Source organism: Streptomyces sp. NPDC085927 (assembly GCF_044540975.1).
Lineage (GTDB): Bacteria > Actinomycetota > Actinomycetes > Streptomycetales > Streptomycetaceae > Streptomyces > Streptomyces hirsutus.
Genome location: NZ_JBITSN010000002.1, coordinates 595,149 through 652,048, shown reverse-complemented (window position 1 = coordinate 652,048; position 56,900 = coordinate 595,149). Strand labels below are relative to the sequence as shown.

Below are 56,900 nucleotides of genomic sequence, written 5' to 3'. Positions count from 1 at the left end.
ACCGATCTGGTGGAACTCGCCGGGCTCCTGGAAGCCGCACAACCGCCTCCCTCCGGAGGATGATTCAGGCATGACGCTCAAAGAGCATGAAAAGCAGGTTCGGGGTGCCTCCCTCGACGAGCGGATCACCGGCGCGCTGGTGGGAGCCGCCGTCGGCGACGCGCTCGGCGGCCCCGTCGAGGGGTACTCCCCCGAGCAGATCGTCGAACGCCACGGCGGCCGTGTCCACGGCGTCGTCGGCCCCTGGAATGGCGACGACTGGCGCACCGCCCGCCCGATCGCCCCGTACCACAAGGGCGACGGCCACGTCACCGACGACACCCTCATGACGCACGCCCTGGTCCGGGTGTACGCGCGGGTCCGGGACCATCTGGACGCCCACGCCGTGGCCGACCACCTGGTCCCGGACCTGATGACGCACCCGCGCTGGATCCCGGAGCTGGAGGCGGAGGCGCTCCTGCTGCAGCGGGTCTTCCTCGCGGAGAAGTGGCTGGTGGCCCGGATCCACTACGGCCATGTCGACCCGCGTGAGGCGGGCGCCGGCAACATCGTCAACTGCGGTGCCGCGATGTACATGGCCCCGGTCGGCCTGGTCAACGCGGCCCACCCTGCGGGTGCTTACGCCGAGGCGCTGGACGTCGCGGGGGCCCACCAGTCGTCGTACGGCAGGGAGGCGGCCGGTGTCCTCGCCGCGGCCGTGGCGGCGGCGTGCGCGCCGGGGGCGACACCGGACTCGGTCGTCGCCGCCTGCCTGTCCCTGGCGAAGGACGGCACGCGGACGGCGATCGAGAAGGTCTGCGAAGTGGCGTCCCGTCATACGGACTTCGAGTCCGCGCTGCGCCCGCTGCGGGAGGCGGTGGCCCCGTACGACACCGTGGGCCCCGACTACCGTGCTCCTTCACTGGGTGCCCGCCGTCCCTCGCGGCTGCACGCGATCGAGGAACTCCCGGTCGCGCTGGGCATGGTGGTGGTGTCCGGCGGCGACTTCCGGCACGCGGTGCTGGGCGCGGTGAACTACGGCCGGGACTGCGACTCCATCGCCACGATGGCCGGCGCCGTGACCGGCGCCCTCGGTGCGCCGGTCCCCGAGGACTGGGCGAAGACCGTGGCGGAGGCCAGCCGTCTCGACCTCCTGGAGCCCGCGGCCGCGCTGACGGAGGTGGCCCGCGAGGTCTTCGCGCGCGACGTGTCCCGGCGCCGCTCGCACGAAAGGGCGTTCGCCGAGCTGGGAGGCCCGGAATGCTCCGACTGACCTGGGTCCAGCCGGAGGACCTGATCGGGCACGAGCTGCGCCAGGCCGCCCAGGACGGCCGGGCGCCCGCGGCCGTCGCCGCCGTCGCGGCCCGGTGGCGCGCAGCGGGCGGCTCCGAGGCCCCGCCCCGCGCGGGCGCCTCCCCGCAACCGGCGTCCCGCTACCTCCGGCTGCTGGCCGGGGACCTCCTGGACGAACTCGCCGACCTGCCCAGCGGCCTGGCGGACGATGAACCGACGGACCTGGGCGCCATCAAGTCCCTCTGTCCGGAATGGCCTTCACCCGTCGGCACCGCTCCCCCGGCCCCTGACCGCATCGAAGCCGGCCTTCTGCAAACCGGCCGTCCCGAAGACGACTGCCTCGAAGACGGCCGTCTCGAAGCCGCCTGGCTCGGCCGTGCCGTCGGCTGCCTGCTCGGCAAACCGGTGGAGAAGCTCCCCCTCGACGGCATCCGCCAACTCGCCCGGGCCACCGGGAACTGGCCTCTGAACGGCTACTTCACCGCCCTCGGAGTCCCCGGGGAGCTGGCCGCGCGGTACCCCTGGAACCGTCGCTCGGCGGCCACCTCGCTCGCCGAGAACATCGACGGGATGCCCGAGGACGACGACCTCGACTACCCGCTGCTCAACCTGCTGTTGCTCCAGCGCCACGGCAAGGGTTTCACCACCACGGACGTGGCCCGGCTCTGGCTGGACGAACTGCCGGCGGGCCGTGCCTTCACCGCCGAACGCGTCGCCTACCGCAATCTCCTCGACGGCGTGGAGCCGCCGCGCACCGCCCGCCACCGCAACCCGTTCCGCGAGTGGATCGGCGCCCTGATCCGCGCCGACGTGCACGGCTGGACCAATCCCGGCGATCCGGCGGGCGCCGCCGAACAGGCCCACCGCGACGCCACCCTCACGCACACCGCGGGCGGTGTCCACGCCGCGATGTTCGGTGCGGCCGTCATCGCCACCGCCGCGGGCGGCGGCCGCCCGGACGTCCACGCCTGCCTGCGCGCCGGCCTCACCGTCGTGCCGCCCCGCTCCCGGCTCGCCCGCGCCGTGCGCGAGGCCGTCCGGCTGGCGCACGAACACCACGACTTCGCCACCGTCGTGGACCGGCTCCACGCCCTGCACGCCGGTACCCACTGGGTGCACGCCGTCCCCAACACCGCCCTGATCGCCGCCGCCCTCACCCACGCGGACGGCGACTTCACCGGCGCCGTCTGCCGTGCCGTGTCCGGCGGCTGGGACACGGATTCGAACGGCGCCACGGTCGGCGGTGTCGCCGCCCTGCTCGCCGGTTCCCCCGCCGCGCTCCCCGAGCGCTGGACGGCCCCGCTGAAGAACCGGCTGGCCACCTCCGTGGGCGACTTCAACGGTGTCGGCTTCGACGCCCTGGCCCGTCTGACCCGTACGACCCGTCTGGAGGCCTCCCGCCCATGACCCGGCCCGTCACGCCCACCACCCCCTCCCCCGTTGCCTCCGCTCCCGCGCCCCCGCTGGCCGGCCTGCGGGTCCTGGACCTCGCGACCCTCTTCGCCGGGCCCCTCGCCGCGACCCTGCTCGGCGACTTCGGCGCGGAGGTCGTCAAGGTCGAGCACCCGCGAAAGCCCGACCCCTCCCGAGGCCACGGCCCGTCGAAGAACGGCGTGGGGCTGTGGTGGAAGATGCTCGGCCGCAACAAGCGGACCATCACCCTCGACCTGTCCACCCGCGGCGGCCGGGCGACCCTGCTGCGCCTCGCCGGGACCGCCGACGTGATCATCGAGAACTTCCGGCCCGGCACCCTGGAGAAGTGGGACCTGGGCTGGTCCGAGCTGTCCGCCGCCAACCCCCGTCTCGTCCTGGTCCGGGTCACCGGCTTCGGCCAGTTCGGCCCGTACGCGCACCGGCCCGGCTTCGGCACGCTCGCCGAGGCGATGAGCGGCTTCGCCGCCATCACCGGGGAGCCGGACGCGCCCCCGACGCTGCCGCCGTTCGGCCTGGCCGACTCCATCGCGGGCCTGACCACGGCGTACGCGGTGCTGACCGCCCTCGCCGGGCGGGAGAGCACCGGCGAGGGCCAGGTCGTCGACATGGCCCTCATCGAACCGATCCTCACCGCGCTGGGGCCCCAGCCGACCTGGTACGACCAGCTCGGCCACGTCCAGCCGCGCACCGGCAACCGCTCCCAGAACAACGCCCCGCGCGGCACCTACCTCACCGCCGACGGCACCTGGGTCGCCGTCTCCACCTCGGCCCAGTCGGTCGCCGAGCGGGTGATGCGGCTGGTGGGACGGCCCGAGCTGATCGACGAACCGTGGTTCACCACCGGCGCCGGCCGCGCCCGGCACGCGGACCTCCTCGACGAGGCGGTGGGCGGCTGGATCGCCCGCCGCACCCGTACCGACGTGCTCGCCGCCTTCGAGAAGGCCGAGGCCGCGGTGGCGCCCGTCCAGGACGTACGGGACGTGATGGCCGACCCGCAGTACCAGGCCCTGAACACGATCACCACGGTGGACGACCCCGAGCTGGGCCCGCTGCGCATGCAGAACGTCCTCTTCCGGCTCTCGCACACCCCCGGCGCGATCCGCTGGGCGGGCCGCCCCCACGGCGCCGACACCGACGAGGTCCTGACCGAACTGGGCCTCACCCCGGCCGAGCTGACGGCCCTGCGCGCGGAAGGCGCGCTGTGACGGTGACATCCCCGCTGACCTGGCTGTACGCACCGGGCGACCGGCCGCGTGTGGTGGCGAAGGCACTCGTCTCCGGGGCCGACGTGGTGGTGATCGACCTGGAGGACGCCGTCGCCCCCGACCGCAAGGCGTACGCCCGTGCCGCCTGCGCCGAGCTGCTGGGCGACCCGCAGCCGGTCCCGGTCCACGTCCGCGTCAACGCCCTGGCCGGCCCCTGGGGCGAGGCCGACCTCGTCGCCGTGGCCCCGGCCGGAGGCCTGGCGGGCCTGGCCGGCCTGCGGCTGCCCAAGGTGTCCTCGCCCGCCGACGTCGTCCGGGTCGCACGGCGGGCCGGGTCCGCCCACGGCGGCGCGCCCGGTCTGTACGCGCTGCTGGAGACGGCCCTCGGCATCGAGCGGGCGCACGACGTGGCCACCGCCCACCCGTCCCTGCGCGGTATCTCGATCGGCGAGGAGGACCTGCGGACCGACCTGGGCGTACGCGACGACGCGGGCCTCGACTGGTCCCGCTCCCGCGTGGTCGTCGCCGCGCGGGCGGCGGGTCTGGCCCCGCCCACCCAGTCCGTCCACCCGGACATCCGCGACCTGGACGGTCTCCGCGCCTCCTGCGCCCGTGGCCGTGCCCTGGGTTTCCTGGGCCGCGCCGCCATCCACCCGTGTCAGCTGCCGGTCATCGAGCGCGCCTACCTGCCCACGGAGGAGGAGATCGAGCGGGCGGAGACGGTCGTCAAGGCGGCGGCCGGCGAGCAGGGCGCCCAGGCGCTCCCCGACGGCCGCTTCGTCGACGCGGCGGTGGTGACGGCCGCCCGGCGGGTCCTGTCCCTGGCCCGCCGGGCGTGAGAGGCCCCGCACACACGCCCGTGGGGCGCCCGAGTCCCCGGACGCCCCACGGCGTCGTTCCCGTACAGCGGGCCGCCGGTCGGCGGCGGCCCGGCAGACCGTCAGCTCTTCTTCGCCGACCCGGCCTCGTCCTTGGACCGCGCGTCCCCGGAGGCCGCGGACCCGGAGCCCGCTGCCCCGGGAGCCGCTTCCTCGGAGTCCGCCCGGGCCGTCTCCGCCTTGGCGTCCTCGGCCTTCGCGTCACCCGGCCCGGTGGCGTCCTTGTCCGCCGCGCCGTCGTTCTCCTCGGGGCTCGCGTCAGCCTTCGACCCGGCGTCCGGCTTCTTCGATCCGGCGTCCGGCTTCTTCGGCCCGGCTTCTTCCTCCGGCTCCGGGGAGACCGCCTTGCCGTCCTTGCCGGCGGTCTCCGGCTCGGCCGCCCCGGGGCCGGAACCGTTCCCGGCCGCGTCCGGGGCACCGTCGCCCCCGGCGGAACCGTCCGTCGTACCGCCTGCCGCACCACCGGCGGCAGCCGCGCCCGGTTCCACCACGGTCTCGCGTCCCGGACGCAGCTTCGCCGACATCACGAAGTACACGACCGCGAGCACGAACACGAACATCGCGGTCCAGTTGTTCAGCCGCAGGCCCAGGATCTCGCGGGCCTCGTCGACACGCATGTACTCGATCCAGAACCGGCCCGCGCAGTACGCGGCGACGTACAGCGCGAACGCCCGCCCGTGCCCGAGCTTGAAGCGGCGGTCCGCCCAGATGACCAGCAGGGCGACGCCCACGCACCACAGGGACTCGTACAGGAACGTCGGGTGGTAGTACCCCGGTACCCGGCCGCCCTCCGTGGACGTGATGTGCAGGGCCCACGGGAGGTCCGTCTCCCGCCCGTACAGTTCCTGGTTGAACCAGTTGCCCCAGCGTCCGATCGCCTGCGCCAGCGCCAGACCGGGGGCCAGGGCGTCGGCGTACGGCGGCAGGGCGATGCCCCGGCGCCGGCAGCCGATCCAGGCACCCACCGCGCCCAGCGCGATGGCGCCCCAGATGCCGAGGCCGCCCTCCCAGATCTTGAAGGCGTCGACCCAGTTCCGGCCCTCGCCGAAGTAGAGCTGGTAATCGGTGATCACGTGGTAGAGGCGGCCACCGACCAGGCCGAACGGGACGGCCCAGAACGCGATGTCCCAGGCGGTTCCCTTCTGGCCGCCGCGCGCCACCCACCGGCGGTCGACGATCCAGAGGGCGACGAAGAGGCCGGCGAGGATGCTGAAGGCATAGCCGCGGAGCGGAACGGGGCCGAGGTACAGCACCCCGCTCGACGGGCTGGGAATGTAGGCAAGTTCCATGGCAGGGTCGACGCTACCGCGCCGGACCGCTCCCACGGCGGGCGGTCCGGCTACGGGTCCATAACGGGAAGGCTCGCAGCCCTACTGCTGATTGGCCTCCTCCACCATCTTCTTGAGCTTCGCCGGGGTCATCGTCCGGTCCTGGTAGATGTTCTTGTCGCCGAGCAGGACGGTCGGTGTGCCGGAGAAACGGCCCTTCTGGAAGGCCTCGTTGGACTTCGCGACCCAGCTGTTGTGCGTGCCGTCCTCCACGCAGCTGCGGAAGGCGGGGGTGTCGAGGCCCTTGACCTTGCCGGCCAGCTCGATGAGCTTGGCGTTGTCGGCGAAGGCGTCGTCCGTCTCCGGGGGCTGGTTGTCGAACAGCACGTCGTGGTACTCGGCGAACTTGCCGGCGTCCTGGGCACAGGCCGCCGCGTTGGCGGAGTTGCGGGAGCCGGTGCCGCCCATGTTCCCGTCGATCAGCGTGACGAGGTGGTACTCGATCTTCAACTGGCCGGACTCGGTCAGCTCATGGAGGGTCGGCCGGTACGCCAGCTCGAAGGACTTGCAGGCGGGGCAGCGGAAGTCCTCCCACACGGTGAGGGTGGACTTGGCACTCTCCTTGCCGACCGGGATGGCCAGGCCGTCCTTGCCGAGCGCCCCCGAGGGCACCACCACCGGGCCCGCTTCCTCACTGCCGTCGTCCTTGCCCGCGTTGGCGGCGACGACGCCGATCACCGCCGCGAGCGCCAGGACACAGACCACGCTCGCACCCACGATCAGGGTGCGGCGCCGCCTGTCCGCCGCCTTCTGCTTCTCACGCTCGACCGCCAGCCGCTCACGGGCGGTGCGCTTTCCCTCACGGTTCTTCTCGCTCACACCCCGCAGAACGAACCGGGGAGGCGCAACGCGCCTCCCCGGTCCCAGATCCACCCGTACGAGGGACCCGTATGACCAACTGCGGAGTGTCCGCCGACGACGGGGCACCGGCGCCGCCGTCCCGGATCCGGTGCCTCCGGGCTCGGCCGCACACGCCGTCACCGGCCCCGCACGCCGTCAGGGCCGACCGCGCACGCCCTCGGCCAGCTCGCCCGCGAGCGCCCGCACGGCCTGGAGGCCCGCGGCCGGGTCGGGGGCGTCCAGCAGTCGTTTGACGAAGGCCGATCCGACGATCACGCCGTCGGCGAAGCGGGCGACCTCGGCGGCCTGGGCGGCGTCGGAGACGCCGATCCCGACACACACCGGCAGATCGGCGCGGCTCGCCCGGGCGCGTGCCACGAGGTTCTCGGCCTGCGTGCCGACCGACTCACGGGTACCGGTGACACCCATGAGGGAGGCGGCGTAGACGAAGCCGCTGCCCGCCGCGGTGATCTCGGCGAGCCGCTCGTCCTTGCTGCTGGGCGCGACGACGAAGACGGTGGCCAGACCGTGCTTGCCGGCGTGCTCCCGCCACAGCGCCGACTCCTGGACGGGCAGGTCGGGCAGGATGCAGCCGGCACCGCCCGCCTCGGCGAGTTCGGCGGTGAACCGCTCGACGCCGTAGCGGTCGACGGGGTTCCAGTACGTCATGACGAGGATCGGCTTCCCGGTGGCCCGGTGGGCCTCCCGGACCGTGCGCAGCACGTCGGCGATCCGCACGCCGCCGCGCAGGGCGATGTCGTCGGCGGTCTGGATGACGGGCCCGTCGAGGACGGGGTCGCTGTGCGGCAGGCCCACCTCCACGACGTCGGCACCGCCGTCGATGACGGCCTTCACGGCGTCGATGCCCCCGTCGACGGTCGGGAACCCGGCCGGGAGGTAGGCGATCAGGGCGGCGCGGCCCTCGGACTTCGCCGCGGCGAGGGTGTCGTTCAGCAGCTTCACGTTCCCGCTCACTTGGCGTCCTCCTCGATCTCGGCGGTGTCGGCATCCGCGTCGGCGGCCACGCTCCTGTCGGTGTCGTACAGGCCGAAGTAGCGGGCGGCGGTGTCCATGTCCTTGTCGCCCCGGCCGGACAGGTTGACGACGATCAGCCCGTCCTTGCCCAGTTCCCTGCCGACCTCCAGGGCGCCGGCCAGCGCGTGGGCGCTCTCGATGGCCGGGATGATGCCCTCGGTGCGCGACAGCAGCCGCAGGGCCTGCATGGCGGCGTCGTCGGTGACCGCGCGGTACTCGCCGCGGCCGGAGTCCTTGAGGTAGGCGTGCTCGGGGCCGATGCCCGGGTAGTCGAGCCCCGCCGAGATGGAGTACGGCTCGGTGATCTGGCCCTCGTCGTCCTGGAGGACGTAGGAACGCGAGCCGTGCAGGATGCCCGGCTCGCCCGCGGTGAGGGTGGCCGCGTGCTCGCCGCTCTCGATGCCGTGTCCGGCGGGTTCGCAGCCGACGAGCCGGACCGAGGCGTCCGGGATGAAGGCGTGGAAGAGGCCGATGGCGTTGGAGCCGCCGCCGACGCAGGCGATCGCGGCGTCGGGCAGCCGGCCGGCCCGCTCCAGCAGCTGGCGGCGGGTCTCGACGCCGATGACGCGGTGGAAGTCGCGGACCATGGCGGGGAACGGGTGGGGTCCGGCGACGGTGCCGAAGAGGTAGTGCGTGCGGTCGACGTTGGCGACCCAGTCGCGGAACGCCTCGTTGATGGCGTCCTTGAGGGTGCGGCTGCCGGACTTCACGGCGATGACCTCGGCGCCGAGCATGCGCATCCGGGCCACGTTGAGGGCCTGGCGCTCGGTGTCGATCTCGCCCATGTAGATGGTGCAGTCGAGGCCGAACAGGGCGCAGGCGGTGGCGGTGGCGACGCCGTGCTGTCCGGCGCCGGTCTCGGCGATGACGCGGGTCTTGCCCATGCGCCGGGTGAGCAGGGCCTGGCCGAGGACGTTGTTGATCTTGTGGGATCCGGTGTGGTTGAGGTCCTCGCGCTTGAGGAATACCCGGGCACCGCCGGCGTGTCCGGCGAACCGGGGCACCTCGGTGAGGGCACTCGGGCGGCCGGTGTAGTGGACCAGCAGGTCGTCGAGTTCGCGGGCGAACTCGGGGTCGGCCTTGGCCTTGTCGTACTCGACGGCGACCTCGTCCACCGCGGCGACGAGCGCCTCCGGGATGAACTTGCCGCCGAACGCGCCGAAGTAGCCCTCGGCACTGGGGACCCGGCCCTCGGGGTCGGGAAGGAAGAACTCGCTGGGCATGCGGAAACCTCACGGTGAGTGTGCGGACACGTTGCGCCGTGGGGGCAGGGTGCGCCGACCGGCTTCAGGCCGGATGCGGCTGGTCGCGCCGACGCGGCCGAGTGGCGTGCCGGCGCGGCCCCGTGCCCCTTGTCAGGGGCGGTGCCATCGCAGTCCGTTGACCTGGCCGGGCTCGTCACCGATGTGGTAGCGCACCCTGCGGCCGAGCACACGGCGAGCAGGGGCCCGGCAGCCTCGCGGGCGGCAGCCGCGAGCGAGGCGCGCGTACGGGTCCCTGGTCGTCAGGGTGATCGGGAGGGTCATCGGGGCCGGCCTGGCGGGGCGCTCAGCTGCGCCCGTGGCGCAGTGCGGGGTGCTCGCCGGCCGCCACCAGGTCGGCGACCGCGGTCTTCGGGTCGCGGCCGGTGACCAGGGACTCGCCGACCAGGACGGCGTCGGCGCCGGCGTTGGCGTAGGCGATGAGGTCGTGCGGGCCGCGGACGCCGGACTCGGCGACCTTGACCAGGTGGTCCGGGATCTCGGGGGCGATCCGCTCGAAGGTGCCGCGGTCGACCTCGAGGGTCTTGAGGTTGCGCGCGTTGACGCCGATGATCTTGGCTCCGGCGTCGACCGCGCGCTCGACCTCGTCCTCGTCGTGCACCTCGACGAGCGGGGTGAGGCCGATGGAGACGGCCCGCTCGATCAGCGACTCCAGGGCCGACTGTTCGAGGGCGGCGACGATGAGCAGCGCGAGGTCGGCGCCGTGCGCCCGCGCCTCCCAGAGCTGGTACGAGGTGACGATGAAGTCCTTGCGCAGGACGGGGATGTCCACCCGCGCGCGGACCGCCTCCAGGTCGGCGAGCGAGCCGCCGAAGCGGCGCTGCTCGGTGAGGACGGAGATGACGGCCGCGCCGCCCGCCTCGTAGTCGGCGGCGAGTCCGGCCGGGTCGGCGATCGCGGCGAGCGCGCCCTTGGAGGGGCTGGAACGCTTGACCTCGCAGATCACCTTGACGCCTTCGCCGCGCAGGGCGGCCACGCCGTCCTTGGCCGCGGGAGCCTTCGCCGCGCGCTCCTTGAGTTCGTCGAGGCCGACCCGTGCCTGGCGCTCCGCGAGGTCGGCACGGACTCCGTCGATGATCTCGTCGAGCACACTCACGCGAGGGGCCCCCTTCCAGACGGTCCGTCTTCAGTGCGTTCGTTTCCGTCCCTGGGGCGTTCCCCGTCCTCGCGGGCGGGTCGCCGGACGAAACCGGTGGTCACTGCGATGGTATCCGCAGCAGGGGGTACGACTCACATCCGGTTGACGCCGGTCCCACTACCTGGACGTTCGCCATGTGATCAAGGATGCAGCCAGCCACCGAACGGCAGGTTCCGGACAACCGTGAAGACCAGCAGGAACGTCCCCAGGGACCACAGGAGCACCGGTCCGGGGTCGATGCGCAGGGGTTTTCCGCGCACCGCGCGGACCACCCATACGGTCCAGAGGACGGCGAAGGCCGCGTAACCGAGGACGGCGGGCGCGTTGGCCTGGAGGGCGGTCAGGAGGTCGCCGTGGGCGACGGCGTGCGCGCTGCGCAGTCCGCCGCAGCCGGGGCAGTACAGGCCGGTGAGGCGCAGCAGCGGGCAGGCGGGGTAGTGGCCGGGCTCGTTGGGGTCCACCGTCCCGACGTGGACGAAGGCGCCGGCGACGGCGGCGAGCGCCCCGGCGGGGAGGACGAGTCGGGCGGCGAGGCCGCGGGGCACGCTGTGGCTGACGGCGTTCACAGGGTGATTGTGCCCCGCGCTCGCGTGTCAGGGGCGGTTCCGGCACCCGTGTGCCGGCCGCCCCCGTCCGGAGTGCTCCCGGTGTTCAGCTCTCGGCGCGGGCCGCCTCGCGGTCTGCGGCCGGCGGGTTGAGGGGGTGGAAGTGCGGCTTCTGGCCCATGCCCATCTTGCTCATGATGCCGCCGACGACACCGCCGAGCAGTGTGAGGCCGATGCCTGCCCAGAAGCCCACCGGCGAGGCCATCACCATGAACAGGCTCGCGACGCAGAAACCGATGAACGAGATGATGACACCGGTCCAGGCGGCCGGGGTGTGACCGTGGCTGCTGCCCGCCATTGCTTGCTCCTCAGTGCTGTGTACGTGTCTGAGCAGGACGCTCGGATCAATTGTCCCGCACGTGCGCGCGTGCCGTGATCGGGGGTGCTCCTCCGCACGGCGAACGCCGGTGCCCGGCGGAGGAGACGGCGGCCCGGTGGTTCAGGCTCCGGTCGGGTCCTCGCCCCGGTCGAGGGCCTTCCACAGTTCCTCCGGCCGGTCGGTGTCGGAGGCGGCGGCCGTGCGGCGCGGCCTCGGGGCGCCGCCGCGCTCGTAGCGGCCGGACATCGCGGGCCACAGCCTGCCGTAGCGCAGGGCGAGCGCGCCGGCCAGCAGGAGCAGCAGGCCGCCCACGGCCGCGACGTAGGGCCAGGCCGTGTGGCTGAGGGCCTCCACGGCGGCCGACGTGTCGCCGGAGACCTCGGCGGCCTTGTCGTCGAGCGCGGAGCTGTCGGAGGCGCCGAGCAGGGCGGCCACGACGGTGCCCGCCCCGGACAGGGCGAGCAGGGCGGCAACGGCGAACCGGCCGGCCCGGCGGACGGCGAAGACGGCGACGAGCGCGGCCAGGCCCACCACGGCGAGGGCGGCGGGGACGCCGGTGACGTCACTGCCGGTCGCGGTCAGGGGGAAGGAGCCGCCGGCCACGGTCGCGGTGCCCTGGGACCACTGCTGCCGGGTGGCGAGCAGGACCACGGCCGCGCCCAGGGCACCGCACAGCAGGGCGACGGCGAGGCTGAGGCGGCCGGTCCGGGCGGAGCCGGCGGCCTCGGAACGGGGGGGAGGTACGGCAGTCACGTACTCCACTATCGCGTGAACCCCGCGCGAACGGTCACCCGGGGCTCGTGCCGGGCGCATCTCACACGGCCCCGGGCGGGTCCCGTACGGGGCCGAGCGGGTGTCACACCGTGCGTGTCACCCCGCGTCCAGCCGGTTCGCCGTGTGGACGGCGCGCAGCACGGCGGCCGCCTTGTTGCGGCACTCGGTGTCCTCGGCGACCGGGTCGGAGTCGGCGACGATTCCGGCGCCCGCCTGGACGTACGCGGTGCCGTCGCGCAGCAGCGCGGTGCGGATGGCGATGGCGGTGTCGGAGTCACCGGCGAAGTCCAGGTAGCCGACGCAGCCGCCGTACAGTCCGCGCCGGGACGGCTCGAGTTCGTCGATGATCTGCATGGCACGGGGCTTGGGCGCGCCGGAGAGGGTGCCGGCCGGGAAGCAGGCGGTGAGCACGTCGAAGGCGGAGCGGCCGGGCGCGACCCGGCCGGTGACCGTCGAGACGATGTGCATGACGTGCGAGTACCGCTCGACGGACATGAAGTCGACGACCTCGACGGAGCCGGGCTCGCAGACCCGTCCGAGGTCGTTGCGGCCCAGGTCGACGAGCATGAGGTGTTCGGCGCGTTCCTTGGGGTCGGCGAGCAGTTCCTCGGCGAGGGCCTGGTCCTGCTGGGGGGTGGCGCCGCGCGGCCGGGTGCCGGCGATGGGGTGGACCATCGCCTGCCCGTCGTCGACCTTCACGAGTGCTTCGGGGGACGACCCGACGACGTCGAAGCCGTCGAAGCGGAACAGGTACATGTAGGGCGACGGGTTGGTGGCCCGCAGCACCCGGTAGACGTCCAGGGCGCTCGCCGTGACCGGGGTCTCGAACCGCTGGGAGGGGACGACCTGGAAGGCCTCTCCCGCGCGGATGCGCTCCTTGATGTCCTCGACGGCGGCCCGGAAGTCGGGGCCGCCCCACAGGGCGGTGTGCTCGGGGAGTTCGGAGGGCGGGAGGACGGCCGGGGGCTGGGCCACCGCGCGGGAGAGGTCGGCCTCCATGGCGTCCAGGCGGGCCACGGCGTCGGCGTGGGCCTCGTCGACGCCGGTGTCCAGGTCGTTGTGGTTGATCGCGTTGGCGATCAGCCAGACGGCGCCCTCCCAGTGGTCCATCACGGCGAGGTCGCTGGTGAGCAGCATGGTCAGCTCGGGCAGGCGCAGGTCGTCCCGCTCGCCGGGGCCGATCCTCTCGAGCCGGCGCACGATGTCGTAGCCGAGGTAGCCGACCATGCCGCCGGTGAAGGGCGGCAGGCCGAGGTCGTGGGCGAGGTCGCGCGGGGTGTGCAGTGCTTCGAGCGTGGCGCGCAGCGTGGCGAGCGGGTCGCCGCCGGCCGGTACGCCGACGGGCGGGGTGCCCTGCCAGTGCGTCCGTCCGCCCTGCTCGGTGAGGGTGGCGGCGCTGCGGACGCCGACGAAGGAGTAGCGGGACCAGGACCGTCCGTTCTCGGCGGACTCGAGGAGGAAGGTGCCGGGGCGCTCCGCGGCGAGCTTGCGGTAGAGCGCGACCGGGGTGTCGCCGTCGGCGAGCAGTTTGCGGGTGACCGGGATGACCCGACGGTCGGTGGCGAGCTTGCGGAACGTCTCGAGGTCCATGGCGGCAGACCTTACTGACCGGGGGCGTGCGCACCGCTTCCGGCGCGGTCCGCGGGGGTGTCCGTGAGCAGCACGTCGGCGTCGAAGCAGGTGCGGGCGCCGGTGTGGCAGGCGGCGCCGATCTGGTCGACCTTGACGAGGAGGGTGTCGGCGTCGCAGTCCAGGGCGACGGACTTCACGTGCTGGACGTGGCCGGAGGTGTCTCCCTTGACCCAGTACTCCTGGCGGCTGCGCGACCAGTAGGTGCAGCGGCCGGTGGTCAGGGTGCGGTGCAGCGCCTCGTCGTCCATCCAGCCCAGCATCAGCACCTCATGGGTGTCGTACTGCTGGGCGATGGCGGGCAGGAGGCCGTCGGGGCTGCGCTTGAGCCGCGCGGCGATCTCCGGGTCGAGACGGCTGGGCCGGGACGTGCTGCTGGTCATGGAAGCCATTGTGCCGTGCGGGCGGGCGGCGCCCGGGCGGCGTCCACGGGTTGGAAGGACGCGGGGACGAAACGGGCCAGGGGCGGTGCGCACACGTCTCGTTGGGGTGACGGGCGAGGGACGGGTGGGCGGACCGGGCGGGTCACCGTAGGCTGACTGCATGTCGACCCATGCCAAGCGTGAACGACTTCTTCTGGCCGACCTGCTGGAGACCGCGGGCCCCGAGGCCCCCACTCTGTGCGAGGGCTGGCTCACCCGCGACCTCGCCGCCCATGTGGTGGTGCGCGAGCGCCGCCCGGATGCCGCCGGCGGGATGGTGGTCAAGCAGCTCGCCCAGCGTCTGGAGCGGGTGATGGCGGAGTTCACCGCCAAGCCGTACGAGGAGCTGATCCAGCTGATCCGTACCGGTCCGCCGCGTTTCTCGCCCTTCAACCTCAAGCAGATCGACGAGCTGTCGAACGTCGTCGAGTTCTACGTCCACACGGAGGACGTGCGCCGCGCGCAGCCCGAGTGGACGCCGCGTGAGCTCGACCCGGTGTTCCAGGACACCCTGTGGTCGCGGCTCGAGCAGACCGCCCGGATGATGGGCCGCGATGCCCCCACGGGCCTGGTGCTGCGCCGCCCGGACGGCCGGACGGTGGTGGCCCGCCGCGGCACGCCGGTGGTCACGGTGACCGGTGAGGCGTCGGAGCTGGTGCTGTTCCTCTACGGACGGCGCGGGGTGGCCGAGGTCGACCTGGAGGGCGACGCGGACGCGATCGAGAAGCTGAACGCGTCCAAGCAGCTCGGTATCTGAAGCCGCACGATCCCGGGGGCCGTCCGAGTGCGGTCACGGATACCGGGGCCGGTGACCGGCCCCGGAAAGACTGCAAGATCGGAAGAAGAATCCCCATGATCAAGGTCGCCATGACCAGCGTGTACGTCGACGACGTGGCGAAGGCACACGCTTTCTACACCGGCGTCCTCGGCTTCGAGACCCGCACCCGGACGGACCTGGGCGACGGCACCCTGTTCGTCACGGTCGGGGCGGGCGAGGGGGCCCAGCGGGATCTGGAGCTGCTGCTGGAGCCGGGGCAGGGCCCCATCGCGGAGCCGTACCGCAGGGCGGTGCGCGAGGCGGGGCTGCCCGCCATCGTGTTCTCGGTGACGGACCTGCGCGCGGAGTACGAGCGGCTGCGCGGCGAGGGCGTGAACTTCGTCCAGGAGCCGCAGGAGCAGGGACCGGTACTCACCGCCGTCCTGGACGACACGGTCGGCAACCTGGTCCAGCTCGCCCAGCCGAAGGACTGACCGAGCCGGCCGGGCACCGTACGCCGTCCGGGCGCCGGGCACGGCGGCCGGGCGGCGCGCGGCGGGCCTCACCGCACCGGGTGGCCCGCTTCCCGCAGGGTCTGCTTGACCTGGCCGATGCGCAGATCGCCGAAGTGGAAGACCGAGGCGGCGAGGACCGCGTCGGCGCCCGCCGCGACCGCGGGCGGGAAGTCGGCCAGCCGGCCCGCGCCGCCCGAGGCGATCACCGGGACGGTGACGTGCTTGCGGACGGCGGCGATCATGTCCAGGTCGTAACCGTCCTTGGTGCCGTCCGCGTCCATGGAGTTGAGCAGGATCTCGCCCGCGCCCAGCTCTGCGGCCCGGTGGGCCCACTCGACGGCGTCGATGCCGGTGCCCCGGCGGCCGCCGTGCGTGGTGACCTCGAAGGAGTCGCCGGACCCGGTGCGGCGGGCGTCGACCGACAGGACGAGGACCTGGCGGCCGAAGCGCTCGGCGATCTCCCGGATGAGGTCCGGGCGGGCGATCGCGGCGGTGTTGACGCCGACCTTGTCCGCGCCCGCCCGCAGCAGCTTGTCCACGTCCTCGGGGGTGCGGACGCCGCCTCCCACGGTCAGCGGGATGAACACCTGTTCGGCGGTGCGGCGCACCACGTCGTAGGTCGTCTCGCGGTTGCCCGACGAGGCGGTGATGTCCAGGAACGTCAGCTCGTCGGCGCCCTCGGTGTCGTACACCTTGGCCATCTCGACGGGGTCGCCCGCGTCACGCAGGTTCTGGAAGTTGACGCCCTTGACGACCCGGCCGTTGTCCACGTCCAGGCAGGGGATGACTCGGACCGCCAGGGTCATGAATCGTGCTCCTCTAGTGTCTGTTCACTGTCCGCTGATTGATCTCGGTGTCCGCCGGCCGGTCCCGGTGTCCGCCGGCGGTCTCAGGGCCGGCGGGCCGGCCCGGTGGCGTCGAACGCCTCGACCTCCACCGCCACCAGTACGCGCGAGTCCATGAAGCCCTCCACCACCAGGAGGGTCGTGACCGGGCGCACCGCCTCGAACAGCTCCTTGTGGGCGCGGCCCGCCGCGTCGATGTCCCGCGAGTGCGCGAGGTACACGCGCGTGCGGATCACGGAGTCGACGCCGAGCCCGAACTCGGCGAGCGCCTCCAGGGCGCTGCCGAAGGCGGCCCTGGCCTGTTCGTACGGGTCGCCCTCCCCGTACAGGACGTCGCCCTTGAACGCGGTCGTGCCGGCCACCAGGACGCGGTCGCCCGCCGCCACGGCGCGTGCGGACCCGAAGGACTCCTCCCAGGGGCTGTCGCCCCGCACGCGCCGTACGGCTTCGGATGTCATCGGGACACAGCCTCCAGGGCCTCTTCCAGGGTGAACGCCTTCGCGTACAGGGCCTTCCCGACGATGGAGCCCTCGACGCCGAGCGGGACGAGCTCGGCGATGGCCCGCAGGTCGTCGAGCGAGGACACACCGCCGGAGGCGACCACGGGGCGGTCGGTGACGGCGCAGACGTTCTTCAGCAGTTCCAGGTTGGGGCCCTGGAGGGTGCCGTCCTTGGCGATGTCGGTGACGACGTACCGCGCGCAGCCCTCCTTGTCGAGACGCCCCAGCGTCTCGTAGAGGTCGCCGCCGTCGCGGGTCCAGCCGCGGCCGCGCAGAGTGGTGCCGCGTACGTCGAGGCCGACGGCGATCTTGTCGCCGTGCTCGGCGATGACCTTGGCGACCCATTCGGGGGTCTCCAGGGCGGCGGTGCCGAGGTTGACGCGCGTGCAGCCGGTGGCCAGGGCCGCGGCGAGCGTGTCGTCGTCGCGGATGCCGCCGGACAGCTCCACCTTGATGTCCATGGCGCCCGCGACCTCGGCGATCAGCGCGCGGTTGTCGCCGGTGCCGAACGCGGCGTCCAGGTCCACCAGGTGCAGCCACTCGGCGCCCGAGCGCTGCCAGGCGAGCGCGGCCTCCAGCGGGGAGCCGTAGGAGGTCTCGGTGCCGGACTCGCCGTGCACGAGGCGGACGGCCTGGCCGTCGCGGACGTCGACGGCGGGGAGGAGTTCGAGCTTGGCCATGTCGCTACAGGGTTCCGATCCAGTTGGTGAGGAGCTGGGCTCCGGCGTCGCCGGACTTCTCGGGGTGGAACTGCGTCGCCCACAGGGGACCGTTCTCCACGGCGGCGACGAACGGTTTGCCGTGGGTGGACCAGGTGACCCTGGGTGCCCGCATCACCGGGTTGTCCACCTGGAGGGACCAGTCGTGGACGGCGTAGGAGTGCACGAAGTAGAAGCGGGCGTCCGCGTCCAGGCCGGCGAAGAGTTCGGACCCGGTCGCCGCGTCCACGGTGTTCCAGCCCATGTGGGGCACGACATCGGCCTGCAGCGGCTCGACCGAGCCGGGCCATTCGTCCATGCCCTCGGTCTCGACGCCGTGCTCGATGCCGCGGGCGAACAGGATCTGCATGCCGACGCAGATGCCCATGACGGGCCGGCCGCCGGACAGCCGGCGGTCGATGATCCAGTCGCCACGCGCCTCCTTGAGGCCCTTCATGCAGGCCGCGAAGGCGCCGACGCCGGGGACCAGCAGCCCGTCGGCGTTCATGGCGGTGTCGAAGTCACGGGTTATCTCCACGTCGGCGCCGGCGCGCGCGAGGGCGCGCTCGGCGGAGCGGACGTTGCCGAAGCCGTAGTCGAAGACCACGACCCGCTTGGTGGCACTCACGGTCACACCTCCAGCCGGAGGATGCCCGCGGTCAGGCACATCGCGGCGCCGATGGCGAGCACCGCGATCACCCCCTTGGGCAGCTTCTGCTTGCTGAACGAGACGACGCCGCCGACGAGGAACAGACCGACGACGATCAGGACGGTGGACAGACCGTTCATGCTTACAGGGCGCCCTTCGTGGAGGGCAGGATGCCCGCCGCGCGGGGGTCGCGCTCGGACGCGTACCGCAGGGCCCGGGCCAGCGCCTTGAACTGGCACTCGACGATGTGGTGCGCGTTGCGCCCGTACGGCACGTGCACGTGCAGGGCGACCTGGGCCTGGGCGACGAAGGACTCCAGGATGTGCCGGGTCATCGTGGTGTCGTACTCGCCGATCATCGGCGCCATCTTCTCGGGCTCGGTGTGCACGAGGTAGGGGCGGCCGGACAGGTCGACGGTGACCTGGGCGAGGGACTCGTCCAGCGGGACCGTGCAGTTGCCGAAGCGGTAGATGCCCACCTTGTCGCCGAGGGCCTGCTTGAAGGCGGCGCCGAGGGCGAGGGCGGTGTCCTCGATGGTGTGGTGCGAGTCGATGTGCAGGTCGCCCTCGGTCTTCACGGTCAGGTCGAACAGACCGTGCCGGCCGATCTGGTCGAGCATGTGGTCGTAGAAACCGACCCCGGTGGAGATCTCCGTCTTGCCGGTGCCGTCGAGGTCGATCTCGACGAGGACCGACGTCTCCTTCGTCGTCCGCTGGACGCGTCCTACGCGGCTCATGCGCTCTGCTCCTTCGGGGGTGTGGGGGTGGCCCCCACGTAGCTGACCAGTTCACCGACCGCGTCGAGGAACGCGTCGTTCTCGGCCGGGGTGCCCGCGGAGACCCGCAGCCATCCCGGTACGCCGTTGTCCCGCACCAGGACGCCCCGGTCGAGGATCTTCTGCCAGACCACGTGCGCGTCCGCGAACGTGCCGAACTGGACGAAGTTCGCGTCGGACTCGGTGACGTCGTAGCCGAGGGTACGCAGTTCGGCGACCAGCCGGTCCCGCTCCTGCTTCAGCTGCTCGACGTACTTCAGCAGCGTGTCCGTGTGTTCCAGGGCGGCCAGCGCGGTCGCCTGGGTGACGGCGGACAGGTGGTAGGGCAGGCGGACGAGCTGCACGGCGTCCACCACGGCCGGGTGCGCGGCGAGGTAGCCGAGGCGCAGTCCCGCCGCGCCGAACGCCTTCGACATGGTGCGGGAGACGACGAGGTTCGGGCGGCCCTCGATCAGCGGCAGCAGGGAGTCGCCGTGGCTGAACTCGATGTACGCCTCGTCCACGACCACCATCGACGGTCCGGCCGCCTGCGCGGCCTCGTACAGGGCGAGGACGGTCTCGGCGGGGACCGCGGTGCCGGTGGGGTTGTTGGGGGTGGTGACGAAGACGACGTCCGGGCGGTGCTCGGCGATCGCCTTCTCGGCGGTGGGCAGGTCGATGGTGAAGTCCTCGCCCCGGGGGCCGGAGACCCAGCCGGTGCCGGTGCCGCGCGCGATGAGGCCGTGCATCGAGTACGACGGCTCGAAGCCGATGGCCGTGCGGCCGGGCCCGCCGAAGGTCTGCAGCAGTTGCTGGATGACCTCGTTGGAACCGTTGGCGGCCCAGACGTTCTCGGTGCCGACGGGGTGGCCGCCGGTCTTCGTCAGGTATTCGGCCAGCCTGGTGCGCAGCTCGACCGCGTCCCGGTCGGGGTAGCGGTTGAGGTGGCGGGCGGCCTGGCGGACCCGCTCGGCGATCCGCTCGACCAGCGGTTCGGGCAGCGGGTAGGGGTTCTCGTTGGTGTTCAGCCGTACGGGGACGTCCAGCTGGGGCGCGCCGTAGGGGGACTTGCCGCGCAGCTCGTCGCGTACGGGGAGGTCGTCGATGGTGACGTTCACGGGGTCGGTGGCGTTGATGGCGTTCACTTGCTCTCGGGTACCTTCCAGCCGAACCGGGCCTTGATCGCCGCGCCGTGCGCGGGCAGGTCCTCCGCCTCGGCGAGTGTGACCACGTGGTGCGCGACGTCGGCCAGCGCGTCCTCGGTGTAGTCCACGATGTGGATGCCGCGCAGGAAGGACTGGACGGACAGGCCCGAGGAGTGGCAGGCGCAGCCGCCGGTGGGCAGGACGTGGTTGGAGCCGGCCGCGTAGTCGCCCAGGGAGACCGGGGACCAGGGGCCGACGAAGATCGCGCCGGCGTTGCGTACCCGGCCGGCGAGCGCGGCGGCGTCGGCGGTCTGGATCTCCAGGTGCTCGGCGCCGTAGGCGTCGACCACGCGCAGGCCCTCGTCGAGGCCGTCGACCAGGACGATCGCGGACTGCCGGCCGGCGAGCGCGGGGGCGATCCGGTCCTCGACGTGCCGGGAGGCGGCGACCTGGGGGGCCAGCTCCTTCTCCACGGCGTCCGCGAGAGTGGCGGAGTCGGTGACCAGGACGGCGGCGGCCAGCGGGTCGTGCTCGGCCTGGCTGATCAGGTCGGAGGCGACGTGGACCGGGTCGGCCGTGTCGTCGGCGAGGATCGCGATCTCGGTCGGCCCCGCCTCGGCGTCGATGCCGATGCGGCCGGTGAAGTAGCGCTTGGCGGCGGCGACCCAGATGTTGCCGGGGCCGGTGACCATGGGGGCGGGCGGGCAGGACTCGGTGCCGTACGCGAACATGGCGACGGCGGTGGCGCCGCCCGCGGCGTACACCTCGTCGACGCCGAGCAGGGCGCACGCGGCGAGGATCGTCGGGTGCGGCAGTCCGCCGAACTCCTTCTGCGCCGGGGAGGCCAGGGCGATCGACTCGACGCCGGCCTCCTGGGCCGGGACCACGTTCATGATCACGGAGGACGGGTACACGGACCGCCCGCCGGGCGCGTACAGGCCCACGCGGTCGACCGGCACCCACTTCTCGGTGACGGTGCCGCCGGGGACGACCTGGGTGACGTGGGTCTCCCGGCGCTGGGCGCGGTGCACGAGCCGGGCGCGGCGGATGGACTCCTCCAGGGCCGCGCGCACGGCCGGGTCCAGCCGGTCCAGCGCGTCGGTGAGCGCCTGCGCCGGGACCCGGACGGATTCCAGACGCACTCCGTCGAACCGCTCGGCGAAGTCGATCAGCGCCGCGTCGCCTCGATGATGCACGTCCTCGCAGATGGGCCGCACCTTCTCCAGGGCGGCCGCAACGTCGAAGTCGGCTCGGGGCAGCAGGTCGCGCAGGGCGGGGCCCTCGGGGAGGGCGTCGCCGCGCAGATCGATTCGGGAGATCACGTGCTCAATTCTCTCAGACCCGCCCCGGACGCCGTGCGGGCGTTCCAATGGCTGATACACGGCCCTCCCGGTGACCCATTGTGCACATTCGAAAGATCCTTCTTACTTTCTGTGTTCGACGGGTCACCCGATGGGCATGAACCGTTGTACGCGTACGAGTTGTACGAAATGACGAACCCGCGAGTATCTGGGAAGGGAGGGGGGACCGTGACCGAGGGGGAGGGACGACGCTCCGGCGAGGTGCCGGCCGACCTGACGGCGACGGAGGCCGGCATGTGGCAGGCCTTCCGCAACGGCAGCGTGTACGACCTGAGCAGCGGGGACTCCGTCGTCGACGATCCGCACGGAGGGCATCCGTGGGGACCCGAGCGGACCGTCCGGGCGCGTGTCGTGTGCTGGCTCCTGCTGGACGGCCCTCCCGCGCTGGCCGGCCGGGTCTCCTCGCTGAAGCTGGTCGGGGTGCTGATCAGCGGCGCGCTGGACCTCGCGGGCGGCACGGTGGTGCCGTACGTGGAGATGCGCGACTGCCGTTTCGAGCGGGACGTGCTGCTGCCGGAGGCCCGCTTCACTACGGTGCGGCTGGTGGACTGCTCGGTGCCCCGGCTGGAAGCGGCCCGGGTGCAGACCGAGGGCGATCTGCATCTGCCGCGCTGCCGGTTCCTGGGGGGCATACGGCTGACCGACGCCCGGATCGGCACGGATCTGCTGCTCAACCAGGCGGTCGTGCACCGCGACCGCAGCGGCCGGTCGATAGCCGCGGACGGCATGACGATCGGCCAGGACCTCCAGGCCGAGCTGCTGGAGTCGCACGGCGAGCTGAGCCTGCGCAGCGCGACGATAGGCGTCTCGGTGAATCTGCGCGGCGCCCGGCTGGTCAACCCGTCCGCCCGCCTCGCGTTGAACGCGCCGCAGCTGACCGTCGAGCGGTCGCTGTATCTGACGCCCGCCGGGGTCGGCACCCAGGCGCGGAGCGGAATGACACCGGCGCGCGGGACGCGGATCCAGCGGTTCGAGTGCCAGGGCGGGGTGCGGCTGGACGACGGGCGGTTCGGGGACGCGGTCGACTTCGAACGGGCCCGGTTCACCCTGACCGACGATCAGGAGCTGTCACTGCGCCGGGTGCAGACACCGGAGCTGCGGTTCCTCGGGGAGCGGCCGGCCCGCGGGCGGGTGGCGCTGTCCGGGGCGCGGGTGGTCAACCTGATGGACCGGGCGGACAGCTGGCCGGGGCCGGGCCGGCTGCACATGGGCGGCTTCACCTACGAGAACCTCGTGCCGCGCGGGCCGTTCCCGCTGGCGGAGCGGCTGGAGTGGGTGGCCGCGGCGAGCGCCGAGTACACCCCGGAGCCGTACGAGCGGCTGGCCGCCGTGCTGCGGGCGGGCGGTGAGGAGGAGGACGCCCGCGAGGTGCTGCTCGCCAAGCAGCGCCGGCGCCGCGAGGGCCTGCCCCTGGCGGCCAAGCTGTGGGGCTACGCGCAGGACTGGACGGTCGCCTACGGCTACCGGCCCGGGCGGGCCGCGGTGTGGATGGCGGTGCTGTGGGCGGGCGGTTCGATGGCGTTCGCACACACGCACCATCCGCCGATCAAGAGCGGCGAGCATCCGGCGTGGAACCCGTCCCTCTTCGCCCTGGACCTGCTGCTGCCGGTGATCGACCTGGGCCAGGTGGGGTTCTGGCAACTGCGCGGCGGCTGGCAGTGGCTCGCGGCCGCCTTCATCCTGCTCGGCTGGATTCTCGCCACGACGGTGGCGGCGGGCGCGACCCGGACCCTGCGCCGCGGCTGACCGGCCCGCCCAGGCCCCTGCCCCTCCTCCGTCCAGCGCCTGACCAGCGACAACCGGTATCTCCCCGGCCCCGGAGGGCCCGCCTCCTTTTTACCCGGCCTTGAACGAACGGCGTACAACCTTCCGTAACTTTCGTGAAGGGTCTGGCGCCGCTGTGACCTGCGGTCTTTCAATGGTCGACACCATGGCTCCGCTGTACGCGTTCACCCGTGCGTCCCGGGTGCGAAGAAAGTCGGGCACCACCCGGCCCGGTGTCCTCGTGCTGCCCGCGGACGCCGAGGTGCTGCTCGACGCCCCGGACGAGGTGCTGGGTCCGGTCCTGGTCGGGGCCGCGGCCGGCGACCCCGCGCCCGCCGTCGGCCTGCTCGCCGCCACCCGGCACGGCGGGGCGTGGGAGCACCGCGACCGGTACGTGCGGCAGCTGGCCGTCTTCGCCCGCTCGCGCCCCGAGTGGCTGGACACCTGGCGCGCCCACGACCCGCACAACCCGGACGGGCTGCTCGTGGACGCCCAGCGGGCGGTGCACCACGTCTGGGACTCACCGGCCCGCGCCGAACTGCTGCGCGAGGTGAGCCCGCTGATCACGGCCGCCGCGCGGGCCGACCACCGCGACCCGGTGCCGTGGCGGCTCGCCCTGGACCACGCCCGCGGCGCCCGGGCCGGGCACCGGTACTTCCAGGAGCTGTGGGAGGCCGCGGTCCGCCGCGCCCCGCACCACTACGGCTGCCACGTGGCGGCCCTGCGCTACCTGTCGTCCTCCTGGCACGGTGCGCACCTCGAGTGCTTCGACTTCGCCGACCAGGCCGCGCAGGACGCCCCGGACGGCTCGTTCACGCAGGCCCTGCCGCTGCAGGCGGCCTTCGGCTACCTCACCGCCGGGGGCGGCCCCGGGGTGCCGCGCGAGCGGCTCGACGCGGCGGCCGACCTCGCCCTGGCCCTGTCCGCCCGGCTCCCGGCGGCCCACCCCCGGCCGGCCGGCCTGCGCAACCTCCTGGCGTACGTCCTGCTGCGCCTGGAGCGCCGGCCGGAGGCCCTGGAGCAGCTGCGGCTCACCGGCCCGTACGCCACCTCCACGCCCTGGGACCGGGAGGCGGAGGATCCCCTCGGCCGGTTCCTGGAGGTGCGCCGGGGCCTGTACGAGACGGTGGTCGCCGGGCCCGCCGCGGCCTCCTTCGCGGGCTCCCTGCATCCACGGAGTGAACGGGGCCGCCGGGCCCGGCCCGGCGACCATTAGGCTTTTACGTCGTGACCACCGCCCGGCTCCCGCTCTTCCCCCTGAACTCGGTGCTGTTCCCCGGGCTCGTGCTTCCGCTGAACATCTTCGAGGAGCGCTATCGCGCCATGATGCGCGAGCTTCTGAAGACGCCGGAGGACGAGCCGCGCCGGTTCGCCGTCGTGACGATCCGCGACGGCCACGAGGTCGCCCCGAGCGCCCCCGGCATCCCGGACCCGACGGCCGTACCCGAGCTGGGTCCCGCGGCGGGCTTCGGTCCCGACCCGCTCCGGTCCTTCCACAAGGTGGGCTGTGTGGCCGACGCGGCGACGATCCGGGAACGGGCCGACGGCACCTTCGAGGTGCTGGCGACGGGCACGACCCGGGCACGGCTGCTGTCGGTCGACGCCTCCGGGCCGTTCCTGACGGCCGAGCTGGAGCCGGTGCTCGAGGCGCCCGGCGAGGAGGCGGGGGCGCTCGCCGAAGGAGTGCTGCGGGCCTTCCGCCAGTACCAGAAGCGGCTGGCGGGGGCGCGGGAGCGGTCGCTGGCGACCGGCGCGGAACTGCCGGACGAGCCGGGCGTCGTGTCCTATCTGGTCGCCGCCGCGATGATGCTCGACACGCCGACGAAGCAGCGTCTGCTCCAGGCGCCGGACACGGCGTCCCGGCTCCGCGACGAGCTGAAGCTCCTTCGCACGGAGACGGCCATCATCCGCAACCTGCCGTCGCTGCCGGCGTCGGAGCTGACCCGCGGGCCGACACACCTCAACTGACGTACGACCGTACGGCTTCCCGGAGCGGGACGGGAACGGGACCGAGCGCAGGGACAGGAACGGGGCCGGGATGGCGAAGAAGCCGAAGAAGCAGCAGTCGGGCGGTACGCCCGCGACGGTGGCACTCACCGCGGCCGGGGTGCCGTTCACCGTCCACTCCTACGACCACGACCCCTCCCACCCGTCCTACGGCGAGGAGGCGGCCGAGGCGATGGGTGTCTCCCCCGACCGGGTCTTCAAGACGCTGGTGGCGGACGTCGACGGCGCGCTGACGGTGGCGGTGGTCCCGGTGGCGGGACAGCTGGATCTGAAGGGCCTGGCGGCGGCGGTCGGCGGCAAACGGGCCGCGATGGCCGATCCGGCCCTGGCGGAACGCACCACGGGCTACGTCCGGGGCGGCATCTCGCCCCTCGGCCAGCGCAAGCGGCTGCGCACGGTGCTGGACGACTCGGCCGGCCTGCACGAGACGATCTGCGTCTCGGCCGGCCGCCGCGGTCTGGAGGTCGAGCTCTCTCCCGCCGACCTGGCCGAGCTGACCTCGGCGGTACTCGCCCCGATCGGGCGTGCCTGACCCCTCGACGGGCCCCGCTTCTTCGGTTAAGCAGAAGAGGCATGTCGAAGAGAACACGCAAACGCAAGTGGCGCACCAGGAAGGGCCGCGCGAACCACGGCAGGCGCCCGGCCTGACACCACGACCGGGCCGAAGGCGTAGGGCCTGCCCGCCGGGCGGGCCCTACGCCTCGGGGAATCCGCCGTGCGGCGGCTGCGGGACGTACGGGTCGGCCGGCGGGTAGGGACCGGGATCGGGGTCGCGGGGGCCGAACAGCGCGGTCAGGCCCAGGTGGACGACCAGTCCGGCGAACGGCCAGGCCAGCAGCGCCCCTTTGGCGCTCAGCTTCAGCGGCGCGTCGAACGTCACGCCTTTGCCGACGTCCCTCGCCTGGGCGATGACGTCCTGCGCGGGCCCGAGCCACACCCCGAGCCGCCACGCCAGCAGTGATCCGAGCAGCCCGCCGACCCCGAGCCCCACCACCAGCGGCACGCCTCCGCGCCGCCGCACGAGGAACACGGCGAGCGCGCTCACCGCGCCGAACGCCAGCGCGAGCAGCACGAACGTCCCGTCCACGCCGATGGCCTGCTCGCCCTCGGTGTCCTTGAGGTAGACGACCCAGCTGTCGCCCGCGACGTCGCCCACGAGCGGGACCCGCGGCGCCAGCCACCACCACAGCACCCCGAGCAGCACCCCGCCGAGCGCCACCGCCACCGCGGTCACGGCGGCCTCCCGCAGTTCCGTCTTCATCCCGGGGCCGTCCTGTTCGTACCAGCCGTACCCTGCCCGGTCGCCGTGCCCGGCGGGCCCGGCCGCGGCGTCCGAGGCGGACCCGTCGGCGGAGGCGGCGGCCACCTGCCCGGCGGACGGTGACTGCCACCCGCCCTGCGGGGAGTGTTCATGCGGAGGCGGTGGTGGTGTCAGAGGTGCGCTCACCCCGACATCGTGCCAGGCCCGGCTGTGCGGCGTGACACGGACAGGTCACCGACGGGTCACCGGACGGGGTGCCGTACGGGTCAGCGGACGGCGGCCCTGCGGTATGCCCAGGCCGCCACGGCCAGCGAGAGCACGCCGACCACCCCGCACACGGCGAGGTCGCCGAGGACCAGCGCCCAGTCGGGATGCGGCGCGAAGGTCCGTGCGAGGGCCTCGACACCGTACGTCGACGGCAGCAGGTCCCGGACGACGCGTACCGCCTCCGGCATCCGCTCCGCCGGCAGCACACCCAGCAGCAGCGCCGCCGACATGCCGAGCTGGCCGAGCAGCGTGGCGAACTCGGGCCGCGGCGCGAGCAGCCCCAGGGCCGCTCCCAGCCCGGCGAGCGCGGCACCCGACAGCGGGATCACGGCGGCCAGCACCCACAGATGCGTCAGCGGCAGCCCGAACAGCACGCATCCGAAGGCCGCGGTCACCACGGTCCCCGGGACGGTGAACGAGGCGTAGGCGCCGGCCGCGCCCAGCACCACCGCGGCCGGCGGCACCGGCAGCGTCGCGTAGTGGTCGAGTCCGCCGCTGGCCCGCAGCTGTCCGAAGTACTGCGCGAGCAGGTTGAGCGCGACGAAGGCGACGACCAGGACGGCCGATCCGGCCACCACCGCCCGCGCCTCCGAGCCGCCGTCCACGACCCCGCGCATCAGGATCATGATCCCGACGGACTGGAAGGTCGCCACGAACAGCAGCGGGATCCGCGCCACCCGCGCCCGGGAGAGCTGCGCCCGGTACACGGCCGCCAGCGACGGCCACAGCCGCGCCCGGGGACCGAGCACGGCGGGTTCCGGTGCGGTCTCCTCCGCGGCCAGGACGGCGCCCGGCAGGACATCGGCGGGTACGACACTCACGTCGCGCTGCTCCCCTTCGCTCGGAGGTTCGCCCGGATCCACTCCGGCGGTCGTCCTGTTCCGTACGGATACGGCACCCGGTGCACTCAGGGGTCCGCCGTTCATGCCTTCACCAGCCCCTGCCGCACGGCACCGCCCAGCGCCAGGTACACGTCCTCCAGAGTGGGCGTGGTGAGCGTGAAGTCGTCCAGGGCCGCGAAGGCGGCGCCGCCGGTGACGGTGGCGACGACGGCACGGGCCTCCTCCGGCCCGAGCCGCAGTGTCCAGCGGCGGCCGGACTCGACGGCGCGGTCCTGGAGCGCGGCGACCTCCGGTACGTGCAGGGGGGCCGTCTCGCGCCACACCAGGTGGACCCGGACCTCGCCCGCGACCTGCTCCTTCAGCCCGGACGGGCTGTCGCAGGCGATCACCCGGCCCCGGTCGAGCACGGCGACCCGGTCGAGCACGGTCTCGGCCTCGATGACGTTGTGGGTGACCAGCAGCACGGTGGCGCCCTGCTCGGCCCGGCGCCGGTCGACGGCGGACCACACGGCGCGCCGCGCGATCGGGTCCATGCCGACGGTGGGTTCGTCGAGCACCAGCAGGGGCCGCTCGCCGACCAGCGAGGCGGCGAAGCAGGCCAGCCGGCGCTGGCCGCCGGACAGCTTCTTCAGGGGGCGCGCGGCGAGCGGGGTGAGCCCGAGTTCGTCGAGGACGTCGTCCCGCTCCGCGCACGCCCGCTTCGCGTCGAGGCCGCGCAGCCGCGCGGTGGTCTCGACGGCGAGCGAGACGGTCAGCTCGTCGAGGGCGGTGGACTCCTGCCCGAGGTAGGCGAGGATCCGCGCGGCCCGCTCGGGGTGGCGCACGATGTCGTGGCCGAGGAGCCGGACGCTGCCGCGGTCGGGCCGCATCAGTCCGGTGAGCTGGCGTACGAGGGTGGACTTGCCGGCGCCGTTCGGCCCGAGCAGTCCGAAGATCTCACCGCGCCGGACGTCGAGCGCGACGTCGTCGGTGGCCCGGACCTCGGGGGTCGCCGGCACTCCGCGGCGGCCACGGGCCGCCGGATAGGTCTTGGTCAGCCCGCGCACCACGCACACGATGTCACTGTCGTGCCGGAATGCCTGTACCGCGCGCGTACTCACAAGGAACGAGACTACGGGGTCCGCGCCCCCGATCCACTTCCGGGTCGGCCGACCGCCCCGGAATCCCCGCTGGGACGACGAGCCCGCCGCAGGGCACCGGCCCGTCCCGGCGCGGGGCCGCGCGGGGGCGGCACCGCACGGTCGGCGCCCGGCCCGGGTGCCGGGATCAGTCCCCGACCGGGGCGCGGTCCGTCCCCGTGCGTACGTCCAGCTCGCGCCAGAAGCCCGCACGGATGGCGTACCGGTCGCGTTCGTCGATCTGGTCGTCCTTGTGGGCGAGCAGGCCGAAGCGGGCGGCGTAGCGCAGCAGCTCGCCGTCGACGCGGTGCGGGATGCGGGGGTACATGCCGGACAGCTTCTGGATACTGCCCTGGTCCCCCAGCCGTTCCACCCAGCGGCGGGCGAAGACCTGCCCCACCTCGAAGGGGTCCCCGCCGACCGTGGTGATGTCCTCCTCGCGGTCGGCCCACCGCTGCTCCGCCGTGGTCAGCTGGGCGAGCGTCGGCATCGAGGCGGCCTCGGGGGGTTCGGCGACGGGCCGGTCGACCCAGCCCTTGTCGGAGGACCAGCGCAGGGTGGCGGACTGCGGCGGGTGGGGGTGCGGGGCGCCGGGGCCGCGCAGGGCCGCCAGGTCCTTGGGAGTGGGGACGCCCTTGGCGGCGGGTGCCCGCTCGCCGGTGCCGTTGTGTCCGGCGGCGGCCGGGTGCGGCGGCTCCTGGGCGGCCGCGTCCTCCTCCGGGGCGGGCGCGGACTCCGGCAGCGGGGCGGAGAGGATCGCGGCGATCTCGGGACGGGCGGCGGGGGGCGGCGCGCACGCCCCGGAGTGGTCCTCCTTGGCGCGCACCGCCTTGGTGATCCAGGCACGGTCCAGCACCCGGCGCTCGTCGGCCTCGGCCACCAGGTCCTCGGACTGGTTGTAGTCGCCGTCGGCGGCCTGGACGGCCCACAGGTGGACGGCGACACCGTGCTCCTTGGCCGCCATCATGCCGGGCAGCAGGTCGCCGTCGCCGGTGACCAGGACGATGTCGGAACAGGCGCGGTTGCGGGCCAGCTCGGTCAACTCGGCGTGCATGGCGGCGTCGACGCCCTTCTGCGCCCAGCGGCCGTCGCTGCGGGTGAGGGCGCCCAGCCGGACGGTGACCCTGGGCATGACCCGCAGCCGGCGGTGCTCGGGCTGCGGCACCCGGTCGGGGGCGCCGTCGAACCAGTAGATGCGCAGCAGGGGCCGGCTCGTGTCGGACTCGGCCCGGTCGCGCAGCCCTTGGACGAGGGCGGTGTGATCGACGGTGATCCGGGACCGCGAGGGCTCCCCGGCGAGGAGACTGGCGGCGGCCCCCAGCAGATACCCGGCGTCCACCAGGACGATGCAGCGGTCCACGCGATCCACCCTCTTTCCGGGAGGTTTGCTTCGGGCTTGCTTCGAGTCTGCCCGACCACGCCGGGGTTAACGGCCCGAACTCGATCTTCGGCGTGGCGTTTCCACACTTCCTTCGCCGACCCACCCTGTCACACACGGTAATTGTCCGACATGCGGCGGCTCTTCCGCCATGTGAGTCTGGTCCCGGCCCTGGCCCCTAGATCCCCCACAGGAGGCACCACCATGGCCAAGAACAAGAACCGTGAACGGAAGCAGCCGCAGACCGCACGCGCCCCGCAGGCGGCGCAGCACCCCTCCGCGGAGCCGCAGACCGAGCAGCACGGCCCGCAGATCACTCCCGGAGATGTCGCCCGCAAGGGCAGGGAGAAGCGTTTCGGCCACAACTGACGCCCGCGCGGCGGGCCCTTGAGCCCCGCGCACGGCATGTGCAGAGGGGTGCCCCCGTCACCGGGTGCACCCCTCTTGGCCGTCGCTCTCGTCGGCCTTGTCCGTCTCGTCGGCCTTGTCGGCCGTGTGGGTCGCCCGGCCGGCTAGCCCGCCAGGCAGGACGGGCCGAGGAGGACCTTGAGGTCGCCGAACAGGGCGGGGTCCGGCTTCACCCGGTGCCGGTCCAGGCGCAGCACCGTCGTCTTCGTCGGTCCCTGGAGCTTGATGCGGACCTCGCTGTCGCCCTTGTGGTGGCCGAGGATCTCACCGAGGCGGCTGACCATCGGCGGGGTGACCCTGGTCGCCGGGATGGTGAGCACGACGGGCGCGTTGGTGCCCGCGTTGGACAGGTCGGGCACCTGGAGCTCCATGGCGACCAGCCGCGGCACGTCCTCGCGCTTGTCGAGCCGGCCCTTGACGAACACCACGGCGTCCTCGACGAGTTGGGTCGAGACGAGCTGGTAGGTCGCGGGGAAGAACATGCACTCGATGGACCCGGCGAGGTCCTCCACGGTGGCGATCGCCCAGGCGTTGCCCTGCTTGGTCATCTTGCGTTGGAGGCCGGAGATGATGCCGCCGATGGTGACCACCGCGCCGTCGCCGAAGTCGCCGCCGGTGAGCTGGGAGATGCCCGCGTCGGCCTTGTCGGACAGGACGTGCTCCAGCCCGAACAGCGGGTGGTCGGAGACGTACAGTCCGAGCATCTCCCGCTCCTGCGCGAGCAGGTAGGTCTTGTCCCACTCGTCGTCGGTGAAGGTGACGTCGAGGCCGAAGCCGGGCTCGCTGGTCTCCTCCTCGCCCATGCCGCCGAAGAGGTCGAACTGTCCCTCGGCCTCCTTGCGCTTGACCGCGACCACGTTGTCGATCATCGGCTCGTACTGGGCGGTGAGGCCCTTGCGGGTGTGCCCCATGGAGTCGAAGGCGCCCGCCTTGATCAGCGACTCGGTGGTCCGCTTGTTGCAGACGACCGCCTCGACCTTGTCGAGGTAGTCCGGGAAGGAGGCGTACTTCCCCTTGGCCTTGCGGCTCTTGATGATCGACTCGACGACGTTGGTGCCGACGTTGCGGACGGCGGAGAGGCCGAAGAGGATCACGTCGTCGCCCTGCGCGGCGAAGTTCGACTCGGACTCGTTGACGTTCGGCGGGAGCACCTTGATGCCCATGCGGCGGCACTCGTTGAGGTAGACGGCCGACTTGTCCTTGTCGTCCTTGACCGAGGTGAGCAGCGCGGCCATGTACTCGGCCGGGTAGTTCGCCTTGAGGTAGCCGGTCCAGTACGACACCAGTCCGTACGCGGCGGAGTGGGCCTTGTTGAACGCGTAGCCGGCGAAGGGGACCAGCACGTCCCACAGGGCCTGGATCGCCTCGTCGCTGTAGCCGTTCTTGCGGGCGCCCTCCTGGAAGAGGACGAAGTTCTTCGCCAGTTCGTCGGGCTTCTTCTTGCCCATCACGCGGCGGAGGATGTCGGCCTCGCCGAGCGAGTAGCCCGCGATGATCTGGGCGGCCTTCTGCACCTGCTCCTGGTAGACGATCAGGCCGTAGGTGACCGACAGCACCTCCCGGAGCGGCTCCTCCAGCTCCTTGTGGATCGGTGTGATCTCCTGGCGGCCGTTCTTGCGCTCCGCGTAGTTGATGTGCGAGTTCATGCCCATCGGGCCCGGCCGGTAGAGGGCCGAGACGGCGGAGATGTCCTCGAAGTTGTCGGGCTGCATCTGGCGGAGCAGCGAGCGCATCGGGCCGCCGTCGAACTGGAAGACACCGAGGGTGTCACCGCGGCAGAGCAGTTCGAAGGTCTTGGGGTCGTCCAGCGGGAGGGCGAGCATCTCCAGGTCGATGCCCTTGTTGGCCTTCACCATCTTGATGGCGTCGTCCATGATCGTGAGGTTGCGCAGGCCCAGGAAGTCCATCTTCAGGAGGCCGAGCGACTCGCACTGGGGGTAGTCCCACTGCGTGATGGTCACGCCGTCGGTGTGCCGCACCCAGATCGGGGCGTGGTCGACGATGGGTTCGCTGGACATGATCACGCCGGCCGCGTGCACGCCCATCTGCCGCACGAGGCCCTCGACGCCCTTGGCGGTGTCGATGACCTTCTTCACGTCCGGCTCGTTCTCGTACATCGCGCGGATCTCGCCGGCCTCGTTGTAGCGCGGGTGCGAGGGGTTGGTGATGCCGTCGAGGTCGATGCCCTTGCCCAGGACGTCGGCGGGCATGGCCTTGGTGAGCCGGTCGCCCATGGCGTACGGGTAGCCCAGCACGCGCGCGGAGTCCTTGATGGCGTTCTTCGCCTTGATCTTGCCGTAGGTGCCGATCATGGCGACCTTGTCGGCGCCGTACTTCTCGGTGACGTACCGGATCACCTCCACGCGCCTGCGCTCGTCGAAGTCGATGTCGACGTCGGGCATGGAGATGCGCTCGGGGTTGAGGAACCGCTCGAAGATCAGGCCGTGCGGGATCGGGTCGAGGTCGGTGATGCCGAGGGCGTAGGCGACGATCGAGCCGGCCGCGGAGCCACGGCCGGGGCCGACCGCGATGCCCTGCTTCTTGGCCCACATGATGAAGTCGGCGACGACGAGGAAGTACCCGGGGAAGCCCATCGAGATGATGGTGTCCATCTCGTACTCGACCTGCTTCATGCGGTCGTCCGGGATGCCGCCCGGGAAGCGGCGCTGCATGCCCCGCATGGTCTCCTCGCGGAACCAGCTGACCTCGGTGTAGCCCTCGGGGATGTCGAACTTGGGCATGAGGTCGCGCTTCTCGAACATGCCCGTGGTGTCGACCATGTCGGCGATCAGCCTGGTGTTGGCGCAGCCCTGCTGCCAGGCGTCGGAGGAGTCGATGGCGTACATCTCGTCGGTGGACTTGAGGTAGTAGCCGGTGCCGTCGAACCGGAAGCGGTCGGGGTCGGAGAGGTTCTTGCCGGTCTGGATGCACAGCAGTGCGTCGTGGGCGGTCGCCTCGTTCGCGTACGTGTAGTGCGAGTCGTTGGTCACCAGGGGCGGGATGCCGAGCTTCTTCCCGATCTCCAGCAGGCCGTCACGGACCCGGCGCTCGATCTCGATGCCGTGGTCCATCAGCTCCAGGAAGTACCGGTCCTTGCCGAAGATGTCCTGGTAGTCGGCGGCCGCCTTGAGCGCCTCGTCGAAGTGGCCGAGGCGCAGCCGGGTCTGGACCTCGCCGGAGGGGCAGCCGGTGGAGGCGACCAGCCCGGTGGACCACTTGGAGATGGTCTCCTTGTCCATCCGGGGCCACTTCTGCAGCCATCCCTCGGCGTACGCGTCGGAGGAGAGCCGGAAGAGGTTGTGCAGACCCGTGCTGTCGACCGCCCAGATGGTCTTGTGGGTGTAACCGCCCGAACCGGAGACGTCGTCCCGCTTCTGGTGCGGCTGGCCCCACTGGATCTTGCGCTTGGTGCGCCGCGACTCGGGCGCGACGTAGGCCTCGATCCCGATGATCGGGGTGACTCCGGCCTTCTGCGCGCTGTGGAAGAAGTCGTACGCGCCGTGCAGGTTGCCGTGGTCGGACATGGCGATGTGGCTCATGCCCATCTCGTTGCAGGCGTTGAACATGTCCTTCAGCCGCGCGGCACCGTCCAGCAGGGAGTACTGGGTGTGGACGTGCAGGTGCGTGAACGGCGTCTTCGACACGGTTCGGCCTCCAGTGGCAGGGGTCGGACGGAGAGGGTGGCTGTGGCGCGGAGCGTCTTGTCGAGGGGTGGTGGTCGGGTGGCGGGCGGGCGCTCGGCGGCAGTCCGGTGGACAGCCTCGAATTCTATGCCCCGGCACTGACACTCGAGGCTCCGCCGGACGTACCTTCAGGCGTGCGGCGCGGGCACTCCCGTGACGCGCCACACGTTGGAGCAGGGGACGGATCCGCCGTCCCAAAATATCCCGTACCAGGAGGCACTCAGCGATGTCGGTCCCGCAGCTCGACGGCGAGCACCGCGGCGAGGAGATTCTCGCCGTTCTCGACACCGCCTTCGGCGAGCTCCTGGCCGCCGACCCTGCCGCCTTCCGCGTGAAGTTCCGGAAGATGGCGGCCTCGGCGTTCGCGTTCTACCGAGGCACGGCGTGTCTCTTCTACCACGATCTGGACGCCGAGCACGCCGGGCGGGGTGGCGGGAGGATATACAGCGGACCGTACCTGGACGACCGGACGTCCCGGGTGTGGATCCACGGTGATCTGCACGCGGAGAACTTCGGCACGTACATGGACTCCAACGGCCGTCTGGTCTTCAATGTCAACGACTTCGACGAGGCCTACGTCGGCCCCTTCACCTGGGACCTCAAGCGCTTCGCCGCCTCCATGGCACTGATCGGCTACGCGAAGGCGCTCAGCGACGAACAGATCACCGAGCTGGTGCGGATCTACACGGCCGCGTACCGGGAGCGGATCCACGCGCTGGCGACCGGCGCGAAGAGCGACGAGGTGCCGCCGTTCACGCTGGACACCGCACAGGGCCCGCTGCTCGACGCGCTGCGCGACGCCCGCTCGCTGACCCGGTTCGGGCTGCTGGACTCGATGACCGTCATCCGTGACTTCGAGCGCCGCTTCGCCTCCGGCGGCGGCGCGGTGGAGCTCGACGCCGCCACCCGCTACAAGGTCCTCGCCGCCTTCGACGGCTACCTGGAGACGCTGCCGGACGCCTCGCTGGCCCGTCCGGACTCCTACCGGGTGAAGGACGTCGTGGGCCGCCGGGGCGTGGGCATCGGCTCGGCCGGGCTGCCGTCGTACAACATCCTGCTGGAGGGGCACAGCGACGCCCTGGAGAACGATGTGGTGATCTACGTCAAGCAGGCGCAGACGCCGGCCGTCTCCCGGCACATCACCGACCCGTCGATCCGGGACTACTTCCAGCACGAGGGCCACCGCACGGTGATCTCCCAGCGTGCCCTGCAGGCGCACGCCGACCCGTGGCTGGGCTGGACCGAGCTGGACGGCACGGGGCAGCTGGTCGCGGAGGTCTCGCCGTACGCGGTGGACCTGGACTGGGGCGACATCGACGAGCCGGAGGAGATCGCCCAGGTCGTCGCCGACCTCGGCCGGGCCACGGCCACGATGCACGCGGCGGCGGACGACACGTCCGGCGAGTCCCTGGTGCCGTTCTCCACCGAGCGCGCCATCGACGCGGCGATCGCGGCCGACGAGGAGGGGCTGGAGCCCCTGCTGGTCGACTTCGCGCACAGCTACGGCGCCCGTGCGCGCGGCGACCACCAGATCTTCCTGGACCTGTTCCGCAACGGCAGGATCCCCGGACTGTGACCTTCCTGCCGCCCGGGGCCGCCCCGGCCGGGTCATTCCTGCCGACCGGAACCCTTTAGGGATCCCTTACCGGAGCGCATGACAGACTCGGCCCCCCATGGACATATCCGGAGCCCCGCTCAGAGCCGTACGCGCGGCGCTGTTCACGACCGTGGTCGTGACCCTCAGCGCCGCGTCGCACGTGCTGCTGTCCGGGGCTCCCCTGCCGTTGAGCACGGTGACGGTGATCGCCGGCGCCGTGTTCGTCCTGGCGTACGCCCTCGCGGGCCGGCAGCGCTCCTTCGGGCGGATCGCCGCCCTGCTGGTCCCGCTGGAGCTGGCCGCCGACACCGTCTTCACCACCGGCCAGCACGTCTGTTACGGCCCGATGGGCGGCCCGGTCACGGGCCCGCTGCGCTCGGTCGGCTTCGACCTGCTGTGCGGCGACGGCACCGGCGTGGGCACCCCGCTGGCGCGGGTGACCGGCACCGCGGCCGACGGCGGCGACCGGTTCGCGGGACTGCTCGCCCAGGCCGGCCCGGCCACCGCGTGGCTGCTGCTCGGCGCGCACATCGGCATCGGCCTGTTCGCCGCCGCCTGGCTGCACCGTGGCGAGCGGGCGCTGGCCCAGCTGCTGGGCGCGGTGACGGCGACGGCTTCGACAGCGGTCCGGCCGTTGCTGCTGGCGGTCGCCGCGGTGACCGTGCGCCGTGCCCCGAAGGTCCGCCGGCCGGCCCGCCCGGACCACCGGACCATCACGGCCGTGGACCGGTTCCTCGTGCACTTCCTGGGACGGCGTGGACCGCCGTGCTCCACCGCCCTCGCCTGAGACGGCTCGGCCTCTTCGGCGTCGGCACCCTGTCCGAGCACCCGTAGTCCCCCCATACGTATCCCGCACACACCCTGTGCGCGTCCCCAGTGGAGAGCATCACCATGAGCAAGCGGAACAGCCAGGCGGCGAAGACTGCGGCCCGCGAGCGTCTGCGCGTCGAGCGCGAGCGCGAGGCCAAGAAGGCCAAGGTCAAGCGCCAGCTGGTCGTCGCCGGAACGATCGTCGGCGTCCTGGCGATAGCCGGCGGCATCGGCTACACCATCATGCAGGCCAACAAGCCCGGCGCATGGGAGGCCGCGGCGGACGCGAAGCTCGTCAAGCCGGCCAACTCCAGCGGCGAGAACGGCACGACCGTCGTCATCGGCAAGGCCGACGCGAAGAAGACCCTGGAGCTGTACGAGGACCCGCGCTGCCCGATCTGCGCCTCGTTCGAGCAGACCGTCGGCGAGACGATCGACAAGGACGTCGCGGACGGCAAGTACAAGGTCCAGTTCATCGGCGCCGCGTTCCTCGACCGCAACCTGACCGGCGAGGGCTCCAAGAACGCCCTGAGCGCCCTGGGTGCCGCGCTGAACGTCAGCCCGGAGGCGTTCCTCGCCTACAAGTCCGCGCTCTACTCGGCCGAGTTCCACCCCGAGGAGAGCCAGGACAAGTTCAAGGACGACGCCTACCTGATCGAGGTGGCGGACTCCGTCGAGGAACTGAAGGGCAACAAGAAGTTCCAGACGGCCGTGGAGAACGGCACCTACGACAAGTGGGCGCTGGAGATGTCCGAGAAGTTCGACGACAGCGACGTCCAGGGCACCCCGACGCTGAAGATGGACGGCGAGAAGCTCACCGGGTCCGACGGGCAGAACGCGCCGATGACGGCCGCCGAGTTCACGGCCGCGGTCGAGAAGGCGCTCAAGTCCTGATCCGACAACCTCGTCCGGCCCCCGGAGCCGGAGCCGGGGGCGCGCGGCCGGGGTACGGTCACGACCGGCCGACAGCACGCTGAAGAGCGGGCGAACTTTCGCGAGTTCGCCCGCTTTTGCATGTACCTGTCAGTAGCCTGGTCGGCTGTGACCACTCGACACAGATCGTCCGAGAGCGCCGTCTCCGCCACCGCGGACGCCGACTCCCTTTTCCCCCGCCGCCGTTCGGTCGTCAAAGCCGCTGCCGCGACCGCGGTCCTCGCCGCACCGCTCGCCGCCGCGCTGCCCGCCCGCGCCGCCACCGCCGTGGCCCCCGTCTTCCTGCACGGGGTGGCCTCCGGCGATCCGCTGCCGGACGGCGTCCTGCTGTGGACGCGCGTGACGCCGACGCCGGAGGCGACACCCGGCTCCGGGCTCGGCCCCGACACCGAGGTCGGCTGGACCGTCGCCCGCGACAAGGCGTTCACCAGCGTCGTCGCGAAGGGGTCGACCCGCGTCACCGCGGCCACCGACCACACCGTCAAGGCCGACGTCCGCGGCCTCGCGCCGGCCACCGACTACTGGTTCCGCTTCTCCTCCGGCGGCACCGACTCCCCCGCCGGCCGCACCCGTACCGCCCCGGCCGCCGACGCCGCCGTGACCGGTCTGCGCTTCGGCGTGGTCTCCTGCTCCAACTGGGAGGCCGGCCACTTCTCGTCGTACCGCCATCTCGCGGCCCGCGGCGACCTCGACGCCTGGCTGCATCTCGGCGACTACATCTACGAGTACGGCTCCGGCGAGTACGGCACACGGGGCAGGACCGTCCGCGCGCACGCGCCCGCCCACGAGATCGTCACCCTGGCCGACTACCGCCTGCGGCACGCGACGTGCAAGACCGACCCCGACCTCCAGGCGCTGCACGCCAAGGCGCCGGTCGTCGCGATCTGGGACGACCACGAGATCGCCAACGACACCTGGTCCGGCGGCGCCGGGAACCACACCGAGGGCCAGGAGGGCACCTGGGCCGCGCGTCAGTCCGCCGCCAAGCAGGCCTACTTCGAGTGGATGCCGGTACGTCCCGCGCTGGCCGGCACCACCTACCGCCGGCTGCGCTTCGGCAGGCTCGCCGACCTCTCGCTGCTGGACCTGCGCTCCTTCCGCTCCCAGCAGGTCTCCCTGGGCGACGGCGAGGTGGACGACCCCGACCGTACGCTCACCGGCCGCGCCCAGCTCGACTGGCTCAAGTCGGGGCTGTCGGCGTCCGACACCACCTGGCGGCTGGTCGGCACCTCGGTGATGATCTCGCCGCTCGCGCTCGGCTCGCTCCCGGCCAGTCTGCTGAAGCCGATCGCCAAGCTGCTCGGCCTGCCGCAGGAGGGCCTCGCCCTCAACACCGACCAGTGGGACGGCTACACCGACGACCGCCGGGAACTCCTCGCCCATCTGCGGACGAACGCGATCCGCAACACGGTCTTCCTCACCGGTGACATCCACATGGCGTGGGCCAACGACGTGCCGGTGAACGCGGGCACGTACCCGGCTTCCGGCTCGGCCGCCGCCGAGTTCGTCGTGACCTCGGTCACCTCGGACAACCTCGACGACATCGTCAAGGTTCCCGAGGGCACCGTCTCCGCGGTCGCCTCCCCGCTGATCAGGGCCACCAACCGGCATGTCCACTGGGTCGACACCGACCGCCACGGCTACGGCGTGCTGGACATCACGTCCGAGCGGGCGCAGATGGACTACTACGTGGTGTCCAGCCGCACCGACCCGGACGCCACGTCCACGTGGGCGCGCTCCTACCGGACGCTCAGCGGCACCCAGCGGGTCGAGCGCGCCGACAGCCCGGTCTGACCCGCGCGGCCCGATGCGCCGGTCCGGAAAGCCGGCCCGATACGCCGGTCCGGTCCGCGCCCTTCGCTTCTCTCCGTCAGTCGTCCTCCAGCGAACCGAGGAAGCCGAGCGCCACCCGCCAGGTGGCCTCGGCGGCCTCCTCGTCGTGGTCCGGCAGGCCGGGGTCGGTGTAGAGGTGACCGGCCCCGGCGTACCGGTACACCTCGACGTCGGCTCCGGCGCGGCCCATCTGCAGGTACCAGGCGCTCAGCCAGTCGTCCGTCTCGAACGGGTCCGGCTCGGCGACATGGAGCTGTACCGGCAGGCCGTCCACCGCCGCGTTCGCCGCGATGTCCGACGTGCCGTGCAGGAGCAGCAGCCCGCGCGCCCGGCCGTCGCCGAGGGCCAGCGTCTGGGCGACGGAGGCGCCGAAGGAGAACCCGGCGTACACCAGTCCCCGCTCCGAGTAGGGCGCGGCGGCGAGCACGGCCCGCCTCAGCAACTCGTCCCTGCCGATGGACTCCCGGTGGGCCATGCCCTCCTCGACCGTGTCGAACGTACGGCCCCCGAAGAGGTCGGGCGTCCACACCTCGTGTCCGGCGCCGCGCAACCGGTCCGCGGCCGCGGACACCGCAGGTCGCGGGCCGTAGGTCGAGTGAAACAGCATGATGTTCATGACGCCCATGGTGCCAGCCGGGTCCGACAGCCGGTGCCCGCCGGCGGCCCGGTCCGACGCGCCGTCCGTACCCACGGCGCCACGGATGTCACATGTTCAGTGCACGCGAGGCCGGTTAGGTTCGAGGACATGGAAGACGTGCTCCGCCCCCTGATCGTGTTCGGCGGCTCGGTCGTGCTCACCCTGATGCTCGGCTGGGCCACCGACCGACTGCTGCGCAAGGCCGACGCCCGGCACCCCGAGACCCCCATGTGGGAACTGCTCCGGCGCGGCCGCATCCCCTACCAGCTGCTCATCTGCGCGGCTCTGCTGAGAGGGTCGTTCAGCGAGGCGAAGCTGTTCGAGGGCCACCGGGCATCCATCGAGCGGGTGCTGACCCTGGTGCTGATCGGGTCGGCCGCCTGGCTGGTGATCCGGATCGCGGCGGCCGTCGTCGAGACCTCGTACACCCGGTACGCCAACGTGCACCGCGAGCGCGACCCGGCCAGGGTCCGCCGGGTGCGCACCCAGGTGACGCTGATCCGGCGGGTCGTCTCGGCGATGGTCGGAGTGGTGGCGGTGGCCGCGATGCTGCTGACCTTCCCCGCCATGCGCGCGGCCGGCGCCTCGCTGCTGGCCTCGGCGGGCATCCTCGGCATCGTCGCCGGTGTCGCCGCCCAGTCCACGCTCAGCAACCTGTTCGCCGGACTGCAGATCGCCTTCGGCGACATGGTGCGCATCGGCGACACCGTCGTGGTGGACGGCGAGTGGGGCACGGTCGAGGAGATCACCCTGACCTTCCTCACGGTGAACACCTGGGACGAGCGCCGGATCACCATGCCGGTGTCGTACTTCACGTCCAAGCCGTTCGAGAACTGGTCCCGCGACTCCCCGCAGATGACCGGGACGGTCATCTGGCACCTCGACCACCGGGCCCCGCTGGACGCGATGCGCGACCGGCTCCGCGACATCCTGCGCGAGTGCCCGGCTTGGGACGGCCGCGCCTACAACCTGACCGTCGTGGAGACCACACCCAGCACCATCCAGGTGCGGGCCCTGGTGACGGCCAAGGACGCCGGCGACATATGGACGGTACGGGTGGAGGTCCGCGAGCAGATGATCCGCTGGCTGGCCGAGCAGCATCCCTACGCCCTGCCCCGGGTCAGCACCGCGCCGGCCGACCCGGCACCGGTCCTCGACAAGAGCCACCACTCCCCCGGCGGCGCCGCCGGCATCACCCGTCCCCCCGGTATCCCCGGCCCCTCCGGTCCCCCGGAGGGCGGGGTGCCCGCCCACGACCCGCAGGGCGCGGCGAAGGAGTACTGACGGCACCTCAGTGGCCGCGTTCGGCGCCGCCGTTGACCTGGATGATCTGCGAGGTGATGTGTCCGGCGCCCGGGGAGGCCAGCCAGTGCAGGGTGGCGGCCACGTCCCCGGGCGTCCCGGCCCGCCCGTCGGCGGTCTCGGCGACCAGCTTCGCCCGCCGCTCCTCGTCGATGCCGTCGCCGAAGAAGGCGGTGTCCTCGATGTAGCCGGGAGCGACCACGTTCACCGTGATGCCGTGCGGCCCCAGCTTCCGGGCGAGGTCGTGGGCGTACGGGTGCAGCCCGGCCTTGGCCGCCGCGTACGCGGTCTGCCCGGAGCCCCGGTAGGCGGCGATCGAGCTGAGGAACAGCACCCGCCCGCCGGGCTCGGCGAGCCGGTCCTTCAGTGCCTCCGTGAGCAGGACGGCGGTCAGCAGGTTGAGCCGGAAGTTGACCGTCCAGTGGCGGGCGACGGCGTCGAGCGGATCGTCCGCCCCCGCCTGGCGTTCGAGGAGGCCGCTGCCGCCGGCGCTGTGGACCAGGACGTCCACGGCTCCGAACTCCCGGCCGACGTAGCCGGCGACGCCCCGCACGGCGACCGGATCGGCGAGGTCCGCGGCGTACACCTCGGCCCCCGGCACCTCGGCCCCGGCCCGCTCCAGGACGTCCTCGCGCCGCCCGAGCAGCAGCACCCGGTCCCCGTCGGCGGCGAAGACCCGTGCCGCCGCCAGCCCGATCCCCGTACCGCCCCCGCTGATCACCACGTTGCGCGTCATGCCCCGACCTTACGAACCAAACGCCGTACCGCGGAGCGAACTCACCGCAGACTGCGCACATCGAGGTGACGCAGCACCCGGTCCACCACCTCGGGGTCGGCCCCCGCCTCGCTCCGCGCCGCCAGCACCTCGTGCCGCGCGGCGCTCAGCATCTCCCCCCGGATCCGCCGTGCCGCCCTGACCCACCGCGCCCGGTGCCGGTACGCCTCCCGCCGCTCGTCCTCGACGACATCGGGGCTGATCCGCGCCCCGATGTCGAAGGCGCTGCGCAGCATCTGCTCGGCCAGTTCCTCCGGCAGGTCCTCGGCCTCCTCGATCTCGCGCAGCCGGTGTTTCGCGGCCTGGGACGCCCGCAGCGCGAGGTCCCGTTCGAGTTCCTTCTCCCGCCTGGTGTCGGCCCGCACCCCCAGCCGTTTCACCAGCCACGGCAGGGTCGTCCCCTGGATCAGCAGCGTCCCCATGATCACGCCGAACGCGATGAAGACGATCTCGCCCCGGGCCGGGAAGTCGCCCCCGGCCTCGGTCTCCAGCGGAATCGCCAGCGCCAGCGCGACGGAGGCCACCCCGCGCATCCCCGACCACCACATCACCACGGTCTCGCGCCAGCTCACCGGGATGTCCTCACCCGTGTCCCGCGCCGCGTGCAACCGCCGTGTCAGCCAGGTCGCGGGCAGCAGCCACAGCAGCCGGACGAGGACGACCACCGCCACGATCACCCCCGCCCAGCCGAGCAGTTCGCCCCAGTGGCCGGCCGCGGCCCCGACCGCGTTGTGCAGTTCGAGACCGACCAGCCCGAACGCGACGCCGGTGACGAGCGTGTCCACGATGTCCCAGAAGGCGTGCCCGGCCAGCCGGGTCGTCACGTCGTCGGCGTCGGTGGCGTACTCCACGAGGAACAGCGCGGTGGTGAGCACCGCGAGCACCCCCGAGCCGTGCAGCTCCTCGGCCAGGACGTAGGAGAAGTACGGCACCAGCAGGCTCAGCGCGATCTGCAGGGTCGCGTCCCCGAGCAGGTCCATCAGCCGGTTGGCGCCCCAGCCGAGCGCGAGCCCGACCGCGACCGCCACCACGGCCGACAGGACCAGGTCCAGGCCCGCGTCCCAGGGCGAGAAGGTGCCGCTCACGGCGGCGGCGATCGCCACGTGGTACAGGACGATGGCGGTGACGTCGTTGAACAGGCCCTCGCCCTCGAGGATCGACACCAGTCGGCGCGGCAGCCCCAGCTTCCCGGCGACCGCGGTCGCCGCGACCGGGTCGGGCGGTGCGACCAGCGCGCCGAGGGCGATCGCGGCGGCCAGCGGCAGGCCCGGCACGATCGTGTGCGCGACGACGGCCACGCACAGCGTGGTGACGAACACCAGCGCCACGGCCAGCAGGAGGATCGGTCTCGCGTTCGCCGCGAACTGCCGCCAGGACGTCCGGCGGACGGCGGCGTAGAGCAGGGGCGGCAGCAGCAGCGGCAGGATCAGGTCCGGCGGGACGTCCACGTTCGGGACGAACTCCAGGAGGGCGAGGACGATCCCGAAAACCGTCATCAGCACCGGCGCCGGCAGTCCCAGCCGGTCTCCCACGGGAACGCACACCACGGCCCCGAGCAGCAGGGCGAACATCAGGGCCATCTGGTCCACGGTCGGTGCTCCGGGCGGCTCGGCGGTCGGACGGCAGGGCGCCCAGCCTGCCACGCCGACGTCCCGCGCCAGGCGTGCGGCGCCGACCGTTCGGCGCCAGGCGTCCGACGCCACCGGTCACCCCGCGTGCCCGGTCACGGGACGCTTACGCGTGCGGAGGCCGGCCGGCCGGAGTGTGTACCGCCACAGTGACCGGCCCGCCTCGAGGCGGGCCGGTTCCCGGCCCTCCGGACCCGCCTCGCGTCGCCTGTTACGTGTCCCGTCCGGTCACAGAGCGCGCCGCATGGCCCGGTGCGGCATCCCCGCGTCCGGGAACTCCGGTCCGTACGCCACGTATCCCAGCCGCTCGTAGAACCCCAGGGCATGGGTCTGCGCGTGCAGGTCGACGGCGGTGAGACCGCGGGCGCGGGCCGCCTCCTCGATGCCCCGGACCAGGGCGGCCCCGATACCGAGCCCGCGCGCCCGGCGCGTCACCGCGAGGCGTCCCAGGGACCCGACCGACGTGTCGCCGCCGGTCTTCGCCGCGGCGGCCCCGCCGTGCAGCAGCCGCCCGGTGCCGAGCGGCTCGCCGTCCTCACCGAGCGCGAGCACATGCACGGCGCCGGCGTCGTGCGCGTCGTACTCCAGGTCCTCGGGCACGCCCTGCTCGGCGACGAAGACCTCCTTGCGCACCGCGAAGCACGCCTCCCGGTCGCCGGGTTCCACCGCTTCGCGGACCACGTACGGGGTGCTCACGCGTAGGTCTCCTCCCGGACCCGGTCCAGCGCCTGCTGCAGGTCCTCGGGGTAGTCGCTGCTGAACTCCGCCCACAGGCCGTCCCCGGGGTGCTCGAAGCCGAGCCGCACGGCGTGCAGCCACTGACGGGTCAGGCCGAGCCGCTTGGCGAGCGTGGGGTCGGCGCCGTAGGTCAGGTCTCCGACGCAGGGGTGCCGGTGGGCGGCCATGTGGACGCGGATCTGGTGGGTGCGGCCGGTCTCCAGCTTGACGTCGAGGAGCGAGGCGGACCGGAAGGCCTCGATGAGGTCGTAGTGCGTGACGGAGGGCTTGCCCTCGGCGGTGACCGCCCACTTGTAGTCGTGGTGCGGATGCCGGCCGATGGGCGCGTCGATGGTGCCGCTGGTCGGGTCGGGGTGGCCCTGGACCAGGGTGTGGTAGCGCTTGTCGACCGTGCGCTCCTTGAACTGGCGCTTCAGCGACGTGTACGCGTACTCCGACTTGGCGACCACCATGAGACCGGAGGTGCCGACGTCGAGGCGGTGCACGATGCCCTGGCGCTCGGCGGCGCCGGAGGTCGAGATGCGGTACCCGGCGGCGGCGAGGCCGCCGATCACGGTCGGTCCGGTCCAGCCCGGAGAGGGGTGGGCGGCGACCCCGACCGGCTTGGCGATCACGACCACGTCGTCGTCGTCGTGCACGATCTCCATGCCCTCGACGGGTTCGGCGACCACCTGCACCGGGGCGGATGCCTGCGGCATCTCCACCTCGAGCCAGGCGCCCCCGCTCACCCGCTCCGACTTGCCGACCACCGATCCGTCGACCGTGACCTTTCCCGAGGTGGCGAGTTCGGCCGCCTTGGTCCGGGAGAAGCCGAACATGCGGGAGATGGCGGCGTCGACGCGCTCGCCCTCCAGGCCGTCGGGCACGGGCAGGGTTCGGATCTCGGGAATCGTGCTCACCCGTCGAGTATGCCGGACCGGCCCGGCGACTCCGTACGCGCGCTCTCGGTCCTGCTCAGTCCTTGTGGACGGTCCCGTCCGGGTCCAGGCCCCGGAAGGACAGCAGGACGATCAGGATGCCGCCGCAGACGATCGCCGAATCCGCCAGGTTGAAGACGGCGAAGTGCTTGGGCGCGATGAAGTCGACGACCGCGCCCTGGAAGACGCCCGGGGAGCGGAAGATCCTGTCCGTGAGGTTGCCGAGGGCACCGCCGAGCAGCAGGCCCAGCGCGATCGCCCAGGGCAGGCTGTACAGCTTGCGGGCCAGCCGGACGATCACCACGATCACCACCGTCGCGATCAGCGTGAAGATCACGGTGAAGGCCTCGCCGAAGCCGAAGGCCGCGCCCGCGTTGCGGATCGCCTCGAACCTCAGCCAGTCCCCGACGATCTCGATGGGCTCGTGGTGCTCCAGCTTCGCGACCACGATCATCTTGCTGATCAGGTCGAGGGCGTAGGCGACGACGGCGACGGCGAACAGCACGGCCACGCGCCGCTTGCCGCGGGGTGCTTCGGCCGCCGCCTCCGCGCCCTGGGCACCGGCCGGGTCGAGCCCGGTCCGGTCCTGCTCGTCACGGTCCTGCCCGTCCCGGTCCGCGTCCGGGGTCTCCGGCGTACCGATGATGCGCTCCGCCTCTGCCACGTGAGTCCCTCACCCTAGGTACCTGACTGAGGACGAGGGTACGGCACACCCCGTGCGGCCCTCGTGCTCAGGCGGCGTACAAGGGTGCTCAGTACCGGCGCTCCTGCTTCTGCTTGCACTCGACGCACAGCGTGGCCCGGGGGAAGGCCTGCATCCGGGCCTTGCCGATGGGGTTGCCGCAGCTCTCGCACAGGCCGTAGGTGCCGGCCTCCAGCCGCTGCAGGGCGCGCTCGTACTGGGTGAGCATCTCGCGCGCGTTGGCGGCGAGCGCCAGTTCGTGCTCGCGCGTGATGTTCTTCGTGCCGGTGTCGGCCTGGTCGTCGCCCGCCCCGTCCCCGGAGTCCCGCATCAGGCCGGCCAGGGACCGTTCGGACGAGGTGATCTCCTCGCGCAGCCGCAGCGCCTCGGCCGTCAGCTCGGCCCGCGCGTCCTCGACCTCCTCCGGTGTCCAGGGCTCCTCGCCCGGACGCACCGCGAGGTCGCCCGGCTCCACCGCTGCGAGCCGTGCCTTGGGCACGGCGGTCTTCGCCGCCGTCGCCGTGCCCGGAGTCTTCTCAGCACCCACCGTCGTCGCTCCCGTCTGCGTCGCGGCCTCGGCCGCGTCCGCGCCAGTGGCCGTGCCGTGCCCGGCCGTGTCCTGTGTGCCCCCGCTGGTCCTGGTGGTGCTTTCCTTCGCACCGCCGCTACCGCCCTCACGCGCGGTACCCCGCCCGGTACCGGCCTCCGCCCCCCGGGCGGCCGTCTTCTTCCGGGGGCTCCCGGCCGCGGCGGCCTTGGCAGCCGTCGCTTTCGATCGCGCGGCTCCGGAGGCCGACGTCCCCTTCCCCGCCTTCGTCTTCGCGGGGGCGGGGGCGTCCTTCCCGGCCCCGGTCCTCCCCGCCGTGCTCTTTCCCGTCCCGGCCTTCCCGGATCCGGCCTTCCCGGCCGACTGCTTCGTGGCCGCCTTTCCCGCCTGCGCCGTCGTCTTCGTGTCCTCCCGGGACTCCTCGGCGGGCATGGCCCTGCCGGACGCCGACTGCTGTACGGCGGTCTTCTTCGCCACCATGGCCGCGGCCCCTTTTCACATACTGTGATCTTGCGCGCGAATCGTTCTGGGACGATAAATCGACTCGGGTCCCGCGGCAACGGGGCGCACCGCCCGATTCGCCCGCCCCGCGGACGCCGCGCGGCGGACCTTCATCCGTTGTGCCCAGCTCCCCGCCGGGTATGCCACCAAGTCGGACGTCACAGAATCCGAACACCCGTACCGCCTCATTCGGTGGTATGTCCCTCTATTTGCGACTCATGCGGCATGTACGTGAACGGCATGTGCGCGCACCCCATCCGGGCCCCCGCTCACCGTCCGCGGAACAACCGGTCGGCCGCTGTCCGCTCCGCGCCGTACACTGGGCGGAGCGAGAAGCGTGGATGGGGACGAGTAGCGGCGTACGCAGCCCAGAGCGACCCGGGGACGGTGTGAGCCCGGGGGCGAGCGCGACGCGAAGATCACCCCGGAGCCGCCGGAAGAAAGCCGCAGCCCGACAGCAGCGGCGAGTAGAACCGGCATCGCGACCCCAATGAGGGGGCTCACCGGCGCACACGACGCACCGGGGGGCCAAGGAGGGTGGTACCGCGGGAGCGCGCCGACGGCGGCGCAGGGATCGACACAGCTCTCGTCCCTCCGGACGGAAGGCAGCAAGTCCGCCGGAGGAAGCCCGCTGATGACAACGCCGACGTACCGACAGGTGCCCGCCCAGGTCGACCTGCCCGCTCTCGAGCACGCGGTGCTCGACTTCTGGCAGGAACAGAAGATCTTCGCCAAGAGCCTGGAGCAGTCCGAGGGCCGCCCCGAGTGGGTGTTCTACGAGGGCCCGCCCACCGCCAACGGCATGCCGGGCGCCCACCACATCGAGGCACGCGTCTTCAAGGACGTCTTCCCCCGCTTCCGCACCATGCGCGGCTACCACGTGGGCCGCAAGGCCGGCTGGGACTGCCACGGCCTCCCGGTGGAACTGGCGGTGGAGAAGGAGCTCGGCTTCTCCGGCAAGCAGGACATCGAGGCGTACGGCATCGCCGAGTTCAACGCCAGGTGCCGCGAGTCGGTGACCCGCCACACCGACGCCTTCGAGGAGCTCACGACCCGCATGGGGTACTGGGCCGACCTCCAGGACCCGTACCGCACGATGGACCCGGAGTACATCGAGTCCGTCTGGTGGTCTCTGAAGGAGATCTTCACCAAGGACCTGCTGGTCCAGGACCACCGCGTCGCCCCCTGGTGCCCCCGCTGCGGCACCGGCCTGTCCGACCACGAGCTGGCGCAGGGCTACGAGACGGTCGTCGACCCGTCCGTCTACGTCCGCTTCCCCCTCACCTCCGGCCCGCTGGCCGGCGAGGCCGCGCTCCTGGTGTGGACGACCACGCCGTGGACGCTGGTGTCCAACACCGCGGTCGCCGCGCACCCCGAGGTCGCCTACGTCGTCGCGACGAACGGCGAGGAGAAGGTCGTCGTCGCCGAGCCGCTTCTCGCCAAGGCCCTCGGTGAGGGCTGGGAGACCACCGGCGAGACCTTCACCGGCGCCGAGATGGAGCGCTGGACGTACCAGCGCCCCTTCGAGCTCGTCGCGTTCCCCGAGCCGGCCCACTACGTGGTCAACGCCGACTACGTCACCACCGAGGACGGTACGGGTCTGGTCCACCAGTCGCCCGCCTTCGGTGAGGACGACCTCAGGGTCTGCCGCTCCTACGGCCTGCCCGTGGTGAACCCGGTCCGCCCGGACGGCACCTTCGAGGAGGACGTCCCGCTGGTCGGCGGCGTCTTCTTCAAGAAGGCCGACGAGAAACTGACGGAGGACCTGGGCGACCGGGGCCTGCTGTTCAAGCACATCCCGTACGAGCACAGCTACCCGCACTGCTGGCGCTGCCACACCGCGCTGCTCTACTACGCGCAGCCCTCCTGGTACATCCGCACCACGGCCGTCAAGGACCGCCTGCTCGAGGAGAACGAGGGCACCAACTGGTTCCCGGACTCCGTCAAGCACGGCCGGTACGGCGACTGGCTGAACAACAACATCGACTGGGCGCTGTCCCGCAACCGCTACTGGGGCACCCCGCTGCCGATCTGGCGCTGCGAGGACGACCACCTCACCTGCGTCGGCTCGCTCGCCGAGCTGACCGGGCTGACCGGCACCGACCAGTCGGGCCTCGACCCGCACCGCCCGTTCATCGACGCGGTCACCTTCGCCTGCCCGCAGGACGGCTGCGGGAAGACGGCCACGCGCGTGCCCGAGGTCATCGACGCCTGGTACGACTCGGGTTCGATGCCGTTCGCGCAGTGGGGCTACCCGCACAAGAACAAGGAACTGTTCGAGAGCAGGTACCCGGCGCAGTTCATCTGCGAGGCCATCGACCAGACCCGCGGCTGGTTCTACACGCTGATGGCCATCGGCACCCTGGTCTTCGACAAGTCCTCGTACGAGAACGTCGTCTGCCTCGGCCACATCCTCGCCGAGGACGGCCGCAAGATGTCCAAGCACCTGGGCAACACCCTGGACCCGATCCCGCTGATGGACCAGCACGGCGCGGACGCGGTCCGCTGGTTCATGGCGGCCGGCGGTTCCCCGTGGGCGGCCCGCCGGGTGGGCCACGGCACCATCCAGGAGGTCGTCCGCAAGACGCTCCTGACCTACTGGAACACCGTCGCCTTCCAGGCGCTGTACGCCCGCACGTCCGGCTGGGCCCCCTCCGAGGCCGACCCGGCACCCGCCGACCGCCCGCTGCTGGACCGCTGGCTGCTCTCCGAACTGCACGCGCTCACCGACCAGGCGACCCGGGCGCTGGACAGCTACGACACCCAGCGCGCCGGCAAGCTGCTGTCCGCGTTCGTCGACGACCTGTCCAACTGGTACGTCCGCCGCTCCCGGCGCCGCTTCTGGCAGGGCGACAAGGCCGCACTGCGCACCCTGCACGAGGTCGTCGAGACGGTCACCAAGCTGATGGCCCCGCTGACCCCGTTCATCACCGAGCGGGTCTGGCAGGACCTGGTCGTGCCGGTCACCCCGGACGCCCCGGAGTCCGTCCACCTGTCCTCCTGGCCCGAGGCCGACCTGACGGCGATCGACCCGGAGCTGTCGAAGCAGATGGTGCTGGTGCGCCGTCTGGTGGAGCTGGGGCGGGCCACCCGCGCGGAGTCGGGCGTCAAGACCCGCCAGCCGCTCAAGCGCGCCCTGATCGCGGCGAGCGGCTTCGGCGCCCTCCACCCCGAGCTGCACCAGCAGATCACCGAGGAGCTGAACGTCGAGTCCCTGGCGTCCCTCTCCGAGGTGGGCGGCTCGCTGGTGGACACGACGGCCAAGGCCAACTTCCGTGCGCTGGGCAAGCGGTTCGGCAAGCGCGTCCAGGACGTCGCCAGGGCCGTCGCCGGCGCGGACGCCGCCGCGCTGTCCCTGGCACTGCGCGAGGGCACCGCCTCGGTGGAGGTCGACGGTGAGACGATCACCCTCGCCCCGGACGAGGTGATCATCACGGAGACCCCGCGCGAGGGCTGGTCGGTGGCGTCCGACGCCGGTGCCACGGTCGCCCTGGACCTGGAGATCACCGAGGAGCTGCGCCGTGCCGGTCTGGCCCGGGACGCGATCCGGCTGATCCAGGAGGCCCGCAAGAACAGCGGCCTCGACGTGGCCGACCGGATCGCCCTGCGCTGGACGGCGACGGAGGACGCCACCGTCGCGGCCCTGACCGAGCACGCCGGTCTCATCGCCGACGAGGTCCTCGCCGTGGCCTTCGTCAATGAGCACAGCGCCCCGGGTGAGGCGGACGACACCTACGGGCAGCCGTTCACCGACGAGGGCCTGTCCCTGACGTTCCGCCTCCGCAAGGTGTAGGTCCAAGGGGCAGACCGCACCGGCGCGTCCCGCGCCACCCGGATTGCCCAGGGCCCGGGTCCGCCGAGAGGAATCCGGCGGGCCCGGGCCCTTCGGCGTTGCGTCCCACGGACAACTGCCCCGCGCCTCGAACAATCACCGCAATCGTCGCGAAGGGGCCCCAACGCGCGTAGCACAAGGGCGGGGCCCCGGGTTCTCGAACCCGGGGCCCCGCCCTGAACGCTGTCGGCCGCTACGCCGTACTCATGGCCATCAGGCCGTCAGTTGTCGTCCTCGTCGATCAGGAACCCGCGCATCGGCGAGGGCGCCTGACCCATCGGCGACGGTCCCTGCGGACGCACCGGCGCCATGGGCTGGGTCATCGCCGGCTGCATCTGCTGCTGGCCGCCACCGTAGGACGGGCCGGACTGGCCGGGGCCGCCGCCCATCTGCTGGTTGCCGCCGTAGGACGACGGCGCACCGGCACCGGCCGGAGCCATCGAGGGCGCCGGGGACGGCGGCAGCGACGGGGCGGCGGGCTGACGCGGCGGGGCGAGCGAGTCGTCCGCCTGGGTCTCCAGCTGACGCAGCTGCGACTCCAGGTAGGACTTCAGCCGCGTGCGGTACTCGCGTTCGAAGCCGCGCAGGTCCTCGACCTTGCGCTCCAGCGTGGCGCGGGCGGACTCCAGGGAGCCCATCGCGACGCGGTGCTTCTCCTGCGCGTCCCGCTCCAGGGCGTCCGCCTTGGAGCGGGCGTCCCGCTCGAGACCCTCGGCACGCGAACGCGCCTCGCCGACGATCTTGTTGGCCTCGGAACGGGCCTCGGCGATCGCCTGGTCGGCGGTCTGCTGGGCCAGCGAGAGCACGCGGGCCGCGCTGTCGCCACCGGGGCCGCCCTGCTGCCCGGGGAGGCCGGGAGGACCGCCCATGGGGCCACCGGGGCCGCCCATGGGGCCGCCGTGGCCCATCTGCCCCTGCATCTGTCCCTGCATCGGGCCGCCCTGGCCCATCTGCCCCTGCATCGGGCCGCCCTGGCCCATCTGCCCCTGCATCGGGCCACCCTGGCCCATCGGGCCGCCCTGGCCCATGGGACCGGGACCCTGACCCATCGGGCCGGGACCCTGCGGACCGCCCTGACCGCCGGGGCCGGCGGGCAGCTGCGGCGCACCGCTCGGCAGCTGGGGCGGACCACCCATGGGGCCACCCATCTGCTGCTGCGGCGGGCCCGATATGCCGGCGGGCACCGGACCGCCGGGACCTCGCATGCCCTGCTGGGGCATCCCCTGGGGCGGCCCCTGCTGTTGCTGCTGGTCCTGCGGTTCAGGAGGCTTGCGCATGTTCTGCTGGTTCTGGGCAGCAGCACGCGTGGCCGCGGCCAGTTTGGCGCGCAGGTCCTCGTTCTCTCGGAGCAGGCGCGTCAGTTCGGCTTCGACCTCATCGAGGAAGGCATCGACCTCGTCCTCGTCATAGCCTTCTCGGAGGCGGACGGTTGTGAACTGCTTGTTCCGCACGTCCTCGGGGGTCAACGGCATCTCTTCACCTCAACGTAGTCATCGGCAGTCGGCAGGCCCATGTCGTCCACAGTCACCTCAGCGCATTGCCCACGAGGGAGATCAGGATGTAGACGATGATCATCAATACGAAGAAGGACAGGTCGAGCGCCACGCCCCCGAGACGCAGCGGCGGGATGACCCGCCGCAGAAGCTTCAGCGGTGGATCGGTGACAGTGTAGGTGGCCTCCAGGACGACCACCATCGCCTTGCCGGGTTGCCACGAGCGGGCGAACTGGAAGACATAGTCCATGACCAGACGGAAGATGAGCACGATGAGAAACACCATCAGCGCGATGTAGATCACCTGCGCGAACACGCTCATGGTCTGGTTGTCCCTCTCCCCTGTGTCCTACGTCTGTCCGGTCCTGCGTCTCAGCTCTGGTTGAAGAACCCGCCCTCTGCGATACGGGCCTTGTCCTCCGCCGTGACATCGACGTTAGCAGGAGACAGCAGGAACACCTTCTGCGTCACCCGCTCGATACTGCCGTGAAGACCAAACACCAAACCGGCCGCAAAGTCGACAAGTCGCTTGGCGTCCGTGTCGTCCATCTCGGTCAAATTCATGATCACCGGCGTGCCTTCACGGAAGTGTTCCCCGATGGTACGGGCCTCGTTGTAGGTCCGCGGGTGAAGTGTGGTGATCCGGTAAGGCTCTCGTTCCGACACGACCTTGGGCATGATCACCGGTGCGTTCTTCTCCAGGCTGGCGCGTTCTTGTGTGATGGATGCCACGGGCGCGATGCGCGCCGGGCGTGCCGATTCAGCGGGAAGCGAAGCGGACCGGGCGACCGGCTCGCGAAGCGGGGGCGACGGGGCGACTCGCACCTCTTCGTCCCTTTGGAGTTGATGTGCCCCGTGTACACCGTGCGACTGGTGCGACGGCTCGTGCCGCCGGTGGTCCCGCTCGGGCTCCGGGTCGAGTTCGGGTTCGAAGTCGTCGTCTGGGTCAAATCCGCGGCCGTCGTACCCATCGTCCTCCACGAGGCCGAGGTAGACCGCCATCTTGCGCATCGCGCCGGCCATTCTCCGTGCCCTCCGCTCTGTGGTGGATCCGCTGACGACCGCCAAGTGCCCGCGATCCACAAGGTCCTCAAGTCCGCCCGATCAGCGGCAATGACCATATTTTCTGCTGTGGTCCGACTTCCTGGCGACGTTACCCGAGCCGGGGGCGGACTCCGAGTACCGCACTGCCTACGCGCACATGTGTCGCTCCGGCCGCAACCGCCTGTTCGAGATCCGCACTCATCCCCGCGGAGACCATGTTCGCAGCAGGATGGGCCGCGCGCAGGTCGGTCGACAAATCCATCAAGCGCTCGAACGCCGCCTGTTGGCGCCCTGCGTACTCCCCGGTGAGCGGAGCGACGGTCATCAGTCCGTCCAGCCGCAGGCCGTCGGCCGCGGCGACGAGACGGGCCAACTCCGCGACGCCTCCCGGCGCCACGCCGCCACGCTCCCCCCGGCTCCCTCCCGCCGCGGGCTCGTCCGCGTCCAGCGCGACCTGAATGAGGCAGCCCAGTTCGCGCCCGTTGCGCACGGCCTCCTTCGAGAGCGCCGTGACCAACCGGGAACGATCGACGGACTGCACGAAATCGGCGTAACCCGCCACAGATCGCACCTTGTTGGTCTGAAGTTGTCCGACAAAGTGCCATTCAAGGGGTAGATCAGCACATGCGGCGGCTTTCGGGGCGGCGTCCTGGTCGCGGTTCTCGGCGACATGACGCACACCGAGCTCCGACAGGATCCGCACATCGCTCGCGGGGAAGGTCTTGGTGACCACGATCAGGGTCACCTCCTCCCGCCCGCGTCCGGCGGCCGCGCACGCGGCGGCGATCCGCTCCTCCACCTCCGCGAGATTCGCGGCGAGTTCTTCCTTGCGTTCCGTCATGCCCCATCAGTCCAGCCACACATAGCCCGCGAGCCGCCCGGTGGCGCGGTCCCGCCGGTACGAGAAGTGATCGTCCGACTCCAGCGTGCACACCGGCGACCGCTCCCGGTCACCCACCCCGAGCCGTTCGAGCTGGGCGTGCACGCCCCCGGCCACATCGACCGCCGGTGTGCCCCAGCTCGTCTCGGCATACGCCGCCGGCTCGACGGCGGCCACCTCGGCGCGCATCCGCGACGGCACCTCGTAGCACCGGCCGCAGACGGCGGGGCCGGTGCGGGCGACGATGCGGGCCGGGTCGGCGCCGAGTTCCGTCATGGCCCGCACGGCGGCGGGAACCACCCCCGCGACCAGTCCGGGCCGGCCCGCGTGGGCCGCCGCGGCGACACCGGCGACGGGGTCGGCGAGCAGCACCGGGACGCAGTCGGCGGTGAGGACGGCGAGGGCGAGACCCCGCCGCGCGGTGACCACCGCGTCGGCCTCGGGAACGGGGCGGTCGCCCCACGGCTCGTCCACCACGACCGCGTCGGCTCCGTGCACCTGGTTCATCCAGACCACCCGCGCCGGGTCGAGGGCGAGGGACTTCGCGGCCAGTTCGCGGTTGGTGCGCACCGCGCCGGGGTCGTCGCCGACCGCCCCGCCGAGATTGAGCTCCGCATACGGAGCGGCGCTCACCCCGCCCCACCGGTCGGTGAGGGCGAAGTGCGCGCCGCGCACGCTTTCGCCCTGTCCTATCACTTGAGGAAGTCCGGTACGTCCAGTTCCTCGGCCGCGCTGTCCGCGTAGGTGCGGGACGGCGGGACGGGCGGCTGGGCGACCGGGATGTCGCTGACCGGCTCGGGGGCCTGCTCCGGCTCCTCCTTGGGCGTGACACTGCCCAGGGAGCCGAAGGACGGGCGGCTCTCGGGCTGCCGCGCGGGGGCGGGCTCCTCGCGCTTGGCCGAGGACGAGCCGAGGACGTTGTCCCGCTTCGAGGGCGGCTGGCCGCCGTCGAAGCCGGCCGCGATCACCGTGACCCGGACCTCGTCGCCGAGGGCGTCGTCGATCACCGCGCCGAAGATGATGTTGGCTTCGGGGTGGGCCGCCTCACTCACCAGCTGGGCGGCCTCGTTGATCTCGAACAGACCGAGGTCGCTGCCGCCGGAGATGGACAGCAGGACGCCCCTGGCGCCGTCGATGGAGGCTTCCAGCAACGGGGAGGAGATCGCCATCTCGGCGGCGGCCACCGCGCGGTCGTCGCCGCGGGCCGAGCCGATGCCCATGAGGGCCGATCCGGCCTCGGACATGACCGACTTGACGTCGGCGAAGTCGAGGTTGATCAGGCCGGGGGTGGTGATGAGGTCGGTGATGCCCTGGACACCGGAGAGCAGGACCTGGTCCGCCGACTTGAAGGCGTCCAGGACCGAGACCTGGCGGTCCGAGATGGACAGCAGCCGGTCGTTGGGGATGACGATGAGGGTGTCGACCTCTTCGCGGAGCTCGGCGATGCCGTCCTCCGCCTGGTTGGCGCGGCGCCGGCCCTCGAAGGTGAACGGGCGGGTGACCACACCGATGGTGAGAGCGCCGAGCGAGCGGGCGATGTTGGCCACGACGGGGGCGCCGCCGGTGCCGGTGCCGCCGCCCTCGCCGGCCGTCACGAAGACCATGTCGGCCCCCTTGAGGACCTCCTCGATCTCCTCGCGGTGGTCCTCTGCCGCCTTGCGGCCGACGGCCGGGTTGGCTCCGGCGCCGAGTCCGCGGGTGAGTTCACGGCCGACGTCGAGCTTGACGTCGGCGTCGCTCATCAACAGGGCTTGCGCGTCGGTGTTGATGGCGATGAACTCGACGCCCTTGAGACCGACCTCGATCATCCGGTTGATGGCATTGACACCACCGCCGCCGACACCGATGACTTTGATGACTGCGAGGTAGTTCTGCGGTGCTGCCACGTCGAAGGCCTCTCGCCTCGAGTTACGTGTCGTCGGCTCACGGCGGTGCCGCGATTCGACGACTGATGCCGATGTGGGACGGTCCGTATCGCCGACCCGAACCCTAACGTTGAAGTTTAGGGTTACCAGTGTGCCTGTTCCCTGGAGTCTTCTGAACAGGACACTAAGTCGACAAGTGGCGCGCGTTCAACGAACACGCCGAACCTCCCGTTTTTCTTTTCACCCTATGTGATCAGCCATGGCGCCCCCCAACCAGGGGGCTGGCCTGCGTCGATATGCGTCAACTCCCTGATGACGCGGGTGCCGTGGGAACACTCACATCGAAGTGCCGTGCGTCCGGCGCCGCTTTCAGCAGAGCGGTGAGGGCACGGCCCTTCGCGGCACCATTCTCACCGCTCCCCCAGGCGATCGTCCTGCCGTCCGCCAGTTCCAGAGAGATGTCGTCATAGGAACGGACCTTGACGCTCCGCGTCGCACGGGCGACGGCGTCCGGCACCTCACGGGCGACCCGCACCGCCTCGCGCACCAGCCGGCCCTCGCCGAAGCGGCGCAGGCTCGCGGCCGTGGTACCACTCCGGCGTGTGCCCAATTCCAGCCGGGGAACACCCTTGGGTGCTCGGGAAACCGTGGCGTACCGGACACCTTCGTCGTCGATCTCGGTGAAGTCCCCGCCCTTTTCGACCACGAGAACCGGCGTGCGCTCGGTGATATTCAGCCCGATTTCGTGCGGCCAGGAACGGACCACGTCAACTGTGTCGATCCGGGGCAATTC

At 72.1% G+C, this 56,900-nt stretch carries 56 protein-coding genes (2 of these 56 cut by a window edge); 18 read left to right on the top strand and 38 right to left on the bottom strand.

All coding sequences use genetic code 11. The annotated features are described in order from the left end of the window. The 5 genes in view from ACIF80_RS07925 to ACIF80_RS07905 are tightly spaced (at most 7 nt apart) and all read left to right on the top strand, a layout consistent with a single transcriptional unit that may run on beyond the window. On the top strand, positions 1-63 hold the 3' end of the coding sequence (locus tag ACIF80_RS07925; protein WP_399800737.1) for an ADP-ribosylglycohydrolase family protein. 1,305 nt of this gene lie to the left of the window's left edge; only the last 63 of its 1,368 coding nucleotides appear in the window; its start codon lies off the left edge, out of view; the stop codon is at positions 61-63. 7 nt (positions 64-70) lie between these two features. Continuing rightward, positions 71-1,252, top strand: coding sequence for an ADP-ribosylglycohydrolase family protein (locus tag ACIF80_RS07920; protein WP_399800735.1), 1,182 nt, complete (start codon positions 71-73; stop codon positions 1,250-1,252). Further along, positions 1,240-2,679 carry an ADP-ribosylglycohydrolase family protein gene (locus ACIF80_RS07915; protein ID WP_399800732.1) on the top strand — a complete coding sequence of 480 codons (1,440 nt, stop codon included), beginning with the start codon at positions 1,240-1,242 and terminating at the stop codon, positions 2,677-2,679. The genes ACIF80_RS07920 and ACIF80_RS07915 overlap by 13 nt, the downstream gene beginning before the upstream one ends. Then, on the top strand, positions 2,676-3,911 hold the full coding sequence (locus tag ACIF80_RS07910; protein WP_399800729.1) for a CaiB/BaiF CoA transferase family protein: 1,236 nt from the start codon (positions 2,676-2,678) through the stop codon (positions 3,909-3,911). Before ACIF80_RS07915 ends, ACIF80_RS07910 begins: the two co-directional genes overlap by 4 nt. 2 nt (positions 3,912-3,913) lie before the next feature. Further along, positions 3,914-4,750: an HpcH/HpaI aldolase/citrate lyase family protein gene (locus ACIF80_RS07905; protein ID WP_399801247.1), complete on the top strand. Its 837-nt coding sequence runs from the start codon at positions 3,914-3,916 to the stop codon at positions 4,748-4,750. Between the two features lie 101 nt (positions 4,751-4,851). Here the strand turns inward: ACIF80_RS07905 and lgt are convergent, their stop codons facing one another. The 11 genes from lgt to hisI all read right to left on the bottom strand — a co-directional run bounded on the left by lgt (position 4,852) and on the right by hisI (position 14,102). Then, positions 4,852-6,078: a prolipoprotein diacylglyceryl transferase gene (gene lgt, locus ACIF80_RS07900; RefSeq protein WP_399800727.1), complete on the bottom strand. Its 1,227-nt coding sequence runs from the start codon at positions 6,076-6,078 to the stop codon at positions 4,852-4,854. Positions 6,079-6,159: 81 nt separating this feature from the next. Continuing rightward, positions 6,160-6,936, bottom strand: coding sequence for a DsbA family protein (locus ACIF80_RS07895; protein WP_399800725.1), 777 nt, complete (start codon positions 6,934-6,936; stop codon positions 6,160-6,162). 177 nt (positions 6,937-7,113) lie between these two features. Then, on the bottom strand, positions 7,114-7,932 hold the full coding sequence (gene trpA / locus ACIF80_RS07890; RefSeq protein ID WP_399800723.1) for a tryptophan synthase subunit alpha: 819 nt from the start codon (positions 7,930-7,932) through the stop codon (positions 7,114-7,116). Beyond that, a complete protein-coding gene (gene trpB / locus ACIF80_RS07885) occupies positions 7,929-9,215 on the bottom strand; it encodes a tryptophan synthase subunit beta (protein WP_399800721.1) in 1,287 nt (428 codons plus the stop codon). Before trpB ends, trpA begins: the two co-directional genes overlap by 4 nt. A 132-nt stretch (positions 9,216-9,347) precedes the next feature. Further along, the gene (gene trpM / locus ACIF80_RS07880; RefSeq protein ID WP_381208855.1) at positions 9,348-9,518 is read right to left on the bottom strand and encodes a tryptophan biosynthesis modulator TrpM; all 171 of its coding nucleotides are present in this window, start codon (positions 9,516-9,518) and stop codon (positions 9,348-9,350) included. Positions 9,519-9,540: 22 nt separating this feature from the next. Next, positions 9,541-10,350, bottom strand: coding sequence for an indole-3-glycerol phosphate synthase TrpC (trpC, locus tag ACIF80_RS07875; protein ID WP_399800718.1), 810 nt, complete (start codon positions 10,348-10,350; stop codon positions 9,541-9,543). 182 nt (positions 10,351-10,532) lie between these two features. Further along, on the bottom strand, positions 10,533-10,958 hold the full coding sequence (locus ACIF80_RS07870) for a DUF2752 domain-containing protein (protein WP_399800717.1): 426 nt from the start codon (positions 10,956-10,958) through the stop codon (positions 10,533-10,535). 85 nt (positions 10,959-11,043) lie between these two features. After that, positions 11,044-11,295 carry an HGxxPAAW family protein gene (locus ACIF80_RS07865; RefSeq protein ID WP_399800715.1) on the bottom strand — a complete coding sequence of 84 codons (252 nt, stop codon included), beginning with the start codon at positions 11,293-11,295 and terminating at the stop codon, positions 11,044-11,046. Between the two features lie 141 nt (positions 11,296-11,436). Beyond that, complete coding sequence (locus ACIF80_RS07860) at positions 11,437-12,078, bottom strand: TIGR02234 family membrane protein (protein ID WP_399800712.1); 642 nt, start codon at positions 12,076-12,078, stop codon at positions 11,437-11,439. A gap of 108 nt (positions 12,079-12,186) precedes the next feature. Beyond that, positions 12,187-13,680 (bottom strand): anthranilate synthase component I, encoded by a 1,494-nt coding sequence (locus tag ACIF80_RS07855; protein WP_399800710.1) that lies wholly within the window; start codon positions 13,678-13,680, stop codon positions 12,187-12,189. Positions 13,681-13,691: 11 nt separating this feature from the next. Then, positions 13,692-14,102 (bottom strand): phosphoribosyl-AMP cyclohydrolase, encoded by a 411-nt coding sequence (hisI, locus tag ACIF80_RS07850; protein WP_399800708.1) that lies wholly within the window; start codon positions 14,100-14,102, stop codon positions 13,692-13,694. A gap of 160 nt (positions 14,103-14,262) precedes the next feature. On the opposite strand from hisI, the gene ACIF80_RS07845 reads away from it, so the two are divergent. Both ACIF80_RS07845 and ACIF80_RS07840 read left to right on the top strand, forming a co-directional pair. Further along, a complete protein-coding gene (locus ACIF80_RS07845; RefSeq protein WP_399800705.1) occupies positions 14,263-14,898 on the top strand; it encodes a TIGR03085 family metal-binding protein in 636 nt (211 codons plus the stop codon). 95 nt (positions 14,899-14,993) lie between these two features. Further along, positions 14,994-15,392 (top strand): VOC family protein, encoded by a 399-nt coding sequence (locus tag ACIF80_RS07840; protein WP_399800703.1) that lies wholly within the window; start codon positions 14,994-14,996, stop codon positions 15,390-15,392. A gap of 68 nt (positions 15,393-15,460) precedes the next feature. Here ACIF80_RS07840 and hisF read toward each other — a convergent pair whose 3' ends face one another. From hisF to hisD, 8 genes are all read right to left on the bottom strand, one after another. Then, positions 15,461-16,219, bottom strand: a complete 759-nt coding sequence (gene hisF, locus ACIF80_RS07835) for an imidazole glycerol phosphate synthase subunit HisF (protein WP_399800701.1) — start codon at positions 16,217-16,219, stop codon at positions 15,461-15,463. A gap of 83 nt (positions 16,220-16,302) precedes the next feature. Continuing rightward, positions 16,303-16,716 (bottom strand): Rid family hydrolase, encoded by a 414-nt coding sequence (locus tag ACIF80_RS07830; protein WP_399800699.1) that lies wholly within the window; start codon positions 16,714-16,716, stop codon positions 16,303-16,305. Next, positions 16,713-17,438, bottom strand: a complete 726-nt coding sequence (gene priA / locus ACIF80_RS07825) for a bifunctional 1-(5-phosphoribosyl)-5-((5-phosphoribosylamino)methylideneamino)imidazole-4-carboxamide isomerase/phosphoribosylanthranilate isomerase PriA (protein ID WP_399800696.1) — start codon at positions 17,436-17,438, stop codon at positions 16,713-16,715. Before priA ends, ACIF80_RS07830 begins: the two co-directional genes overlap by 4 nt. Positions 17,439-17,442: 4 nt before the next feature. Then, positions 17,443-18,084, bottom strand: a complete 642-nt coding sequence (gene hisH / locus ACIF80_RS07820) for an imidazole glycerol phosphate synthase subunit HisH (RefSeq protein WP_399800694.1) — start codon at positions 18,082-18,084, stop codon at positions 17,443-17,445. Between the two features lie 2 nt (positions 18,085-18,086). Further along, entirely contained in the window at positions 18,087-18,245 is a 159-nt protein-coding gene (locus ACIF80_RS07815) for a hypothetical protein (protein ID WP_055689223.1), read from the bottom strand. 2 nt (positions 18,246-18,247) lie between these two features. Continuing rightward, positions 18,248-18,841: an imidazoleglycerol-phosphate dehydratase HisB gene (gene hisB / locus ACIF80_RS07810; protein WP_055571490.1), complete on the bottom strand. Its 594-nt coding sequence runs from the start codon at positions 18,839-18,841 to the stop codon at positions 18,248-18,250. Next, positions 18,838-19,977 carry a histidinol-phosphate transaminase gene (locus ACIF80_RS07805; protein WP_399801245.1) on the bottom strand — a complete coding sequence of 380 codons (1,140 nt, stop codon included), beginning with the start codon at positions 19,975-19,977 and terminating at the stop codon, positions 18,838-18,840. The genes hisB and ACIF80_RS07805 overlap by 4 nt, the downstream gene beginning before the upstream one ends. A 23-nt stretch (positions 19,978-20,000) precedes the next feature. Next, the gene (gene hisD / locus ACIF80_RS07800; protein WP_399800691.1) at positions 20,001-21,326 is read right to left on the bottom strand and encodes a histidinol dehydrogenase; all 1,326 of its coding nucleotides are present in this window, start codon (positions 21,324-21,326) and stop codon (positions 20,001-20,003) included. A gap of 207 nt (positions 21,327-21,533) precedes the next feature. On the opposite strand from hisD, the gene ACIF80_RS07795 reads away from it, so the two are divergent. The 4 genes from ACIF80_RS07795 (at position 21,534) to ybaK (ending at position 25,668) form a co-directional block, all read left to right on the top strand. Next, positions 21,534-23,111, top strand: a complete 1,578-nt coding sequence (locus ACIF80_RS07795; RefSeq protein WP_399800688.1) for an oxidoreductase — start codon at positions 21,534-21,536, stop codon at positions 23,109-23,111. A gap of 172 nt (positions 23,112-23,283) precedes the next feature. Then, positions 23,284-24,345, top strand: coding sequence for a hypothetical protein (locus ACIF80_RS07790; protein ID WP_399800686.1), 1,062 nt, complete (start codon positions 23,284-23,286; stop codon positions 24,343-24,345). 11 nt (positions 24,346-24,356) lie between these two features. Beyond that, positions 24,357-25,097, top strand: coding sequence for an LON peptidase substrate-binding domain-containing protein (locus tag ACIF80_RS07785; protein ID WP_399800683.1), 741 nt, complete (start codon positions 24,357-24,359; stop codon positions 25,095-25,097). A 70-nt stretch (positions 25,098-25,167) separates the two neighbouring features. Further along, on the top strand, positions 25,168-25,668 hold the full coding sequence (gene ybaK, locus ACIF80_RS07780; RefSeq protein WP_399800680.1) for a Cys-tRNA(Pro) deacylase: 501 nt from the start codon (positions 25,168-25,170) through the stop codon (positions 25,666-25,668). A 162-nt stretch (positions 25,669-25,830) separates the two neighbouring features. Here the strand turns inward: ybaK and ACIF80_RS07775 are convergent, their stop codons facing one another. The 4 genes from ACIF80_RS07775 to ACIF80_RS07760 all read right to left on the bottom strand — a co-directional run bounded on the left by ACIF80_RS07775 (position 25,831) and on the right by ACIF80_RS07760 (position 29,984). Beyond that, positions 25,831-26,583 (bottom strand): AAA family ATPase, encoded by a 753-nt coding sequence (locus ACIF80_RS07775; protein ID WP_399800677.1) that lies wholly within the window; start codon positions 26,581-26,583, stop codon positions 25,831-25,833. A gap of 80 nt (positions 26,584-26,663) precedes the next feature. Next, a complete protein-coding gene (locus ACIF80_RS07770; protein WP_399800674.1) occupies positions 26,664-27,485 on the bottom strand; it encodes an ABC transporter permease in 822 nt (273 codons plus the stop codon). Positions 27,486-27,586: 101 nt separating this feature from the next. After that, positions 27,587-28,561, bottom strand: coding sequence for an ABC transporter ATP-binding protein (locus ACIF80_RS07765; protein ID WP_399801243.1), 975 nt, complete (start codon positions 28,559-28,561; stop codon positions 27,587-27,589). 211 nt (positions 28,562-28,772) lie between these two features. Next, positions 28,773-29,984 (bottom strand): NYN domain-containing protein, encoded by a 1,212-nt coding sequence (locus ACIF80_RS07760; protein ID WP_399800671.1) that lies wholly within the window; start codon positions 29,982-29,984, stop codon positions 28,773-28,775. A 222-nt stretch (positions 29,985-30,206) separates the two neighbouring features. Between ACIF80_RS07760 and ACIF80_RS07755 the strand changes: the two genes are divergently transcribed. Further along, a complete protein-coding gene (locus tag ACIF80_RS07755; protein WP_399800669.1) occupies positions 30,207-30,371 on the top strand; it encodes a hypothetical protein in 165 nt (54 codons plus the stop codon). A 143-nt stretch (positions 30,372-30,514) separates the two neighbouring features. Here the strand turns inward: ACIF80_RS07755 and dnaE are convergent, their stop codons facing one another. After that, positions 30,515-34,054, bottom strand: a complete 3,540-nt coding sequence (gene dnaE, locus ACIF80_RS07750; RefSeq protein WP_399800667.1) for a DNA polymerase III subunit alpha — start codon at positions 34,052-34,054, stop codon at positions 30,515-30,517. A gap of 265 nt (positions 34,055-34,319) precedes the next feature. On the opposite strand from dnaE, the gene ACIF80_RS07745 reads away from it, so the two are divergent. The 4 genes from ACIF80_RS07745 (at position 34,320) to ACIF80_RS07730 (ending at position 39,227) form a co-directional block, all read left to right on the top strand. Next, positions 34,320-35,669: a DUF2252 domain-containing protein gene (locus ACIF80_RS07745; protein WP_399800665.1), complete on the top strand. Its 1,350-nt coding sequence runs from the start codon at positions 34,320-34,322 to the stop codon at positions 35,667-35,669. A 97-nt stretch (positions 35,670-35,766) separates the two neighbouring features. Further along, positions 35,767-36,477: a hypothetical protein gene (locus ACIF80_RS07740; protein WP_399800663.1), complete on the top strand. Its 711-nt coding sequence runs from the start codon at positions 35,767-35,769 to the stop codon at positions 36,475-36,477. A 104-nt stretch (positions 36,478-36,581) separates the two neighbouring features. Beyond that, the gene (locus tag ACIF80_RS07735) at positions 36,582-37,394 is read left to right on the top strand and encodes a thioredoxin domain-containing protein (protein ID WP_399800660.1); all 813 of its coding nucleotides are present in this window, start codon (positions 36,582-36,584) and stop codon (positions 37,392-37,394) included. Positions 37,395-37,541: 147 nt separating this feature from the next. Then, positions 37,542-39,227, top strand: a complete 1,686-nt coding sequence (locus tag ACIF80_RS07730) for an alkaline phosphatase D family protein (protein ID WP_399800658.1) — start codon at positions 37,542-37,544, stop codon at positions 39,225-39,227. A gap of 76 nt (positions 39,228-39,303) precedes the next feature. On the opposite strand, the gene ACIF80_RS07725 is transcribed toward ACIF80_RS07730, so the two are convergent. Continuing rightward, positions 39,304-39,882 (bottom strand): dienelactone hydrolase family protein, encoded by a 579-nt coding sequence (locus tag ACIF80_RS07725; protein WP_399800655.1) that lies wholly within the window; start codon positions 39,880-39,882, stop codon positions 39,304-39,306. 129 nt (positions 39,883-40,011) lie between these two features. Between ACIF80_RS07725 and ACIF80_RS07720 the strand changes: the two genes are divergently transcribed. Next, positions 40,012-41,187 (top strand): mechanosensitive ion channel family protein, encoded by a 1,176-nt coding sequence (locus tag ACIF80_RS07720; RefSeq protein WP_399800653.1) that lies wholly within the window; start codon positions 40,012-40,014, stop codon positions 41,185-41,187. Positions 41,188-41,194: 7 nt separating this feature from the next. On the opposite strand, the gene ACIF80_RS07715 is transcribed toward ACIF80_RS07720, so the two are convergent. The 6 genes from ACIF80_RS07715 to ACIF80_RS07690 all read right to left on the bottom strand — a co-directional run bounded on the left by ACIF80_RS07715 (position 41,195) and on the right by ACIF80_RS07690 (position 46,972). Further along, positions 41,195-41,941, bottom strand: coding sequence for an SDR family NAD(P)-dependent oxidoreductase (locus ACIF80_RS07715; RefSeq protein ID WP_399800650.1), 747 nt, complete (start codon positions 41,939-41,941; stop codon positions 41,195-41,197). A 41-nt stretch (positions 41,942-41,982) separates the two neighbouring features. Next, positions 41,983-43,569, bottom strand: coding sequence for a Na+/H+ antiporter (locus ACIF80_RS07710; RefSeq protein ID WP_399801241.1), 1,587 nt, complete (start codon positions 43,567-43,569; stop codon positions 41,983-41,985). Between the two features lie 267 nt (positions 43,570-43,836). After that, positions 43,837-44,304 (bottom strand): GNAT family N-acetyltransferase, encoded by a 468-nt coding sequence (locus ACIF80_RS07705; protein WP_399800647.1) that lies wholly within the window; start codon positions 44,302-44,304, stop codon positions 43,837-43,839. Then, a complete protein-coding gene (locus ACIF80_RS07700) occupies positions 44,301-45,245 on the bottom strand; it encodes an RluA family pseudouridine synthase (protein WP_399800645.1) in 945 nt (314 codons plus the stop codon). The genes ACIF80_RS07705 and ACIF80_RS07700 overlap by 4 nt, the downstream gene beginning before the upstream one ends. 55 nt (positions 45,246-45,300) lie before the next feature. After that, positions 45,301-45,927: a signal peptidase II gene (gene lspA, locus ACIF80_RS07695; RefSeq protein ID WP_399800642.1), complete on the bottom strand. Its 627-nt coding sequence runs from the start codon at positions 45,925-45,927 to the stop codon at positions 45,301-45,303. An 88-nt stretch (positions 45,928-46,015) separates the two neighbouring features. Continuing rightward, on the bottom strand, positions 46,016-46,972 hold the full coding sequence (locus tag ACIF80_RS07690; protein WP_399800639.1) for a TraR/DksA C4-type zinc finger protein: 957 nt from the start codon (positions 46,970-46,972) through the stop codon (positions 46,016-46,018). A gap of 655 nt (positions 46,973-47,627) precedes the next feature. On the opposite strand from ACIF80_RS07690, the gene ileS reads away from it, so the two are divergent. Then, complete coding sequence (ileS, locus tag ACIF80_RS07685; protein WP_399800636.1) at positions 47,628-50,786, top strand: isoleucine--tRNA ligase; 3,159 nt, start codon at positions 47,628-47,630, stop codon at positions 50,784-50,786. A gap of 260 nt (positions 50,787-51,046) precedes the next feature. Here ileS and ACIF80_RS07680 read toward each other — a convergent pair whose 3' ends face one another. The 7 genes from ACIF80_RS07680 to ACIF80_RS07650 all read right to left on the bottom strand — a co-directional run. Continuing rightward, positions 51,047-52,297, bottom strand: a complete 1,251-nt coding sequence (locus tag ACIF80_RS07680) for a DivIVA domain-containing protein (protein WP_399800634.1) — start codon at positions 52,295-52,297, stop codon at positions 51,047-51,049. 52 nt (positions 52,298-52,349) lie between these two features. Continuing rightward, the gene (locus ACIF80_RS07675) at positions 52,350-52,640 is read right to left on the bottom strand and encodes a YggT family protein (RefSeq protein WP_332426778.1); all 291 of its coding nucleotides are present in this window, start codon (positions 52,638-52,640) and stop codon (positions 52,350-52,352) included. Between the two features lie 50 nt (positions 52,641-52,690). Continuing rightward, on the bottom strand, positions 52,691-53,341 hold the full coding sequence (locus ACIF80_RS07670) for a cell division protein SepF (protein WP_055593378.1): 651 nt from the start codon (positions 53,339-53,341) through the stop codon (positions 52,691-52,693). Positions 53,342-53,471: 130 nt separating this feature from the next. After that, complete coding sequence (locus ACIF80_RS07665; protein ID WP_399800632.1) at positions 53,472-54,203, bottom strand: YggS family pyridoxal phosphate-dependent enzyme; 732 nt, start codon at positions 54,201-54,203, stop codon at positions 53,472-53,474. Positions 54,204-54,209: 6 nt separating this feature from the next. Beyond that, entirely contained in the window at positions 54,210-54,938 is a 729-nt protein-coding gene (gene pgeF / locus ACIF80_RS07660; protein WP_399800630.1) for a peptidoglycan editing factor PgeF, read from the bottom strand. Next, the gene (ftsZ, locus tag ACIF80_RS07655; protein ID WP_381362157.1) at positions 54,935-56,128 is read right to left on the bottom strand and encodes a cell division protein FtsZ; all 1,194 of its coding nucleotides are present in this window, start codon (positions 56,126-56,128) and stop codon (positions 54,935-54,937) included. Before ftsZ ends, pgeF begins: the two co-directional genes overlap by 4 nt. Before the next feature lie 280 nt (positions 56,129-56,408). Then, positions 56,409-56,900: the 3' portion of a cell division protein FtsQ/DivIB gene (locus ACIF80_RS07650; protein ID WP_399800627.1), read on the bottom strand. Its footprint extends 306 nt past the window's final position; only the last 492 of its 798 coding nucleotides appear in the window; the start codon falls outside the window, past its right edge; its stop codon occupies positions 56,409-56,411.

Coding starts and splice junctions, on each gene's coding strand:
- ACIF80_RS07920 (WP_399800735.1), top strand. CDS start 71: ATGACGCTCAAAGAGCATGAAAAGCAGGTTCGGGGTGCCTCCCTCGAC.
- ACIF80_RS07915 (WP_399800732.1), top strand. CDS start 1,240: ATGCTCCGACTGACCTGGGTCCAGCCGGAGGACCTGATCGGGCACGAG.
- ACIF80_RS07910 (WP_399800729.1), top strand. CDS start 2,676: ATGACCCGGCCCGTCACGCCCACCACCCCCTCCCCCGTTGCCTCCGCT.
- lgt (WP_399800727.1), bottom strand. CDS start 6,078: ATGGAACTTGCCTACATTCCCAGCCCGTCGAGCGGGGTGCTGTACCTC.
- trpB (WP_399800721.1), bottom strand. CDS start 9,215: ATGCCCAGCGAGTTCTTCCTTCCCGACCCCGAGGGCCGGGTCCCCAGT.
- trpM (WP_381208855.1), bottom strand. CDS start 9,518: ATGACCCTCCCGATCACCCTGACGACCAGGGACCCGTACGCGCGCCTC.
- ACIF80_RS07865 (WP_399800715.1), bottom strand. CDS start 11,295: ATGGCGGGCAGCAGCCACGGTCACACCCCGGCCGCCTGGACCGGTGTC.
- ACIF80_RS07855 (WP_399800710.1), bottom strand. CDS start 13,680: ATGGACCTCGAGACGTTCCGCAAGCTCGCCACCGACCGTCGGGTCATC.
- hisI (WP_399800708.1), bottom strand. CDS start 14,102: ATGACCAGCAGCACGTCCCGGCCCAGCCGTCTCGACCCGGAGATCGCC.
- ACIF80_RS07845 (WP_399800705.1), top strand. CDS start 14,263: ATGTCGACCCATGCCAAGCGTGAACGACTTCTTCTGGCCGACCTGCTG.
- ACIF80_RS07840 (WP_399800703.1), top strand. CDS start 14,994: ATGATCAAGGTCGCCATGACCAGCGTGTACGTCGACGACGTGGCGAAG.
- hisF (WP_399800701.1), bottom strand. CDS start 16,219: ATGACCCTGGCGGTCCGAGTCATCCCCTGCCTGGACGTGGACAACGGC.
- ACIF80_RS07830 (WP_399800699.1), bottom strand. CDS start 16,716: ATGACATCCGAAGCCGTACGGCGCGTGCGGGGCGACAGCCCCTGGGAG.
- priA (WP_399800696.1), bottom strand. CDS start 17,438: ATGGCCAAGCTCGAACTCCTCCCCGCCGTCGACGTCCGCGACGGCCAG.
- ACIF80_RS07815 (WP_055689223.1), bottom strand. CDS start 18,245: ATGAACGGTCTGTCCACCGTCCTGATCGTCGTCGGTCTGTTCCTCGTC.
- hisB (WP_055571490.1), bottom strand. CDS start 18,841: ATGAGCCGCGTAGGACGCGTCCAGCGGACGACGAAGGAGACGTCGGTC.
- ACIF80_RS07790 (WP_399800686.1), top strand. CDS start 23,284: ATGGTCGACACCATGGCTCCGCTGTACGCGTTCACCCGTGCGTCCCGG.
- ybaK (WP_399800680.1), top strand. CDS start 25,168: ATGGCGAAGAAGCCGAAGAAGCAGCAGTCGGGCGGTACGCCCGCGACG.
- ACIF80_RS07755 (WP_399800669.1), top strand. CDS start 30,207: ATGGCCAAGAACAAGAACCGTGAACGGAAGCAGCCGCAGACCGCACGC.
- ACIF80_RS07745 (WP_399800665.1), top strand. CDS start 34,320: ATGTCGGTCCCGCAGCTCGACGGCGAGCACCGCGGCGAGGAGATTCTC.
- ACIF80_RS07740 (WP_399800663.1), top strand. CDS start 35,767: ATGGACATATCCGGAGCCCCGCTCAGAGCCGTACGCGCGGCGCTGTTC.
- ACIF80_RS07735 (WP_399800660.1), top strand. CDS start 36,582: ATGAGCAAGCGGAACAGCCAGGCGGCGAAGACTGCGGCCCGCGAGCGT.
- ACIF80_RS07725 (WP_399800655.1), bottom strand. CDS start 39,882: ATGAACATCATGCTGTTTCACTCGACCTACGGCCCGCGACCTGCGGTG.
- ACIF80_RS07720 (WP_399800653.1), top strand. CDS start 40,012: ATGGAAGACGTGCTCCGCCCCCTGATCGTGTTCGGCGGCTCGGTCGTG.
- ACIF80_RS07715 (WP_399800650.1), bottom strand. CDS start 41,941: ATGACGCGCAACGTGGTGATCAGCGGGGGCGGTACGGGGATCGGGCTG.
- ACIF80_RS07690 (WP_399800639.1), bottom strand. CDS start 46,972: ATGGTGGCGAAGAAGACCGCCGTACAGCAGTCGGCGTCCGGCAGGGCC.
- ileS (WP_399800636.1), top strand. CDS start 47,628: ATGACAACGCCGACGTACCGACAGGTGCCCGCCCAGGTCGACCTGCCC.
- ACIF80_RS07680 (WP_399800634.1), bottom strand. CDS start 52,297: ATGCCGTTGACCCCCGAGGACGTGCGGAACAAGCAGTTCACAACCGTC.
- ACIF80_RS07675 (WP_332426778.1), bottom strand. CDS start 52,640: ATGAGCGTGTTCGCGCAGGTGATCTACATCGCGCTGATGGTGTTTCTC.
- ACIF80_RS07670 (WP_055593378.1), bottom strand. CDS start 53,341: ATGGCCGGCGCGATGCGCAAGATGGCGGTCTACCTCGGCCTCGTGGAG.
- ACIF80_RS07665 (WP_399800632.1), bottom strand. CDS start 54,203: ATGACGGAACGCAAGGAAGAACTCGCCGCGAATCTCGCGGAGGTGGAG.